Source organism: Streptomyces sp. NPDC046985 (assembly GCF_040644415.1).
Lineage (GTDB): Bacteria > Actinomycetota > Actinomycetes > Streptomycetales > Streptomycetaceae > Streptomyces.
The window spans coordinates 113,663-170,694 of sequence record NZ_JBEYWK010000008.1 but is presented as its reverse complement, the minus strand read 5'-3'; the positions used below and the strand labels follow the sequence as shown (position 1 = coordinate 170,694).

Genomic DNA, 57,032 nt, shown 5'->3' with positions numbered 1-57,032 from the left:
TCGTCCCCCTCTCCCTCGCTCAGATCGCCCTCACCGGCGTCGTGAAGGTGGTGCTCCTCTGATGGCCCCCATCCCCGGCAGCGGTCTCGCCAAGGGCCTGGCCGTCACCCTGCGCACGATGACCAAGAAGACCGTCACCGAGCAGTACCCGGACACCCTGCCCGACCTGCCGCCGCGCACCCGCGGCGTCATCGGCCTGTTCGAGGAGAACTGCACGGTCTGCATGCTGTGCGCCCGCGAGTGCCCGGACTGGTGCATCTACATCGACTCCCACAAGGAGACGACGCCGGCGGCCGTGCCCGGCGGCCGCGAGCGCAGCCGCAACGTCCTCGACCGCTTCGCCATCGACTTCTCCCTGTGCATGTACTGCGGCATCTGCATCGAGGTGTGTCCCTTCGACGCCCTGTTCTGGTCCCCGGAGTTCGAGTACGCCGAGACCGACATCCGCGACCTCACCCACGAGCGCGACAAGCTGCGCGAGTGGATGTGGACCGTCCCGGCGCCGCCCGCCCTCGACCCGGCCGCGGAGGAGCCCAAGGAGATCGCCGCCGCCCGCAAGAACGCCGACAAACTGGCAGCCGAGCAAGTCGCCCAAGCCCAGCAGGCCGAGCAAGCCGCACAGGCCGAGCAGACCGCACAGGCACGGCAAGCCGCACAGGCCGAGCAGACCGCACAGGCACGGCAAGCCGCACAGGCCGAGCAGACCGCACAGGCACGGCAAGCCGCACAGCCGGAACAAGCCGCCCCGGCCGAGCACGCAGGGCAGACCGAGCCCACCGCGCCCACCGCGCCCACCGGGCCGACCGAGCCCACCAAGCGGGCCGACCCCACCGACCCCACCGACCCGCAGGGAGGACCGCGGTGAGCCTCGCCGCCGCACACCCCGGCTTCCTCTCCCCGAGCGGCGTCGAGATCGCCTTCCTCTTGGTCGGCGTGGCCACCTTCGGCGCCGCGGTCGTCACCGTCACCACCCGCCAACTGGTGCACGCCGCCCTGTGGCTGGTGGTCGCCCTCGGCGGCCTCGCCGTCGAGTACCTCCTGCTCACCGCCGAGTTCATCGCCTGGGTGCAGGTGCTCATCTACGTCGGATCCGTCGTCGTCCTCCTGCTGTTCGGTCTGATGCTCACCAAGGCCCCCATCGGCCGCTCCCCGGACGCCGACTCGGGCAACCGCCCGGCCGCCCTCGTGGTGGCCCTCGCCGCCGCTGCCGCCCTGGTCTGGGTGGTCGTCGACGCCTTCCGCACCACCTGGATCGACCTGGACGGCGCCGCGGGCTCGACGAAGGTCACCGGCGCGAGCCTCTTCCAGTACTGGGTGCTGCCCTTCGAGGCGCTCTCCGTCCTGCTCCTCGCCGCCCTGGTCGGCGCGATCGTCCTGTCCCGCAAGGCGAAGGCGAACACGGACGCCGCCGCCTCCCAGGACCCGGAGACCCGCTCCGGGCAGGCCGCCGAGGAAGGCGCCCGCTGATGCACCTCGCCTATCCCGCCGTGCTCTCCGCCCTCCTGTTCTGCACCGGCCTCTACGGCGTCCTCGCCCGCCGCAACGCCGTCCTGGTGCTGATGTCGGTCGAGCTGATGCTCAACGCCGTCAACCTCAACCTGGTCGCCTTCGACGCCTGGCTCAGCCGGACCGCCGCCGACACCCTGCACTCCGGCCAGGCCCTGACCCTGTTCACCATCACCGTCGCCGCCGCCGAGATCGGCATCGGCCTGGCGATCGTCCTCGCCGTGTACCGCGACCGCGGCACCTCGGACATCGACCGGCTCCGCGACGCGGCCGAGGGCCCCCACGAGCCCGACGACCCCGACGACCCCAACGACCCCAACGACGAACCAAGCGGCGACGCCGCCGCGGCCGCGCAGGCCGACGAGAAGGCAGAGGCCGCCACGTGACCACGCCCTCCCTCGCCGTCCTCGCCGCTCTCGTCCCCCTCCTGCCGTTCCTGGCCGCCGCGGCCGGACTGCTGCTGGGACGCACCGCCCCCGGCTTCGTCCGCCCGCTCGCGGTCCTGCCGACCCTCGCCTCCCTCGCACTGGCCTCCCTGGTGGCCGCCCGCCAAGGCGGCGGCCGGGCGATCGACGCGGCGTCCGAACTGACGCCCACCGGCTCGGTCCCCGTCCAACTCGCCCTGCACATCGACGGCTTCGCCGCGCTCACCGCCGTCCTGGTCGGCCTCGTCGCCACCTGCGTGCAGATCTACTCGACGGGCTACCTGCGCGAGGACCCGCGCTACCCCTCCTACGCCGCCCTGGTCTCCCTGTTCACCTCCGCGATGCTGCTCGTCGTCTACTCCGGCGACCTGATGGTGCTGCTGGTCGGCTGGGAGGTCATGGGCATCTGCTCCTACTTCCTGGTGGGCCACTACTGGGAGACCCCGGAGGCCCGCGCCGCCTCCCTCAAGGCCTTCCTGGTCACCAAGCTCGGCGACGTCCCCTTCCTCATCGGCCTGTTCGCGCTCGGCACGGCCGCCGGATCCTTCAAGATCACCACGATCCTCGGCGCCGTCGCGCACGGCGGCCTGCACCACCCCACCGTGATCGCCCTGCTGCTCCTGGCCGGCGTGGCGGGCAAGTCCGCGCAGTTCCCCCTGCACACCTGGCTCCCCGACGCGATGGCCGGCCCGACGCCCGTCTCCGCGCTGATCCACGCCGCGACGATGGTCGCCGCCGGCGTCTACTTCGTCGCCCGCCTCCTCCCCGTCTTCGAAGCCTCCACGGCCGCGATGACCGTCCTCGCCGTCATGGCCGCCGTCACGATGGCCGGTTCGGCGCTCGCCGCCCTCGCCCAGGACGACATCAAGCGCGTCCTCGCCTACTCGACGATGGGCCAGCTCGGCTACATGACCGGCGCGCTCGCCGTCGGCGACCGTGGCGCCGCCGTCTTCCACCTCCTGTCCCACGGCGCCTTCAAGGCGCTGCTCTTCCTCGCCGCGGGCGTGGTCATCCACGCCGCCGGCACCAACTCGCTGGCCGCCATGTCCCGCATGGGCCGCCTGCGCGACCGCGTCCCCGACGCCTACTGGACGATGACCGTCGCCCTCCTCGCCCTCGCCGCGATCCCGCCCTTCAGCGGCTTCTTCTCCAAGGAGTCCGTCCTCGCCGCCGCCGAGCGCGCCGCCGCCGGACACACCGGCCACGCCCCCGGCGCGGCCGGATGGATCGTCCTCGTCGCCGGCCTCCTCACCGCCCTGCTGACCGCCGCGTACGCGCTGCGTCTGTGGCTGCTGGCCTTCCGCGGACGCGGACCCGAGGCCCCCGACCACGGCAGGCAGCCGCTCGCCATGAACACCGTCCTGTGGGTGCTCGCCGTGCCCTCCCTCGCCTCCGGCGGACTCGCCTACCGCGTCCTGCCCCACTGGTTCGACGGCCGCGACCTGACCCCCACCCTGAGCACCTCCGTCCTCGGCACCGGCCTGGCCCTCGCCGGCGGCGTCGCCGCCTACGCCGCCTGGCGGCACACCACCGCCCTCGCGGCCCGCGTCCCGCTCGGCGCCGTGGCCGCCCACCCGGAGGGCGACGCCGGACTCGTCGAGGCCGAGGCCATCGCCACCCACCGTCCCGCGTACGGGGACATCGCCTACGCACCCGACCCCGCCGACCCCGGACGCCTGCTGCTCGGCCCGCTGCACCGGCACGCGGCCGCCGGCTTCCACCTCGACGCCGTGTACGCGGCCCTCTTCGTCCGCCCGGTCCTCGCCGCGGCGGACCTCGTGCGGTTCCTCGACCGCGAGGTCGTCGAGACCTACGTACGCGGCGCCGGGGCGCTGCCCCGGCTGCTCGGGGCCGCCGTACGGCGCGCCCAGACCGGCAATGTGCAGACCTATGTGAGCGCGCTGCTCGCCGGCACCGTGATCCTCGCGGTCGCCGTCGTCCTCGTCGCCACGGGAGCGTGAGCAGGCGTGATCGATATCAGCGAGTCCGTGATGCAGTTCCTCCTGGCGTTCGTCGTCGTCGGCCCGCTCCTCGGGGCGCTCGCCGCTCTCCTGCCGGCCCCGCCCGGACTGAAGGGGACGTCGCCCGAGCAGGCCGTGCTGCGGCACGGCGTGGCCGTGACCGGCGCGGTGCTCCTGGCCGCCCTCCTCCTCGCGGCCGGCTTCGACCACGACCACCCCTCGAAGATGCAGGCCACGACCGACATCAGTTGGATCCCCGCACTCCACGTGCGCATCCACCTCGGCATCGACGGCATCTCCCTCCCCCTCGTCGTCCTGAGCGCGCTGCTGACCTTCCTCTGCGCGCTGTACAGCTACTTCAAGCAGCCCCCGGGCCCGAGCCCGAAAACCTTCGTCGCCCTGCTCCTCCTGCTCGAGTCCGGCACGCTGGCGACCTTCTCCGTCCTCGACCTGCTGCTGTTCTTCCTCGCCTTCGAGACGGTCCTCGTCCCGATGTACTTCCTCATCGCCCGCTGGGGCGGCGAGAACCGGCGGGCCGCCGCCTGGCGGTTCATCCTCTACACCCTCCTCGGCTCCGTGGTCATGCTGCTCGGCCTGCTCCTGATCGGGATCAAAGCGGGCACTTTCGACATGGTCGCACTCGCCACTGACAACGGCCGGTCGCTGACCGCTTCCGTGCAGGTCATCGCCGTTCTGGCGATCGGGATCGGGCTCGCGGTCAAGAGCCCGATGTGGCCCCTGCACAGTTGGCTTCCCGACGCCCACACCGCCGCCCCGACCGTCGGCTCGGTCCTGCTGGCCGGCGTCCTGCTGAAGATGGGAACGTACGGCTTCGTCCGGATCCTGCTCCCCGTCGCGCCGCACGGCTTCCACACCTTCGCGCCCTACCTCGCCGCCCTCGCCGTCGTCGGGATCGTCTACGGATCGCTGGCCTGCCTCGCGCTCGCCAAGCGCGGCGCGCGAGGCGACCTGAAACGGCTGATCGCCTACTCCTCCGTGGGCCACATGGGCTTCGTGCTCCTCGGCATCGCCACCATGACCCCGACCGGCGTGAACGGCGCCCTGTTCGCCAACATCGCCCACGGCCTCATCACCGGCCTGCTCTTCTTCCTGGTCGGCGCCCTCAAGGACCGCACCGGCACCGCCGACCTGGACACCCTGGCCGAGGGAACCGGCGCCGCCCTGTACGGCAGGGCGCCGCGCCTGGGCGGCCTGCTCGCCTTCGGCGCGGTCGCCTCGCTGGGGCTGCCCGGCCTGGCCGGCTTCTGGGGCGAGATGCTCGCGCTGTTCGGCGCCTTCCGGCCCGCCGCCGGCCTCAGCCGCCCCGCCTTCCTCGTCTTCACGGCGATCGGCGCCTTCGGCACCCTCCTGACGGCCGCGTACCTGCTCTCCGTGGTCCGCCGCGTCTGCATGGGCTCCGTACCGCGGCAGGCCCCGGCCCTCGCCGACGTCCGCGGCTACGAGTTCGCGGCCTGGACGCCGCTGGTCCTGCTCACCGTCCTCGCCGGGCTCTGGCCGAGGACCCTCCTCGGGCTCACCGGCCCGGCCGTGCAGCATCTCCTCGCAGGAGGCACCCGATGAGCGCCCTGGCCCCGCCGCTGGCCGCGTCGGCGGTCCAGTCCGTCGACTGGCTCGCCGTCGCGCCGCCCGCCCTCACCGCGGTCACCGCCCTCGCGGTCCTGGTGGCCGACCTGTTCGCACCCGAGCGGCGCAAGCCCCTCCTCGGCTGGACCGCGGTCGCCGGACTCGCCGCCTCCGCGCTCATGCTGCTCCCCCTCCTGGACGGCCGCCGCAGCACCTTCTGCGCCGCCGGGCGGCCCGACGCGTGCAGCTACACCGCCGACCACTTCACCCTCGTCATCCAGTTCCTGGTCCTCGGCGGCGCCCTCCTCGCGGCCCTGCTGTCGGTCACCGCGCTCAAGGACGCGCGCGGGGGACTGCCCGAGGGGGAGTACTGGTTCCTGCTGCTGTCCTCCGCCGCCGGCGCCGCGCTGCTGCCCGCCTCCCGCGACCTCGCCACCCTGATCGTCGCCCTGGAGGTCGCCTCCCTGCCCGCCTTCGCCCTCGTCGGCCTGCGCCACGGCGACCGCAGATCCTCCGACGCGGCCCTGAAGTTCTTCCTGTCCTCGGTCACCGCCACCGCCGTCAGCCTCATGGGCGTCAGCTTCGTGTACGCCTCCACCGGCACCCTCTACCTGACCCAGATCGCCGGCCGCCTCCCGCACGTCGACGGGCAGCTCCACACCCTCGCCCAGACCGGCGTCGTCCTCACCCTCGTCGGCTTCGCCTTCAAACTGGCCGCCGTCCCCTTCCACTTCTGGGTGCCTGACACCTACGTGGGCGCGCCCCTGCCCGTCGCCGCCTACCTGTCGGTCGTCGGCAAGGCGGTCGGCTTCACCGGGCTCATCCTGGTCACCGTCGTCGCGTTCCCCTCCTACGCCGACGTCTGGGGCCCGGCGCTCGCCGTGCTCGCCGCGCTCACCATGACCGTCGGCAACGTCGGCGCCCTGCGCCAGCGCGGCACGCGCGCGTACAGCGCGGTCCGGCTGCTCGCCTGGTCCTCCGTAGGGCAGGCCGGCTACCTCCTGGCGCCGATCGCCGCCGCCGGATACGCCGAGCACCCCCAGAGGGCCGTCGGTTCCACCGTCGCCTACGCCCTGATGTACGCCGCCGTGAACCTCGGCGCCTTCGCCGTGGCGGCGCTGGTGGGCCGCGCCAGGCCCGGCAACCGCGTCGCGGACTACCGCGGCCTGTACGCCGCCCACCCGCTCGCCGCCCTCCTCCTGGCCTTCTTCCTGCTGTGCCTGGCCGGGCTGCCGCCAGGCGTCATCGGCCTGTTCGCCAAGGTCACCGTCTTCTCCGCGGCCGTCGACGCGGGCCTCGGCTGGCTCGCCGCCGTCATGGCCGTCAACGTCGTCATCGCGTTGTTCTACTACCTCCAGTGGACCGCGCTGCTGTTCCGGGCCCCCGAGGGCGAACCCGTCCGGCGCCGCGTCCCGGCCCCCCTCACCGCCGCGCTCACCCTCACCGGCCTCCTGGGCGTCGCCCTGTCCGGCGCGCCCCAGCTCGTCCTGCGCTTCGCCGCCAGCGCCCTGTTCTGACCCCCGCACACTCGGACCCGCACACTCGGACCCGCACACCCGGACCCGCACACCCGGCCCGCACACCCCGACCCGCACACCCGATCCGCCCGCGGCGCGCGGCGCCCTGCCCGCCGTGACCGGCCCTTACGGTGCTTCCTTCCGCCCTGGCGTCATCCCGCGCGCGGGCGGGCATCCGCTCTCCAGCGCGCGTGCCCGCCCGGTGTCCCGCTCACCCGGACGGCCCACCCGGACGGCCCGCGCGCGGCCGACCACGCCGGGAACCCGGAGCCCTCGCCTGGCGTTGACCGGTTCAGAAGGGTCCACTGGAACGTGACACCACGACACCGGTGGCGACAGCAGCAAGCGAGGGGTTCCTCTGCCGCACCACTTGGAGGGCGTACCGTGCACCGCCGGCACAACGGGCTCAAGACCGCAGTACTCCTCGGGGTGCTGTCCGCACTCATCATCGGGATCGGCAGCGCCTTCGGCCGTACCGGGCTGATCGTCGCGGTCCTCGTCGCCCTCGGCACCAACGCATACGCGTACTGGAACAGCGACAAGCTGGCACTGCGCGCGATGCGCGCCCGCCCCGTCAGCGAGTTCGAGGCCCCGGCCCTGTACCGGATGGTCCGCGACCTCTCCACCCAGGCCCGCCAGCCGATGCCCCGCCTGTTCATCTCCCCGACGGAGGCGCCCAACGCCTTCGCCACCGGCCGCAACCCGCGCAACGCCGCCGTGTGCTGCACGGAGGGCATCCTGGGCCTGCTCGACGAGCGCGAGCTGCGCGGCGTCCTCGGCCACGAGCTGAGCCACGTCTACAACCGCGACATCCTGATCTCGTCCGTGGCCGGCGCACTCGCCTCCATGATCATGTTCCTGGTGAACTTCGCCTGGCTGATCCCGGTCGGCCGCTCGGACGACGACGACGGCCCCGGCCTCCTCGGCATGTTGCTGATCATGCTGCTGGGTCCGCTCGCCGCCTCGCTCATCCAGCTCGCGATCAGCCGCTCCCGGGAGTACCAGGCCGACGAGTCCGGGGCCCGGCTCACCGGCGATCCGCTCGCCCTCGCCGGCGCCCTGCGCAAGCTGGAGGCGGGCGTCCAGCAACTGCCGCTGCCCCCCGAGCCGAAGATCGAGACCGCGAGCCACATGATGATCGCCAACCCCTTCCGTCCGGGCCAGGGATTGTCGAAGATCTTCTCGACGCACCCGCCGATGGCGGAGCGCATCGCCCGACTCGAGCAGATGGCAGGCCGCCCCTCATGAAAACCCTCTTGAACGTCATCTGGCTGGTGCTGAGCGGCTTCTGGCTGTTCCTCGGCTATCTGCTGGCCGGTGCGCTGCTGTGCGTGACGATCATCGGCATACCCTTCGGCGTCGCCGCTTTCCGGATCGGCGTCTACGCGCTGTGGCCCTTCGGGTACACCACGGTCGAGCGCCGCGAGGCGGGCGCCCCGTCCTGCGTCGGCAACGTCCTGTGGCTGGTGCTGGCGGGCTGGTGGCTGACGCTCGCGCACATCGCCACCGGGATCGCGCTCTGCGTGACGATCATCGGCATCCCGTTCGGCATCGCCAACTTCAAGCTGATCCCGGTCTCCCTGCTCCCGCTGGGCCGCGAGATCGTCCGAACGGACCAGCCCTTCGCGACGCGGTGACCGCCGTGCGCAACCGTGGGAGGTGACCGCGGCGTCCTCACCGGCGACACGGTACGAACGCGCGTGCGGAGCGCGACGGCGGGTGACACGACGACGGGTGTCTGCCAGTCGTCAAGAAGGGCAGGTTCAGGGCATGGGCATCATCAGTTGGATCATCCTGGGACTGTTGGCCGGGGCCATCGCGAAAATCCTCCTGCCCGGACGCGACCCGGGCGGCTTCATCGGCACGACCCTCATCGGCATCGCCGGCGCCTTCATCGGCGGCTGGATCTCGGCGCGCTGGCTGCACCACCCGGTCTCCCAGCACTTCTACGACGGCGCCACCTGGGCCGCGGCGATCGGTGGCTCGCTGGTGCTGCTGATCGCCTACCGGATCCTGTTCGGCAACTCGCGCGACTGACCGCAGCAGGCAGGCCCGCCTGGGCGGCGGCAGAGCACACGAAGCAGCGGCCGCCTGAGCGGCGGCAGAACGCGTGAAGGGCGGGCGCCCACCGGACGCCCGCCCTTGACGCGTACCGGGGCTACCGGTAGTTCACGAACTGGACGGCGAAGTCGAAGTCCTGGCCCTTCAGCAGCGCGATCACAGCCTGGAGGTCGTCGCGGCTCTTGGAGCTGACCCGCAGCTCCTCGCCCTGGACCTGGGCCTTGACGCCCTTGGGACCCTCGTCGCGGATCAGCTTGGCCACCTTCTTCGCGTTCTCCTGGGAGATGCCCTCCTCGATCGAGGCGAAGATCTTGTACTCCTTGCCGGACAACTGCGGCTCGCCCGCGTCCAGGGCCTTCAGCGAGATGCCCCGCTTGACCAGCTTGGACTCGAAGACGTCGAGCACCGCCTTCACCCGGTCCTCGGAGTTCGCCTCCATGAGGATCTTCTCACCGGACCACGAGATCGAGGCGCCCACGCCCTTGAAGTCGTAGCGCTGCGAGATCTCCTTGGCGGCCTGGTTGAGGGCGTTGTCGACCTCCTGCCGCTCGACCTTCGAGACGATGTCGAAACTGGAGTCGGCCATGTCCTGTGGCTCCTTGTATCGGGGTCTGTCGGGCACGCACGGGGGAGCCGTGCGCGCTGTGCGGGGGCGGGCGTGGGGTAGCCGTCGAGCCGGGCTGTCGGGTCCCGGCCCGCATCCGCCCCAGCCTAGTGCTGTGGCCGGAATGCTTCACCGGCTCGCGACGCCCGGCCCGGTTCCCGGCACGGCGCCTCACCGCGTCGCCGCGCCCTCCGTCCGCGGCGGCGGCCCCGTCCGCGGCGCAGATCAATCGGGTGGCGAAGCACCCTCCCGCATCAGGTATCGTTTACGTCGTTGCCGAGAAGCACCGCCGAAAGGCGGTTCGAACGGCAGCAACCCCCGGCGGTGTGCCCGAGCGGCCAAAGGGAGCAGACTGTAAATCTGCCGGCTCAGCCTTCCCAGGTTCGAATCCTGGCGCCGCCACACGGGAACAAGGGGCCCGTGACCTGCTCAAGCAGCAGGTCACGGGCCCCTTGTCGTGTGTGGGCTGGTTGGCGGGGATGGCCCTGCTCTTCGGCGAGAGGGGGCCGCCCTTTCGCTGTGCTATGGAGTATGAGGTGGGCATGACGGACGAACGCCCGCGTGAGCGCGGGGCAGAGAGCGGCTGGAGGCGCCGCCCGTGGGGGCGCTATCTGGTGATCCTCGGTGTGTCCGCGCCGGTCTACGGACTCGGCGCTGTGGCTTCTCACGTGCTGGTGGGCACGTCTTGGGGCTCCGCGTTGATTACGGCGGTCTGTCTCGCGGTGTTCCTGCCCGCGTGGATGCTGTGGTGGACCGGGCGGACAAGGGGCGAGTGAGCGCGGTGGCGATGAGCGTCAGCAGCCCGCCGCACACGACGAGGAGCCCGACCCCCCAGCGCGCGACGTTCGTCGGCGAGCAGGTCGTAGGCCGGTCCGGTCGGCACGGCGACTGCCTTGCCCAGGGCGGCAGTTACGGGACGGCCCTCGGCCGCCTTGGCCTGCCGGCCCTCGGCGTGGGCGGCGTCGGCGTCTGCACCCGGTGGCCGGGCGAACGTCCGACGCCGGCAGGGCCGTACAACGGCAATTCCGCGTTCGTCGAATGCATTTTCGCGTAGGTGGGGATCGAGAGCGAGAGACGGCAAGACGGTCCGTAGAAATGCGAACCGGGCTTCTGGTTGAGCGCTCTCATTCGGGGTATTAGCCCTTGGTTGGGGGCAGGCAGCGTAGAGATCGCAATGCGGGGGGCCGCATGATTCATCTGCATTCCACGCGGGCCAAAAGGTTGCGCACACGCGTTTCATGGATCCTGGTCGCACTCGGCGCGCTGGGCATCCTCTACAGTCAGACGAAGTACGGTCTGGGAAACAGCGACCAGGTCTCCTCGGTGCTTTCCTACTTCGTCACTGTTCTCGGAAGTCTGGGCCTTCTGCCTACGCTCCAGAAGACAGATCCTCCCGCTGACGAGTGGCTCACATCGCTACGGGAGAACGTCAGCGAGTTTCTGGACTCCCAGAAGCAGTGGGCGGACATCGACACCCGCGACCTCATCCCCCTGACCCTTCGAGACGGCGCCTCGGGGGCCATTCGCCTCGCCCCGGCTGCCGGTGAAGGCGCATGGTCCGTCACGCACTGCGCCGAGCGACTCGCACAGTTCCAGCAAGCCGAGACGAGGCGTCGTACTTTCCTCAGCGCCGAGAGCGGGATGGGCAAGACCGTGCTCGCGCTTCTCCTGACGAACGGCCTGAACGCCAGAGCCGATGCCCCCATCCCCCTGTATCTGCCCCTCGCCTCCTGGAGCCCTCGCGAGGAGGGCTTCGCCGACTGGTTCGATCGGCAGGTCTCGGGTATGTACCCCTGCCTGCGGCAACTGGCCTGGCACTCCGCAAGAAGCCCCCGGCGTCAGTCTGTTCGGCGCGGGCCCCGCTACGAACGGGACAACCTCCTCAGAAGGCTCAAGGCGTCCGACCGCGTGATGCTGATACTCGACGGATTCGACGAGATCCGCGACACGGCACAGGATCAAGCCCTCGCGGAGATCAACGCCATCGAGGGGATTCCCTTGTTCATCCTCTCGCAGCCCCTGCACGTTCCGCTGAAGCTGGCCGACGTCAGCGTCCTGGAGTTGCAGCGGCCGACGCGAACGGCGGCCTGGCGCTACCTCACCGAGCGCACCAGCTCCCTCGACGCGGCGACCGAGCAGCCGTACTGGACGAATCTCCTGCACGCCCTGGACACGCACGCGCTTCCTGAGCTGACGGACCTCATGAGGTCGCCTCTGTACCTGGACCTGCTGCTGACGGGCGCGGTCCGGGCGAAGCTGCCGCGTCCCGAGCTGCCCCAAGAACTTTATGCGGAGGTCCTGCTGCACGGCGGCGAGGCGGGACGGCGACTGCTGCTGGAGACCTTTGTGGACCAGCGGCTCCGCAGCCAGATCGACTCTCCACGCCGCCGCGCCCGGGTACTGGGCCAACTACGTTTTCTGGCCCACGAGATGAACCGTACGCTGCCGGCCGCGACGGGCGTGCTGAGCCGGTTCGACCGCCTGCCCACCACGACCGCCCCCGCCCATGCCCTGGCCTGGTGGCGTCTGTACACCAGGGTGCCGCCGGCGCTGTTCGGGATCGGCGCCATGTTCGTCGCGGTGCCCGCGTACCGGTTGTGCCTGCACATGCCGGACGGACTCACACGCGGCTTCGCCGTCGGCATCGTCACGGGGGTCGTCCTGGGGGCGGGACGCGGAGTGCGGACCTGTTACGCGGCGCCTGTGGCTCTGGTCGGCGTGTGCGTGGTGATCCTGTGCCTTGGCTGGCGGCTGCGGGGGATCGACGTCGCGGTGACGGACGCGGCGGAGATCGGCCCGCCGGTCGCTTTGGTCTTCCTCCTGCGGGACTTCCTGGTCGACTCCGCCGTGCGCTGCCTGCTCGCGGTGGTGGCGATCGGAGCGAGCGCCGGAGGCGGTGTCGCCGCAGTCGCCGCCGTCGGCCTTCCCCACGACGCGCAGCGGGGATTCCCCGGCGTCATGTCGGCCGTGCTGGTGGCCGCGGTTTCGGCACGGATTCTCACCACCCCCCGGGAGCACCTGCTGCCGTCCACCGCCGACTTCAGGTGGACCACGGATCGTGGGCCGAAGCTGCCCCACTTCGCGGCGGCGCTCACGGCGGCGTGTCTGGTCGGCGTCGGAGGCGGCGTCATCGGGGGCGTATTCGGCACGGCGGGCCACGGAATACGCGTGGCACTCGCCTTCGCCGTGACCGCGGGAATTCCCATCGGAATCGTCGCCGGGCTGATCCAATGGTGGAATCAGCCGCCGCCGAAGCCGACCGCGGGTTTCTTTCTCCTCTATCGCCGCGATCAGGCTCTGGCCGTGACATCCGTCGTCCTGGTGGGTTCCTTCAGCACGCTCGGGCTCGCCTTCCTCGGTGGATTCCTGCGTTTTCTCGTCACGCCGATCGAAGCGTCGTCCGACTGGCCCAAGCCGATGGACGGGCTGCTGTTCGGAGCGACCTTGGGCGTCATCGTGGCCGCCTTCAACACCGCTTGGCTCAGCTACGCATGGTGCTGTGCTTACTTCGCTCTGCGGCGGCGGATGCCCTGGCGGATCGTCAATTTCTTCGATCTCCTCCACGAATGCGAAATCCTCCACCAGCGAGGACCCCATCTCATCTTCCGAATCCCCCATCTCCAGCAGCACCTCGCAGCACAGCATCATCCGTGACCTATGTCGGCGCGCTCGGGTACGGGTTCGCACGAGAAAGGCGGCCCTGGGCGCAGGGGGACCGCTGTCAGTGCCCGGGTGCACACTGGGTTCATGACCAGCAGCCTGTCCGCGCGTCGCAGGATCTGCCCCGCGTGCCGTCGCGAGATCGCCGTCGTCGCCGGGCGGTTCGCACGGCACGATCCGCCCGGCGCACGCGGGAGCGGCGGGCTGACGTCCTGCCCCGGCTCGCGCCAACCGGCGCAACTCGGTGCGGCACAGTCCTCGTTGGACGGGTACGCGTTGCCTGACTTTCCCGGTCAGCTCGCGCTCTTCTGAACCGACCCGGCGTTCCGTTCGGTCGGTGCCGCCATTTCGACTGTCCGCCGCGCCGCCCGGCCGCCGTCACTTCGGATGCCCACTGAGCCGTCCGGCGGCCGCCAGCCTGAGCATCCGTCCGCTGTGCTGCCCGGCCCCCGTAACCCGAACCCTGCCGAGCCGCCCGGCTACCGTCAGCCGCCGCCGCCGCGCCCGCCGCCCTAAGTTTTCCCGCCGGGCGGGCCGCCGCCCCGCCCGGCGGCGCAGCCGCATCAGTTCCCCGCGACCGACTTCACCGCCACCGACACCGAGGTCGGGCCGCTGATCAGTTCCAGGGTCAGGCCGGTCGTCGCCGGGGTGTCCACCAGTTCGGCGAGGACCGTCGCCACGTCGTCGCGGGGGACCGGGCCGCGACCGGTGCGGGCCTCCAGGCGGACGTGCCCGGTGCCGGGCTCGTCCGTGAGCGCGCCGGGGCGCAGGATCGTCCAGTCCAGGGCATCCAGGCCGCGCACGTGGTCGTCCGCCGCGCCCTTCGCCCGCAGGTACACGTCGAAGACGTCGTCGCCCTCGTGCCGCGCGTCCGCGCCCATCGAGGAGACGACCACCAGGCGCCGTACGCCCGCGCGCACCGCGGCGTCCGCGAACAGCACCGCCGCGCCCTTGTCGACGGTGTCCTTGCGGGCCGTGCCGCTGCCGGGGCCGGCGCCTGCGGCGAACACCGCCGCGTCGGCGCCCCGCAGCCGCTCCGCGACCTCCTCGACCGAGGCCGACTCCAGGTCGAGCACGATCGGTTCGGCGCCGGCCGCCCGCAGGTCGTCGCTCTGGGCGGCGTCCCGGACGATGCCCGCCGCCTCGTCACCGCACGCGGCGAGCAACCGCTCCAGCCGCAGCGCGATCTGACCATGACCCCCGGCGATGACAATGCGCATGCTTCCGACCGTACGCCCGCACGGCGCCGTCCGCCGCACGACCCGGCGACGCGCTCAGACGCACCCAGGCGCACACCGCCGCGCCCAACTCCCGCCTCCCGCGCACTCGCTCCGGCGCCGCGCACGAAAGCTCGCCGCGCTCCGGATGCCGCTCTAGTGCGGCTCGCCCGCCCCGCGCGGGCACCCGCTCGCGACGGCTCGCCACGCCCCGGTGCCGCTCACGACAGCTCTCCCCGCCCCGCCTCGCCCCGGCGCGGCGCCGCGCGCGAAAGCTCGCCGTGCTCCGGATGCCGCTCTAGTACAGCTCGCCCGGCCCCGCGCGGGCACCGCTCGCCACGCTCCGGCGCCCCTCACGACAGCTCCCCCCGCCCCGGCGCGGCGCCGCTCACGACGACTCGCCCCGCTCCAGCACCCCCCGACAGCTCGCCCCGCTCCAGCACCCCCCGACCTCGCCCCGCCCCCGCGCCCCTCACGACGGCTCGCTCCGTCCCTGCCGTGGCAGCCCCAGTTCCACCGCCGCCGCCGAGGCGCAGAACTCCCGTACCGCGCTGGTCCGCGCCACCACGCGTCCGGCGTGCACCACGATCCGGCTGTACGCCAGCGACAGCGCCCCCGCGAGCCGCGTGCCGCGCACGGCGAGCAGCTCGGCCGGGAAGCCGGCCTCCACGCGCACCTCGGGCAGACCGAGCGCCGCGCGCGCCGACGCGCTCACCGCGTCATACGCTTCCTCGGGGCGCAGCCCGTGGCGCGAGGCCAGCAGGTAGGCGGCCTCCAGCGGGTCGCCGCGCCCCACCGGATTGCACAGGTCCCGCAGGGCGCCGCTCCCGGCGGCCACCCGCACCCCCGCCGCCCGCAGCAGCCGCACCGGCGCCGTCCCAGGCGCCTCGGCGCCCGCGCAGCCGCCCTGCGGCAGGCACACCACGGTCACCCCGGCCGCGGCCAACTGATCGGCCACCCGCGCGGCGGCCTCCGCGGGCAGCCGGGCCAGGCCGCCGCACGGGCCCAGCGTCACCCCGGGGCGCAGGCCGCCCGCCATCGCCGCGATGCGCGTGAGCCGGGCCGGGTCGCTGCCGTCGGTGTGCAGGTCGACCGGGCGCCCGTGCTCGGAGGCGACCTCCAGGACCGCCTCCACGTAGCCGGTGGGGTCGGGGTCGACGTCCGGGCAGCCGCCCACCGCGCAGGCGCCCATCTTCACCGCGTCCCGCAGGACCGCCAGCCCGTCCGCCCCGGCCACCCCGGTCAGCACGCGCGGCACCGCCACGACGGTCAGCTCGGCCAGTCCGCGCAGCGCCCGCCGCGCGCGCAGGACCGCCGTCAGCGCGCCCAGCCCCTGCACGTCGCCCACCCGCACATGCGCGCGCTGGGCGGTCGCCCCGTGGCCGAGCTGGAGCAGGGCCGCCTCGGTCGCCCGGCGCTGGACGTCGTCCGGCTCGTAGGACACCGGGCCGCCGGTGTCGCCGGTCAGGGCGGTGTCGGCGTGCGCGTGCGGCTCGGCCGGGGCCGGCAGGAGCAGGTAGCCGGTGAGGTCGACGCGGGCGCCGCCGTCGGGCGCTCCGCCCGTCCGGCCGGACCGGCCGGACTCAGACGCACCGGACCGGCCGGGGCCCGGGGACCGGCCAGGGCCGGCGGCCTCGATGCGGCCGTCGGCCGGGCCGAGGCTGCCGGCCGTGCCGACCGCCTCGATACGGCCCCCGGCCAGCCGTACGTCCACGGTCCGCCCGTCGGTCAGCCGCGCCCCGCACAACAGCAGCCCTTCCGGGTCCGGCTGCCCCGAGGACCCCGACGCGCCCGACGATCCCGGCGGCCCTGCGGGCCCGAGCGGTCCCGGCGACCCCGGCCCTCCCGGCGCCCCCGGCCCTCCCGGCGACCCCGGCGACCCCGGTCGTACCGGCCACCCCGGCCGTACCCGCGGTCCGTCCGGTCCCGGCGGTCCGTCCGGTCCCGGCGGTCCGTCCGGGTCCGGTGCGCCGGAGGCCGGAGACGAGGGCGGGGGCGGCTGCTGGCCGGGGGGCATCGCACTCCAGGTACGCCAGGGGGACGGACGAGGCGGGTGGCGCGGACGGCGCGGATCACGCGGCGCGCCGCGTCACGCAAGATCACGCGACGTGACGCGCGCCGCGTCATGCAAGATCACGCAGAGTGAGTCGAGCCTAGGGCGGCCGCCGCGCGGGACCGGGGAGGAGCGCAATAGTCGTACCGGCGTGGCCAGCGGGGTCGGGGCCGCCGCGGCTGGACGCGAGGGGGCGCGGAACGGATTTGGGCGAACAGCCGCGGAGCGTGTAATGTCTTCCTCGCTCGCCCCAATAGCTCAGTCGGCAGAGCGTCTCCATGGTAAGGAGAAGGTCAACGGTTCGATTCCGTTTTGGGGCTCTGGTGTGAGAGGTCCCCGTCGCGAGGCGGGGCCGATCTCATCAAAGCGGTGTAGCTCAGTCGGTAGAGCAAGCGGCTCATAATCGCTGTGTCACCGGTTCAAGTCCGGTCACCGCTACTGACAGTAGCCGATTGCGGGTTCGGTCCTTCGATCGGCTACTCTTTCATGCGTTGTACTAGCCCATCTGTTCGTCAAGGAGCACTCACGTGGCTGCCACCGACGTCCGCCCGAAGATCACGCTGGCCTGCGTGGAGTGCAAGGAGCGGAACTACATCACCAAGAAGAACCGGCGTAACAACCCGGACCGTCTTGAGATGAAGAAGCACTGCCCGCGTTGCAACGCGCACACTGCGCACCGCGAGACGCGATAAATCAGATTGATGCGTGAGGCCGTCCCCCACACCGGGGGGCGGCCTCATGCTGTTTCATCGGTTCCTCCGCACCACCCGAACCGGCGGCCGACACCCGGCGGCGGCGACGGAGCGGCGGACCCGCCGAGAAGCGCGACCGACGACAGCGCGACGACGACGGCAGCGCGACAGCGGCGACAGCGCGACAGCAACGACAGTGCGACAGCAGCGACAGCAGGAGGTGCCGGGCCATGGCGCTCGACCAGTCCTTCGTGGGGCGGTCCTATCCGCCCACCGCCCCCTACGAGGTGGGCCGGGAGAAGATCCGCGAGTTCGCGGAGGCGGTGGGGGACGCCCACCCGGCGTACACGGACGCCGAGGCCGCGCGGGCCCTCGGCCACCCCGAGGTCATCGCCCCGCCCACCTTCGTGTTCGCGATCACCTTCAAGGCCGCCGGCCAGGTCGTCCAGGACCCGCAGCTCGGCCTCGACTACAGCCGCGTGGTGCACGGCGACCAGAGGTTCGCCTACACCCGGCCGGTGCGCGCGGGCGACCGGCTGACCGTCACCTCGACCATCGACTCGATCAAGTCGCTGGCCGGCAACGACGTCCTGGACATCCGCGGCGAGGTGCACGACGCGGCGGGCGAGCACGTCGTGACCGCCTGGACCAAGCTGGTGGCCCGCGCCGCCGAGGGGGCGTGAGGAACCGATGACCGCGAAGATCGCTTACGACGACGTCGAGGTCGGCGCCGAGCTGCCGCCGCAGACCTTCTCCATGACCCGCGCCTCCCTCGTGCGGTACGCGGGCGCCTCCGGGGACTTCAACCCGATCCACTGGAACGAGAAGTTCGCCACCGAGGTCGGCCTGCCCGACGTGATCGCGCACGGCATGTTCACCATGGCCGAGGCGATCCGCGTGGTCACCGACTGGGCGGGGGACCCCGGCGCCGTCGTGGAGTACGGCGTGCGGTTCACCAAGCCCGTCGTGGTCCCCAACGACGACAAGGGCGCCCTGATCGAGGTCGCCGGCAAGGTCGCCGCCAAGCTCGACGACCACACCGTGCGGGTCGACCTGACCGCCGTGTGCGAGGGCCAGAAGGTCCTCGGGATGTCCCGGGCGGTCGTCCGGCTGGCCTGACGGCCGCGGCGGCGCCCGCCCTCGGCGCCCGGCGCCGTCGCGTGCGGGCGCCGCCTGCGGGGTCTCGTAGTCTTGGGCGCGTGCTGGAACTCCACGACGCGCCCCTGGCCCCGCTGACCACCTTCCGGCTGGGCGGCCCCGCGACCCGGCTGATCACCGCGGTCACCGACGCCGAGGTGATCGACGCGGTCCGCGAGGCCGACGCCGCCGGAACCCCGCTGCTGGTGATCGGCGGCGGTTCGAACCTGGTCATCGGCGACAAGGGCTTCGACGGCGCCGCGCTGCACATCGCCACCCGCGGCGTCGCACTCGACGGGACCGCGCTGGAGCTGGCCGCCGGCGAGGTGTGGAGCGACGCCGTCGCCCGCACCGTCGAGGCCGGCCTCGCGGGCGTCGAATGCCTGGCGGGCATCCCCGGCTCCGCGGGCGCGACCCCGATCCAGAACGTCGGGGCCTACGGCCAGGAGGTCTCCGCCACGCTCACCGAGGTCGTCGCCTACGACCGCGCGGCGGGCGAGACGGTGACGCTGACCAACGAGCAGTGCGCGTTCTCCTACCGCCACAGCCGCTTCAAGGCCGAGCCCGAGCGCTACGTCGTGCTGCGCGTCCGCTTCCGCCTCGAAGACGCCGGCGGGCTGTCGGCGCCCCTCAAGTACGCCGAGACGGCTCGCGCGCTGGGCGTGGAGGCGGGCGACCGCGTCCCGCTGGCCGCCGCCCGCGACACCGTGCTGAAGCTGCGCGCCGGCAAGGGCATGGTGCTGGACCCCGAGGACCACGACACCTGGTCGGCCGGCTCCTTCTTCACCAACCCGATCCTCGACGACGCCGACTTCGCCGCGTTCCGCGCACGGGTGGGGGAGCGGCTGGGCGAGGGCGCCGAGCCGCCCGCGTACCCGGCGGGCCCGGGGCGCACCAAGACCTCGGCGGCCTGGCTGATCGACCGGGCGGGCTTCGCCAAGGGCTACGGCGCCGGCCCCGCCCGGATCTCCACCAAGCACACGCTCGCCCTGACCAACCGGGGCGAGGCGACCACGGAGGATCTGCTGGCCCTGGCCCGCGAGGTGGTGGCCGGGGTCCGCGACGCGTTCGGCGTCACACTCGTCAACGAGCCGGTGACGGTGGGCGTGAGCCTGTAGACCGGCGCGCGCGGGTCCGCGCGGCGAGCGCCGTGCAGACCGGCGGCCGCCGGTCCACCGGGGGCTGCCCGAGCGCCAGCGGCCGCCCGTCCACTGGCGGCCGCCCGTCCGCCCGTCCCCCGCCGCCCCCAGCTACGCCCACGGCCTCAGCGCGACCCGCACCGCCCCCCGGATCCCCAGGTGAGGTCACCCCTGGTGACGGTCAGCCGACCGGGGCGTTCAGCCAGTCGTCCACGCCCGACAGCAGCTTCGTGCGCACGTCCTCGGGGGCCGACGAGCCGCGGATCGACTGGCGGGCCAGCTCGGCCAGCTCCGCGTCGGCGAAGGCGTGGCAGCGGCGGGCGATGTCGTACTGGGCCGCCAGCCGCGCGCCGAAGAGCAGCGGGTCGTCGGCGCCCAGGGCCATCGGGACGCCCGCCTCGTACAGCGTGCGCAGGGGGACGTCCTCCGGCTTCTCGTAGACGCCGAGGGCCACGTTCGAGGACGGGCACACCTCGCAGGTCACGCCCCGCTCGGCGAGACGCCGCATCAGGCGCGGGTCGTCCGCGGCGCGCACCCCGTGGCCCACCCGCTGGGCGTGCAGGTCGTCGAGGCAGTCCCGGACCGAGGACGGCCCCGCCAGCTCGCCGCCGTGCGGGGCGGCGAACAGGCCGCCCTCGCGTGCGATCGCGAACGCGCGGTCGAAGTCCCGGGCCATGCCCCGGCGCTCGTCGTTGGACAGCCCGAAGCCGACCACGCCCCTGTCCCGGTAGCGGACGGCCAGGCGGGCCAGGGTGCGGGCGTCCAGGGGGTGCTTCATCCGGTTCGCCGCCACCAGCACGCGCATGCCCAGGCCGGTCTCCCGGGACGCCGCGTCCACCGCGTCCAGGATGATCTCCAGCGCCGGGATCAGCCCGCCCAGCCGGGGAGCGTACGAGGTCGGGTCGACCTGGATCTCCAGCCAGCCCGAGCCGTCCCTGACGTCCTCCTCGGCGGCCTCCCTGACCAGCCGCTGGATGTCCTCCGGCGCCCGCAGGCAGGAGCGCGCGGCGTCGTACAGCCGCTGGAAGCGGAACCAGCCCCGCTCGTCCGTGGCCCGCAGCTTCGGCGGCTCGCCGCTGAACACGGCCTCGGTCAGCGCCTCGGGCAGCCGCACGCCGTACTTGTCGGCCAGCTCCAGCAGGGTGGCGGGCCGCATCGACCCGGTGAAGTGCAGATGCAGATGCGCCTTCGGCAGCTCAGAGACATCACGTACACGCTCCATCCCAGGATCCTGCCGCACGCGGGGCCCCGACCGGTAGCCGGTTCCCCGTTCGCAGTCTTGCTCGCACAAACGAACCAGCGACGAGAAGGGCCGCCCGCCGGTGTCGGCGGGCGGCCCCGTGGGCGGGCCGGGAGGGTCAGTCCCTGGCCTCCGCCAGCAGCTTCTGGAGCCGGCTCACGCCCTCCACCAGATCCTCGTCGCCGAGGGCGTAGGACAGGCGCAGGTAGCCCGGTGTGCCGAACGCCTCACCCGGGACGACGGCGACCTCGGCCTCCTCCAGGATCAGCGCGGCCAGCTCCACCGTGTCCTGCGGGCGCTTGCCGCGGATCTCCTTGCCGAGCAGCGCCTTCACCGACGGGTAGGCGTAGAATGCGCCCTCCGGCTCGGGGCAGAGCACGCCGTCGATCTCGTTGAGCATGCGCACGATGGTCCGGCGGCGCCGGTCGAAGGCCGTGCGCATCTCGGCCACCGCCTCCAGATCGCCGGAGACGGCGGCGAGCGCGGCCGCCTGGGCGACGTTCGAGACGTTGGAGGTCGCGTGCGACTGGAGGTTGGTCGCGGCCTTGACCACGTCCTTCGGGCCGATGACCCAGCCCACCCGCCAGCCGGTCATGGCGTACGTCTTGGCCACGCCGTTGACGACGATGCACTTGTCGCGCAGCTCGGGCAGCAGCGCGGGCAGGGACGCCGACTCCGCGTCGCCGTACACCAGGTGCTCGTAGATCTCGTCCGTCAGCACCCACAGGCCGTGCTCCAGCGCCCAGCGGCCGATCGCCTCGGTCTCCTCCCGCGGGTACACGGCGCCGGTCGGGTTGGACGGCGAGACGAAGAGGACGACCTTGGTCTTCTCGGTGCGGGCGGCCTCGAGCTGCTCGACCGTGACCCGGTAGCCGGTGGTCTCGTCGGCGACGACGTCGACCGGGACGCCGCCGGCCAGCCGGATCGACTCCGGGTACGTCGTCCAGTACGGGGCCGGCACGATGACCTCGTCGCCGGGGTCGAGGATCGCGGCGAACGCCTCGTAGATGGCCTGCTTGCCGCCGTTGGTGACCAGGATCTGCGAGACCTCCGGCTCCCAGCCGGAGTCGCGCAGCGTCTTCGCGGCGAGGGCGGCCTTCAGCTCGGGCAGGCCGCCGGCCGGCGTGTAGCGGTGGTACTTCGGGTTCTTGCAGGCCTCGACGGCGGCCGCGACGACGTAGTCCGGGGTCGCGAAGTCGGGCTCGCCGGCGCCGAAGCCGATCACCGGGCGCCCGGCGGCCTTCAGGGCCTTGGCCTTGGCGTCCACGGCGAGGGTGGCGGACTCGGAGATCGCGCCGACGCGGGCGGAGACCCGGCGCTCGGCAGGAGGGGTTGCAGCGCTCATACCGCCATCGTTCCAGACCGGAAACACCCCGGGCACACAGGTTTCGCGGACTGGACGGGACCGGTCCGCGCCGCGAACAGCCGTCCGCGTCCAGGCCCCGGCCAGGCGATCTTCGGTCCTCCGCCGCCGCGGTCCGCAGAAGCGGCGACCAGCGCCGGACGCTTTCTGTTCGACGACCGGCTCCGGACCACGTACACTCTCACCTCGTCGACCTCCGGCGGCCGTCGCGCCCGGTGCACACCAAGCATCCGGCCGCATGCGGTACGTTGGGGGCACACAAAGGGTCGTAGCTCAATTGGTAGAGCACTGGTCTCCAAAACCAGCGGTTGGGGGTTCAAGTCCCTCCGGCCCTGCTACACACATCGTCGCCAAGATGTGTGCGCATGTACGTACAGCTATGCATCGCCGTGCGGCTCGACCGGGCGCGGCACGGCCACGACCCGGAATCAGGTGAGGACGCATGACGGACGCCGTGGGCTCCATCGACACGCCTGATGCCCAGGATGAGCTGACAGAGGCCCAGAAGAAGCCCCGTAAGGGCGGCAAGCGCGGCAAGAAGGGCCCGCTCAAGCGCCTCGCGCTCTTCTACCGCCAGATCGTCGCGGAGCTGCGCAAGGTCGTCTGGCCCTCGCGGAACCAGCTCACGTCGTACACCACCGTTGTGATCTTCTTCGTCGCCATCATGATCGCTTTGGTGACCGTGATTGACTATGGACTCAACCACGCGGCCAAGTACGTCTTCGGCTGAGTCCAGAGCGAAGGGCGCCGTGGTCATCGGCGCCCGTTTTCGCATGTTCCACCCCTTGTATCCAGGAAGAAGCAGCCACCGTGTCTGACCCGAACCTGAACCACGCCATCGAGCCGACCGAGTCCGTGGATGACGAGCTCGACAGCGCCGAAGGTGCGGACGAGGTCGACGAGGCTGAGACCTCCGGGGCGGTTGAGGCCGCCGCGGACGAGCCGGCCGAGGAGGCCGCCGTCCACGTCGAGGACGAGGCCGTCGGGGAAGCCGGGGCCGTCCACGAAGGCGCCGCCGAGGCTGATGAGGACACGCAGGCCGACGAGGACACAGAGGCCGGCGAGGACGTCGAGTCTGGCGAGGCCGCCGATTCTGGCGAGGGCACCGATTCCGGCGAGGCCGCCGAGGACGCCGAAGCCGGTGAGGCCGTCGAGGGCGAGCAGGCCGAGGCCGCCGCGGAGGAAGCGGAGGAGTCCGAGCCCGAGCCCGAGGTGGACCCGGTCACCAGGCTCCGCGAGGAGCTGCGCACGCTGCCCGGCGAGTGGTACGTGATCCACACCTACGCCGGTTACGAGAAGCGCGTGAAGGCCAACCTGGAGCAGCGCGCCGTCTCGCTGAACGTCGAGGACTTCATCTACCAGGCCGAGGTGCCCGAGGAAGAGATCGTCCAGATCAAGAACGGCGAGCGCAAGACCGTCCGGCAGAACAAGCTGCCCGGTTACGTCCTCGTCCGCATGGACCTGACGAACGAGTCCTGGGGCGTCGTGCGCAACACCCCGGGCGTCACCGGCTTCGTCGGCAACGCCTACGACCCCTACCCGCTGTCCCTGGACGAGATCGTGAAGATGCTCGCCCCGGAGGCGGAGGAGAAGGCCGCCCGCGAGGCCGCCGAGGCCGAGGGCAAGCCGGTCCCGCAGCGCAAGGTCGAGGTCCAGGTGCTGGACTTCGAGGTCGGCGACTCGGTCACCGTCACCGACGGCCCGTTCGCCACGCTCCAGGCGACCATCAACGAGATCAACGCCGACTCGAAGAAGGTCAAGGGCCTGGTCGAGATCTTCGGTCGCGAGACCCCGGTCGAGCTGTCGTTCGACCAGATCCAGAAGAACTAGTTCTCTCTGGACCCACCGCTTCCGCGCAGGTCAGGCAGGCTTTCGCAGCCTGCCTGACCTGCGCGGTTTTCAGCCGCGCAGCTATACCCGTTATCGTTGCGCGGTATGCCTGCGTCCGGGTTGTCCCCCGAGCGCGGGCAGGACCCGAATCGAAAGGACCCGGAGAGCAATGCCTCCCAAGAAGAAGAAGGTCACGGGGCTCATCAAGCTCCAGATCAACGCCGGTGCGGCGAACCCGGCCCCGCCGGTCGGTCCGGCGCTGGGTCAGCACGGCGTCAACATCATGGAGTTCTGCAAGGCCTACAACGCCGCGACCGAGTCGCAGCGCGGCTGGGTCATCCCGGTGGAGATCACGGTCTACGAGGACCGCTCCTTCACCTTCATCACCAAGACTCCGCCGGCCGCGAAGATGATCCTCAAGGCCGCGGGCGTGGACAAGGGCTCCGGCGAGCCGCACAAGACCAAGGTCGCCAAGATCACCGAGGCGCAGGTCCGCGAGATCGCCCAGACCAAGCTGCCCGACCTCAACGCCAACGACCTGGACGCCGCGTCGAAGATCATCGCCGGCACCGCCCGTTCCATGGGCGTCACCGTCGAGGGCTGAGTCCCCGCCGTACCCCCGCGGCCGCGGTCGTCCGATCGCGCCGCCGCACGTGGCAGGGCCTGCTCGGCCCGTACCACGCCTCCTCTCCGAACACTCAGGAGCAGTTGTGAGCAAGCGCAGCAAGGCTCTCCGCGCTGCGGACGCCAAGGTCGACCGGGAGAAGCAGTACGCCCCGCTCGAGGCCGTCCGTCTCGCCAAGGAGACCTCCACGACCAAGTTCGACGGCACCGTCGAGGTCGCCTTCCGTCTGGGCGTCGACCCGCGCAAGGCCGACCAGATGGTCCGTGGCACCGTGAACCTCCCGCACGGCACCGGCAAGACCGCCCGGGTCCTGGTCTTCGCGACCGGTGACCGTGCCGAGGCCGCGCGTGCCGCGGGCGCCGACATCGTCGGCGCCGACGAGCTGATCGACGAGGTGGCGAAGGGCCGTCTGGACTTCGACGCCGTCGTCGCCACCCCGGACCTCATGGGCAAGGTCGGCCGCCTCGGCCGCGTCCTCGGCCCCCGCGGTCTGATGCCGAACCCGAAGACCGGCACCGTCACCCCCGACACCGCCAAGGCCGTCACCGAGATCAAGGGCGGCAAGATCGAGTTCCGGGTCGACAAGCACTCGAACCTGCACTTCATCATCGGCAAGACGTCGTTCGACGACAGCAAGCTGGTGGAGAACTACGGCGCCGCGCTGGAGGAGATCCTCCGTCTGAAGCCGTCCGCCGCCAAGGGTCGCTACATCAAGAAGGCCGCGCTCAGCACCACGATGGGCCCCGGCATCCCGATCGACCCGAACCGCACCCGCAACCTCCTCGTCGAGGAGGACCCGGCCGCGGTCTGAGCCCAGCGCTTCTTCCGCTGGCCGCGTCGGGCACGCGAGCAGTCCAAGGGACGGATCCCGCAACCTTCCAGGTGCGGGATCCGTCTTTTGTCCGTACGGCCTTCGTACGGCTGTCAGTGGCCTGCTCTACGGTGCGGGCACGGGACTCGCATAGGGGTGGGAGAAGAGATGAACAGCACGACCGTGCGCCGGGTGACGCTCTCGATCGCGGTGGCGTCGGCGCTGGCCGGCGTGGCCGCGTGCGGCGCCTCGGACGCGGGGGAGGGCGGCAAGGCGGCCGGGCGGCGCCCGGTGCGCGTCAGCCCGATAGCCGCCCTGCGCACCGCCGAGACGTCCACCGACAAGGCGGAGTCCGCCAAGGTGCGCTCCACCATGACCCTCGGCTCCGCGTTCTCGATGACCGCGAGCGGTTCCATGTCCTGGAGCCGGGGCATCCGGGGCACCATGAACATCGCCTACACCGGCGGCAAGATGGCCGACGCGATGCGCGCGACCGGCAACTCCTCGTTGGAGACCCGCTACCTGCCGGACGGCTTCTACGTGAACATGGGCGACAAGCTCGCCTCCGTGCTCGGCGGCAAGCACTGGCTCGAGTACGCCTACGACGACCTCGCCAAGATAGGCGGCGGCTCCGGGGCCTACCTGAAGGACCAGATGCGGAGCACCGCGCCGAAAGAGCCGGTCACCATGCTGCTGGCCTCCGGCCAGGTGAAGAAGGTCGGCGAGGAGACGGTCGAGGGACAGCACACCACGCACTACGCGGGCACGCTGAACGTCGGCGACATGATGAGCAGAACGAGCCACAGGCTGAGCGCGGCCCAGCTCGCGAAGGCGAAGAAGCAACTGGAGGAGTCCGGCGTCACCGCGGAGCATGTGGACGTCTGGATCGACGACCAGAACCTGATGGTCAAGCAGACGCAGAAGGCGCGGTTCACGAAGGGCCCGATGGTCGGCCCCATGACCGTCACCGCCTACTACACCGACTACGGGACCCCGGTCTCCGCCGCGGCGCCCCGGGCCGACGACACCGAGAACTTCACCGACTTCATGAAGACCCTCGCCGCGATGAGGCGCGCTCATCCGTCTTCCTGACGAGGGGCCGCGCCCCGGGAGTTCCTCCCGTCGCCGGCGAGCACGGGAGCGACGGCGGGGCGGCGGCCCCCGCGCCGGTCGGGGGGACGGCGGGGCGGGGGAGCGGCGCCTCCGGCGCCGGTCGGGGGGACGGCGGGCCCCGCGCCGGTCGATTTGCCCGACGGCGACCGGGTCCCGTACTCTCTCACCCGAAGCCAAAGACCGCTGGTCGTTGCCGTGCGCTCGTGAGAGGGCGCGGTGGCCGAAGGATCCGCTGAAATGCGGGCGACCCGCGCAGGTGACCGTGGAAGAACTCCCGGAGTGCGCGCACTTGCCGTGCGCACGCCCGGTCGAGTCCGCCCCGTGCGCCTGCGCCGGGGCGTTTCGTTTCCCCAGTCCTCCTTCGGGTCCGCGCGGTCAGAATCACCCGGAAGGAGGCCGAGGCTCTATGGCGACGCCCGAAAAGGCTGCCGCAGTGGCGGAGTTGACGGAGCAGTTCCGCAACTCCAGCGCTGCCGTGCTGACCGAGTACCGCGGTCTCACCGTGGCGCAGCTCAAGACGCTGCGCCGTTCGCTCGGTGAGAACGCCCAGTACGCCGTGGTGAAGAACACGCTGACCAAGATTGCGGCCAACGAGGCCGGGATCACGACGCTGGACGACCTGTTCAACGGTCCGACGGCTGTCGCCTTCGTCACCGGTGACCCGGTGGAGTCGGCGAAGGGTCTCCGTGACTTTGCCAAGGACAACCCGAATCTCGTCATCAAGGGCGGTGTCCTTGACGGCAAGGCGCTGTCCGCCGACGAGATCAAGAAGCTCGCGGACCTCGAGTCCCGTGAGGTTCTGCTCAGCAAGCTGGCCGGCGCATTCAAGGGGAAGCAGTCCCAGGCTGCCTCCGTCTTCCAGGCGCTGCCGTCGAAGCTCGTCCGCACCGTGGACGCGCTGCGCGCCAAGCAGGCCGAGCAGGGCGGTGCCGAGTAACTCGGCTCGCTTTCTGATCCGCTCCGCCGTCCGGCGGCACGGGTCACAGCGGGCCGACGTACGCCCGCCATTCATGTACATCCGGCACCTGCCGAATTAGTGGAAGGATCGCCCGTCATGGCGAAGCTCACCCAGGAAGACCTGCTCGCGCAGTTCGAGGAGATGACCCTCATCGAGCTCTCCGAGTTCGTGAAGGCGTTCGAGGACAAGTTCGACGTCACCGCCGCCGCGGCCGCCCCGGTCGTCGTCGCGGGCGGCGCCGCCGGCGGCGCCGCCGAGGCCGTCGAGGAGCAGGACGAGTTCGACGTCATCCTCACGGGCGCCGGCGACAAGAAGATCCAGGTCATCAAGGTCGTCCGCGAGCTGACCTCCCTCGGCCTGAAGGAGGCCAAGGACCTGGTCGACGGTGCGCCGAAGGCCGTCGTCGAGAAGGTCAACAAGGAGGCCGCGGCCAAGGCCAAGGAGGCCCTCGAGGGCGCCGGCGCCTCCGTCGAGGTCAAGTGACCTCACGGGTCCGCCAGGACTCCCGCGCGCGCTGACGTCGGCCCGCTGGGGCTGTAACGCGAACGCACCGAAGAGCGATCATCCATCCGGGTGGTCGCTCTTGGGCGTTCCCGGGGCCGGTTGTGGCGGCCTTGCTCCGGTGACGGGGCGGGGTAGGGTGATCTTCGTTCTGGCTGGAGAGCCGCCGGAGACAGGCCGCACGTGACGAGTGCGGCATCCGGTTCGGGTATGCGGGGCCTTGACGAACGGCACGCAGCGCGCAATTCTCAGGACGCGTCGTGACGACGATCCGCATCCGAGGCATGGATCGGCGACGAAGAGGGCAGTATCAACGTGCATTGAGGGCGACTTGCCGCAGGCGGTGACGACGACGAGGGTCTTGGAAAACCCGCACTGGACATCAGTGAGCCGTGTGGCTACACTGTCCCTTTGCGCTGCCTGTTAGCTGTCCCCTGCCCGTCACCAGGGGCATGCCCTCACCTCAGCATCGATGAGCAGACCACGCCTGAGCTGGCCTTTCGGCCATTCGAGGCACTGTCCGCCCCGGTGTGCGGGAGAGGGACCGGTACGCGCGTAGTGAGTCCGAGCCCTCGGAAGGACCCCCTCTTGGCCGCCTCGCGCACTGCCTCGACCGCGAATACGAACAACGGCGCCAGCACCGCCCCGCTGCGCATCTCTTTTGCAAAGATCAAGGAGCCCCTCGAGGTTCCGAACCTCCTCGCGCTGCAAACCGAGAGCTTCGACTGGCTGCTCGGCAACGACGCCTGGAAGGCTCGCGTCGAGGCGGCTCTGGAGTCTGGTCAGGACGTCCCCACCAAGTCCGGTCTTGAGGAGATCTTCGAGGAGATCTCCCCGATCGAGGACTTCTCCGGGTCGATGTCGCTGACGTTCCGCGACCACCGCTTCGAGCCTCCGAAGAACTCGATCGACGAGTGCAAGGAGCGCGACTTCACCTACGCCGCCCCGCTCTTCGTCACGGCCGAGTTCACCAACAACGAGACCGGCGAGATCAAGTCCCAGACCGTCTTCATGGGCGACTTCCCGCTCATGACGAACAAGGGCACCTTCGTCATCAACGGCACCGAGCGCGTCGTGGTGTCGCAGCTCGTCCGTTCCCCCGGCGTCTACTTCGACTCCTCCATCGACAAGACCTCCGACAAGGACGTCTTCTCCGCCAAGATCATCCCGTCCCGGGGCGCCTGGCTGGAGATGGAGATCGACAAGCGCGACATGGTCGGCGTCCGCATCGACCGCAAGCGCAAGCAGTCCGTCACCGTCCTGCTCAAGGCGCTCGGCTGGACCAACGAGCAGATCCTCGAGGAGTTCGGCCAGTACGAGTCGATGCGCGCCACCCTGGAGAAGGACCACACCCAGGGCCAGGACGACGCGCTGCTCGACATCTACCGCAAGCTGCGTCCGGGCGAGCCCCCCACGCGCGAGGCCGCGCAGACGCTGCTGGAGAACCTGTACTTCAACCACAAGCGCTACGACCTCGCCAAGGTCGGCCGCTACAAGGTCAACAAGAAGCTCGGCGCCGACGCCCCGCTCGAGGCCGGCGTCCTGACCGTCGAGGACGTCATCTCGACGATCAAGTACCTGGTGAAGCTGCACGCCGGTGAGACGGAGACCGTCGGCGACAGCGGCCAGGCGATCGTCGTCGAGACCGACGACATCGACCACTTCGGCAACCGCCGCCTGCGCAGCGTCGGCGAGCTGATCCAGAACCAGGTCCGCACGGGTCTCGCCCGTATGGAGCGCGTCGTGCGCGAGCGCATGACCACGCAGGACGTCGAGGCGATCACGCCGCAGACCCTGATCAACATCCGGCCGGTCGTCGCCTCCATCAAGGAGTTCTTCGGCACCAGCCAGCTCTCGCAGTTCATGGACCAGAACAACCCGCTGTCGGGTCTCACCCACAAGCGCCGCCTGTCGGCGCTCGGCCCCGGCGGCCTCTCCCGTGAGCGGGCCGGCTTCGAGGTCCGTGACGTGCACCCCTCGCACTACGGCCGCATGTGCCCGATCGAGACGCCGGAAGGCCCGAACATCGGCCTGATCGGCTCGCTCGCCTCCTACGGCCGGGTCAACGCGTTCGGGTTCGTCGAGACGCCGTACCGCAAGGTCGTCGACGGCCAGGTCACCGACGAGGTGGACTACCTGACCGCCGACGAGGAGGACCGCTTCGTCATCGCGCAGGCCAACGCCACGCTCAACGACGACATGCGCTTCACCGAGAACCGCGTGCTGGTCCGCCGCCGCGGCGGCGAGGTCGACTACGTCGCCGGCGGCGACGTGGACTACATGGACGTCTCGCCGCGCCAGATGGTGTCGGTCGCGACCGCCATGATCCCGTTCCTGGAGCACGACGACGCCAACCGCGCCCTGATGGGCGCGAACATGATGCGCCAGGCCGTGCCGCTCATCAAGTCCGAGGCGCCGCTCGTCGGCACCGGCATGGAGTACCGCTCCGCGGTCGACGCCGGCGACGTGGTCAAGGCCGAGAAGGCCGGCGTGGTCCAGGAGGTCTCCGCCGACTACATCACCACCGCCAACGACGACGGCACCTACATCACCTACCGGCTGGCCAAGTTCGCCCGCTCCAACCAGGGCACCTCGGTCAACCAGAAGGTCATCGTCAACGAGGGCGACCGCGTCATCGAGGGCCAGGTGCTCTCCGACGGCCCGGCCACCCAGAACGGCGAGATGGCGCTCGGCAAGAACCTGCTCGTCGCGTTCATGCCGTGGGAGGGTCACAACTACGAGGACGCGATCATCCTGTCGCAGCGCCTCGTGCAGGACGACGTCCTCTCCTCGATCCACATCGAGGAGCACGAGGTCGACGCCCGTGACACCAAGCTCGGCCCCGAGGAGATCACCCGGGACATCCCGAACGTCTCCGAGGAGGTCCTCGCCGACCTCGACGAGCGCGGCATCATCCGCATCGGCGCCGAGGTCGTCGCGGGCGACATCCTGGTCGGCAAGGTCACCCCGAAGGGCGAGACCGAGCTGACCCCGGAGGAGCGCCTGCTGCGCGCGATCTTCGGCGAGAAGGCCCGCGAGGTCCGCGACACCTCGCTGAAGGTGCCGCACGGCGAGATCGGCAAGATCATCGGCGTGCGCGTCTTCGACCGCGAGGAGGGCGACGAACTGCCGCCCGGCGTGAACCAGTTGGTCCGCGTCTACGTCGCGCAGAAGCGCAAGATCACCGACGGCGACAAGCTCGCCGGCCGGCACGGCAACAAGGGCGTCATCTCCAAGATCCTGCCGATCGAGGACATGCCGTTCCTGGAGGACGGCACCCCGGTCGACATCATCCTCAACCCGCTGGGCGTCCCGTCCCGGATGAACCCGGGACAGGTCCTGGAGATCCACCTCGGCTGGCTCGCCAGCCGCGGCTGGGACGTCTCCGGCCTCGCGGAGGACTGGGCCCAGCGCCTCCAGGCCATCGGCGCCGACCAGGTCGACCCCGGCACCAACGTCGCCACCCCGGTGTTCGACGGCGCCCGGGAGGACGAGCTGGCCGGTCTGCTCCAGCACACCATCCCGAACCGGGACGGCGAGCGCATGGTGCTCCCCACCGGCAAGGCGCGGATGTTCGACGGCCGCAGCGGTGAGCCGTTCCCGGACCCGATCTCGGTCGGGTACATGTACATCCTGAAGCTGCACCACCTGGTCGACGACAAGCTGCACGCCCGCTCGACCGGCCCCTACTCGATGATCACCCAGCAGCCGCTGGGCGGTAAGGCCCAGTTCGGCGGCCAGCGGTTCGGCGAGATGGAGGTGTGGGCACTGGAGGCGTACGGCGCCGCCTACGCCCTCCAGGAGCTGCTGACCATCAAGTCCGACGACGTCACCGGCCGCGTGAAGGTCTACGAGGCCATCGTCAAGGGCGAGAACATCCCCGAGCCTGGCATCCCCGAGTCCTTCAAGGTGCTCATCAAGGAGATGCAGTCTCTCTGCCTGAACGTGGAGGTGCTGTCCAGCGACGGCATGTCCATCGAGATGCGTGACACCGACGAGGATGTCTTCCGCGCTGCGGAGGAGCTCGGCATCGACCTGTCCCGGCGCGAGCCGAGCAGCGTCGAAGAGGTCTGACGGGAGTCCGGCGGGCCTCCTCACCAGGAGGCCCGCCGACCCCCAGGCCCCCGTTTCAGACCAATGACTCACGACCCTGAGAGGGATTGACGCATAGTGCTCGACGTCAACTTCTTCGACGAGCTCCGGATCGGCCTGGCCACCGCTGACGACATCCGTCAGTGGAGCCACGGCGAGGTCAAGAAGCCCGAGACCATCAACTACCGCACCCTCAAGCCGGAAAAGGACGGACTCTTCTGCGAGAAGATCTTCGGCCCCACCCGGGACTGGGAGTGCTACTGCGGCAAGTACAAGCGCGTCCGCTTCAAGGGCATCATCTGCGAGCGCTGCGGCGTCGAGGTCACCCGCGCCAAGGTGCGCCGTGAGCGGATGGGCCACATCGAGCTGGCCGCCCCCGTCACGCACATCTGGTACTTCAAGGGCGTCCCGAGCCGGCTGGGCTACCTGCTCGACCTGGCTCCCAAGGACCTCGAGAAGGTCATCTACTTCGCGGCGTACATGATCACGTACGTCGACGAGGAGCGCCGCACGCGCGACCTGCCCTCGCTGGAGGCCCACGTCTCCGTCGAGCGCCAGCACATCGAGCAGCGCCGCGACGCCGACCTGGAGGCCCGCGCCAAGAAGCTCGAGACCGACCTGGCCGAGCTGGAGGCCGAGGGCGCCAAGGCCGACGTGCGCCGCAAGGTGCGCGAGGGCGCCGAGCGCGAGATGAAGCAGCTCCGCGACCGCGCGCAGCGCGAGATCGACCGCCTCGACGAGGTGTGGGCCCGCTTCAAGAACCTCAAGGTCCAGGACCTGGAGGGCGACGAGCTGCTCTACCGCGAGCTGCGCGACCGCTTCGGCACGTACTTCGACGGCTCGATGGGCGCCGCGGCGCTGCAGAAGCGCCTGGAGTCCTTCGACCTCGAGGAGGAGGCCGAGCGCCTCCGCGAGATCATCCGCACCGGCAAGGGCCAGAAGAAGACCCGCGCCCTGAAGCGGCTGAAGGTCGTCTCCGCGTTCCTCCAGACGTCCAACAGCCCCAAGGGCATGGTCCTGGACTGCGTCCCGGTCATCCCGCCGGACCTGCGTCCGATGGTGCAGCTCGACGGCGGCCGCTTCGCGACCTCCGACCTGAACGACCTGTACCGCCGCGTCATCAACCGCAACAACCGCCTGAAGCGGCTTCTCGACCTCGGCGCGCCCGAGATCATCGTGAACAACGAGAAGCGCATGCTCCAGGAAGCCGTCGACGCGCTCTTCGACAACGGCCGCCGCGGCCGCCCGGTCACGGGCCCCGGCAACCGTCCGCTGAAGTCGCTGTCCGACATGCTCAAGGGCAAGCAGGGCCGCTTCCGGCAGAACCTGCTCGGCAAGCGAGTCGACTACTCGGCGCGTTCCGTCATCGTCGTCGGCCCGCAGCTCAAGCTGCACCAGTGCGGTCTGCCCAAGGCGATGGCGCTGGAGCTGTTCAAGCCGTTCGTGATGAAGCGCCTGGTCGACCTGAACCACGCGCAGAACATCAAGAGCGCCAAGCGCATGGTCGAGCGCGGCCGCACGGTCGTGTACGACGTGCTGGAAGAGGTCATCGCGGAGCACCCGGTTCTGCTGAACCGCGCGCCCACGCTGCACCGCCTCGGCATCCAGGCCTTCGAGCCGCAGCTCGTCGAGGGCAAGGCCATCCAGATCCACCCGCTCGTCTGCACCGCGTTCAACGCGGACTTCGACGGCGACCAGATGGCCGTGCACCTGCCGCTGTCCGCGGAGGCGCAGGCCGAGGCCCGCATCCTGATGCTGTCCTCGAACAACATCCTGAAGCCCGCCGACGGCCGTCCGGTGACGATGCCGACCCAGGACATGGTCCTCGGTCTGTTCTTCCTCACCACCGACGGCGAGCTGCGGGACACCAAGGGCGAGGGCCGCGCGTTCGGTTCCACGGCCGAGGCGATCATGGCGTTCGACGCGGGCGAGCTGGCGCTCCAGTCGCCGATCGACATCCGCTTCCCGGTGGGCACCATCCCGCCGCGCGGCTGGACCCCGCCGGAGCGCGAGGAGGGCGAGCCCGAGTGGCAGCAGGGGGACTCGTTCCGCCTGCGCACCACGCTGGGCCGCGCGCTCTTCAACGAGCTGCTGCCCGAGGACTACCCGTTCGTCGACTACTCGGTGGGCAAGAAGCAGCTCTCCGAGATCGTCAACGACCTGGCCGAGCGCTACCCCAAGGTCATCGTGGCGGCGACGCTCGACAACCTGAAGGCGGCCGGCTTCTACTGGGCGACCCGTTCCGGCGTCACCGTGGCCATCTCCGACGTCGTCGTCCCCGAGGCGAAGAAGGAGATCGTCAAGGGCTACGAGGCGCAGGACGAGAAGGTCCAGAAGCAGTACGAGCGCGGTCTGATCACCAAGGAAGAGCGCACGCAGGAGCTCATCGCGATCTGGACCAAGGCGACCAACGAGGTCGCCGAGGCGATGAACGAGAACTTCCCCAAGACCAACCCCATCTTCATGATGGTCGACTCGGGCGCCCGAGGAAACATGATGCAGATGCGGCAGATCGCGGGCATGCGCGGTCTGGTGTCGAACGCGAAGAACGAGACCATCCCGCGTCCGATCAAGGCGTCCTTCCGCGAGGGCCTGTCCGTGCTGGAGTACTTCATCTCCACGCACGGCGCCCGTAAGGGTCTGGCGGACACCGCGCTGCGCACCGCCGACTCCGGCTACCTCACCCGTCGTCTGGTCGACGTCTCCCAGGACGTCATCATCCGCGAGGAGGACTGCGGCACCGAGCGCGGCCTCAAGCTCGTCATCGGCGAGCGCGACGCCGCGGGCGTGCTGCAGAAGGCGGAGAACGTCGAGACGTCGGTGTACGCCCGGTGCCTCGCCGAGGACATCGTCGTCGACGGCAAGGTGCTGGCCCCGGCCGGCACCGACCTGGGCGACGTGCTCATCGACGAGCTGATCCTCCAGGGCGTCGGGGAGGTCAAGACCCGCTCGATCCTGACCTGCGAGTCCGCGGTCGGCACCTGCGCCATGTGCTACGGCCGTTCGCTCGCCACCGGCAAGCTGGTCGACATCGGCGAGGCGGTCGGCATCATCGCCGCCCAGTCCATCGGCGAGCCCGGCACCCAGCTCACGATGCGCACCTTCCACACCGGTGGTGTGGCCGGTGACGACATCACCCAGGGTCTGCCGCGTGTCGTCGAGCTGTTCGAGGCCCGTACGCCCAAGGGCGTCGCGCCGATCTCCGAGGCGGCCGGCCGGGTCCGCATCGAGGAGACCGAGAAGACCAAGAAGATCGTCATCACGCCGGACGACGGCAGCGACGAGACGGCCTTCCCGATCTCCAAGCGCGCCCGTCTGCTGGTGGGCGAGGGCGACCACGTCGAGGTGGGCCAGAAGCTCACCGTGGGCGCCACCAACCCGCACGACGTGCTGCGCATCCTGGGTCAGCGCGCCGTCCAGGTCCACCTGGTCGGCGAGGTCCAGAAGGTCTACAACTCGCAGGGCGTGTCGATCCACGACAAGCACATCGAGATCATCATCCGGCAGATGCTCCGCCGCGTGACGATCATCGAGTCCGGCGACGCCGAGCTGCTGCCCGGCGAGCTGGTCGAGCGCACGAAGTTCGAGCACGAGAACCGTCGTGTGGTCCAAGAGGGCGGTCACCCGGCCTCCGGTCGTCCGCAGCTCATGGGCATCACCAAGGCCTCGCTGGCGACCGAGTCCTGGCTGTCGGCGGCGTCCTTCCAGGAGACGACCAGGGTCCTGACGGACGCGGCGATCAACGCCAAGTCCGACTCCCTGATCGGCCTCAAGGAGAACGTCATCATCGGCAAGCTCATCCCGGCCGGCACGGGCCTGTCCCGCTACCGCAACATCCGGGTCGAGCCGACCGAGGAGGCCAAGGCCGCGATGTACTCGGCCGTCGGCTACGACGACATCGACTACTCGCCGTTCGGCACCGGCTCCGGCCAGGCCGTTCCGCTGGAGGACTACGACTACGGTCCGTACAACCAGTAAGCGGGTGCGCGTCTGACGCACTGAAGGGCGGCCGTCCCGTACGGGGTGGCCGCCCTTCGGCGTGTCCCGCCCGGGGCGCCGGCGGGGGAGGTCCGGCGCGGGAGGAAGGGGCGGCGCGGGAGGGAGAGGACGGCCGAGCGGCCCCGGACGCCCGTGGGGCGGCCTGAGCGGCTTCTCAGGCGGCCCGGCGCCTTGGCCGTGCCGCTCGGGCGGCCTCGGGCGGCACAACGGACCTGGCGGGCGCCTCACCGCCCGCACGGCGGGACGCGCAGGCGGCGGCCGCCGCCGCCGCGGGATCGCGGACCGGCGTCCACGGGGGTCGACATCCGTAGCGAAACGTGATCAGGTGGTAAAAAACGTCTGGCGTGTCGGGGTGGACTGCATTTGTTTTGACCGGAGTCCGTGAGGTAGGTACGCTCAGACCTTGTGCCTGGGGTGTGCCCTGGCTCTCGTGCGTGCCTTCAACCGCCTGGGAGCCGTCACCGGCCACCGTGATCCGCGCCTCTTCCTGCCCTGCGGCAGGAGTTCGCGATTCGACACACCCGACCGCGTGGGTCGGAGAAGTTCCAGGTTAGCTGTACCTATCGGCACACAGAAACCGGAGAAGTAGTGCCTACGATCCAGCAGCTGGTCCGCAAGGGCCGGCAGGACAAGGTCGAAAAGAACAAGACGCCGGCACTCGAGGGTTCGCCCCAGCGTCGTGGCGTCTGCACGCGTGTGTTCACGACCACCCCGAAGAAGCCGAACTCGGCCCTGCGTAAGGTCGCGCGTGTGCGTCTGACCAGCGGCATCGAGGTCACCGCTTACATTCCGGGTGAGGGACACAACCTGCAGGAGCACTCCATCGTGCTCGTGCGCGGCGGCCGTGTGAAGGACCTGCCGGGTGTTCGCTACAAGATCATCCGCGGTTCGCTCGACACCCAGGGTGTCAAGAACCGCAAGCAGGCCCGCAGCCGCTACGGCGCCAAGAAGGAGAAGTAAGAATGCCTCGTAAGGGCCCCGCCCCGAAGCGCCCGGTCATCATCGACCCGGTCTACGGTTCTCCTCTGGTGACCTCCCTCATCAACAAGGTGCTGATGAACGGCAAGCGCTCCACCGCCGAGCGCATCGTCTACGGCGCCATGGAGGGTCTGCGCGAGAAGACCAGCAACGACCCGGTCATCACGCTGAAGCGCGCGCTGGAGAACATCAAGCCGACCCTCGAGGTCAAGTCCCGCCGCGTCGGCGGCGCCACGTACCAGGTGCCGATCGAGGTCAAGCCCGGCCGCGCCAACACCCTGGCGCTGCGCTGGCTGGTCGGCTACTCCCGCGCCCGTCGCGAGAAGACGATGACCGAGCGTCTGCTCAACGAGCTTCTCGACGCTTCGAACGGCCTCGGTGCGGCCGTCAAGAAGCGCGAGGACACGCACAAGATGGCCGAGTCCAACAAGGCCTTCGCGCACTACCGCTGGTAGTCGCTACCCACATCGAGACCGAGAGAAGACTGAAGCCTTATGGCTACCACTTCACTTGACCTGGCCAAGGTCCGCAACATCGGGATCATGGCCCACATCGACGCGGGCAAGACGACCACCACCGAGCGGATCCTGTTCTACACCGGCGTGTCGTACAAGATCGGTGAGGTCCACGACGGCGCCGCCACGATGGACTGGATGGAGCAGGAGCAGGAGCGTGGCATCACGATCACGTCTGCTGCGACCACCTGCCACTGGCCGCTCGACGGCAGCGACTACACCATCAACATCATCGACACCCCGGGTCACGTCGACTTCACCGTCGAGGTGGAGCGCTCCCTGCGCGTGCTCGACGGTGCCGTGACGGTGTTCGACGGCGTCGCCGGTGTCGAGCCCCAGTCCGAGACGGTGTGGCGTCAGGCCGACCGCTACGGCGTGCCGCGCATCTGCTTCGTCAACAAGCTGGACCGCACCGGCGCCGAGTTCCACCGCTGCGTGGACATGATCTCGGACCGCCTGGGCGCCCAGCCGCTCGTCATGCAGCTCCCGATCGGCGCCGAGGCCGACTTCAAGGGCGTTGTGGACCTGGTCCGCATGAAGGCGCTCGTGTGGTCCGCCGAGGCCGCCAAGGGCGAGATGTACGACACCGTCGACATCCCGGAGACCCACGTCGAGGCCGCCGAGGAGTGGCGCGGCAAGCTGGTCGAGGCCGTCGCGGAGAACGACGACAAGATCATGGAGATGTTCCTGGAGGGCGAGGAGCCCACCGAGGAGCAGCTCTACGCCGCGATCCGCCGCATCACCATCGCGTCCGGCAAGTCCAGCGACATCACGGTCACCCCGGTGTTCTGCGGTACCGCGTTCAAGAACAAGGGCGTCCAGCCCCTGCTCGACGCGGTCGTGCGCTACCTCCCGACCCCGCTCGACGTCGAGGCCATCGAGGGCCACGACGTCAAGGACCCCGAGGTCGTGGTCCGGCGCAAGCCGTCCGAGACCGAGCCGCTGTCCGCGCTGGCGTTCAAGATCATGAGCGACCCGCACCTCGGCAAGCTCACCTTCGTCCGGGTCTACTCGGGCCGCCTGGAGTCCGGCACCTCGGTGCTGAACTCCGTCAAGGGCAAGAAGGAGCGCATCGGCAAGATCTACCGCATGCACGCCAACAAGCGTGAGGAGATCGAGTCGGTGGGCGCCGGCGACATCGTCGCCGTCATGGGCCTGAAGCAGACCACCACCGGTGAGACGCTGTCCGACGACAAGAACCCGGTGATCCTGGAGTCCATGGACTTCCCGGCGCCGGTGATCCAGGTCGCCATCGAGCCCAAGTCCAAGGGCGACCAGGAGAAGCTGGGCGTCGCCATCCAGCGTCTCGCGGAGGAGGACCCCTCCTTCCAGGTCCACTCGGACGAGGAGACCGGCCAGACCATCATCGGCGGCATGGGCGAACTGCACCTCGAGGTGCTGGTCGACCGCATGCGCCGTGAGTTCAAGGTCGAGGCCAACGTCGGCAAGCCGCAGGTCGCTTACCGCGAGACGATCCGCAAGGCCGTCGAGCGCGTGGACTACACCCACAAGAAGCAGACCGGCGGCACCGGCCAGTTCGCCAAGGTGCAGATCGCGATCGAGCCCATCGAGGGCGGCGACGCGTCGTATGAGTTCGTGAACAAGGTCACCGGCGGTCGCATCCCGAAGGAGTACATCCCTTCGGTCGACGCCGGTGCGCAGGAGGCCATGCAGTTCGGCATCCTCGCGGGCTACGAGATGACGGGCGTCCGCGTCACGCTTCTCGACGGCGGCTACCACGAGGTCGACTCCTCCGAGCTGGCCTTCAAGATCGCCGGTTCGCAGGCCTTCAAGGAGGCCGCGCGCAAGGCCAGCCCCGTGCTGCTCGAGCCGATGATGGCCGTCGAGGTCACCACGCCCGAGGACTACATGGGCGAGGTCATCGGCGACATCAACTCCCGCCGTGGCCAGATCCAGGCCATGGAGGAGCGGGCGGGCGCCCGCGTCGTGAAGGGCCTCGTGCCCCTCTCGGAGATGTTCGGCTACGTCGGAGACCTCCGCAGCAAGACATCGGGTCGCGCGAGCTACTCGATGCAGTTCGACTCCTACGCCGAGGTTCCGCGGAACGTCGCCGAGGAGATCATCGCGAAGGCCAAGGGCGAGTAACTCACCCGAGTTCCAGCCTTTAGGCTTGACTCCGGAGCCTCGTGGGGCACTCCCCCCGCTTCCGTCGCCACCATGACGGAGCGGGGGGAGCGCCCCGGGGATCCGGGCCATCCAGCAAAGATCACCTGGCGCCGATGAAGTAAGGCGTACAGAACCACTCCACAGGAGGACCCCAGTGGCGAAGGCGAAGTTCGAGCGGACTAAGCCGCACGTCAACATCGGCACCATCGGTCACATCGACCACGGTAAGACGACCCTCACGGCCGCCATTACCAAGGTGCTGCACGACGCGTACCCGGACCTGAACGAGGCCACCCCGTTCGACAACATCGACAAGGCCCCCGAGGAGCGCCAGCGCGGTATCACCATCTCCATCGCGCACGTCGAGTACCAGACCGAGGCGCGTCACTACGCCCACGTCGACTGCCCGGGTCACGCGGACTACATCAAGAACATGATCACCGGTGCCGCGCAGATGGACGGCGCGATCCTGGTGGTCGCCGCCACCGACGGCCCGATGCCGCAGACCAAGGAGCACGTGCTCCTGGCCCGCCAGGTCGGCGTTCCGTACATCGTCGTCGCCCTGAACAAGGCCGACATGGTGGACGACGAGGAGATCATGGAGCTCGTCGAGCTCGAGGTCCGTGAGCTTCTCTCCGAGTACGAGTTCCCGGGCGACGACCTGCCGGTCGTCCGCGTCTCCGCGCTCAAGGCCCTCGAGGGCGACGCGCAGTGGACCCAGTCCGTCCTGGACCTCATGAACGCCGTCGACACCGCGATCCCGGAGCCCGAGCGCGACGTCGACAAGCCGTTCCTGATGCCGATCGAGGACGTCTTCACGATCACCGGTCGCGGCACGGTCGTCACCGGCCGTATCGAGCGCGGTGTCCTCAAGGTCAACGAGACCGTCGACATCATCGGCATCAAGACCGAGAAGACCACCACCACGGTCACCGGCATCGAGATGTTCCGCAAGCTGCTCGACGAGGGCCAGGCCGGTGAGAACGTCGGTCTGCTGCTTCGCGGCATCAAGCGCGAGGACGTCGAGCGCGGCCAGGTCATCATCAAGCCGGGCTCGGTCACCCCGCACACCGAGTTCGAGGCGCAGGCGTACATCCTGTCCAAGGACGAGGGCGGCCGCCACACGCCGTTCTTCAACAACTACCGCCCGCAGTTCTACTTCCGCACGACGGACGTGACCGGCGTGGTGACCCTCCCCGAGGGCACCGAGATGGTCATGCCGGGTGACAACACCGAGATGAAGGTGGACCTCATCCAGCCCATCGCCATGGAGGAGGGCCTCAAGTTCGCCATCCGTGAGGGTGGCCGGACCGTCGGCGCCGGCCAGGTCACCAAGATCGTCAAGTAACCCTTGACGATCTGACCTGGCAGCTCCGCTGCGAGCACCCGGGAGGGCCCGTACGACTTCGGTCGTACGGGCCCTCTTCGCATGTCCGGACGGCGTCGGCATGTCCGGGCGGCGTCGACTCCGGGCCGCGAAAGGCGCCGTGACACCGTGACGCGGCCCGGCGTCCGCCGGTTGAAGTGCACGAGAGTGTCGCCGATCGGTGCGGTGAGGGACGGTGGAGTGCGCGATGGTGAACGGCCCCGGACCCGAGGACCTGGTCTCCTCGCCCGCCGAGAAGCAGGCCGCGGCGACCGCCGTGGAGACGCGCGTCGAGCCCGGCACGCGGGCCGCCGGCGACTGGGCGGACGAGGAGACCGGCGCGGCGGTCCGGGCCCTCGGCGCGGAGGACGGCGAAGGCTGGCTGACGGCCGCCGCTCTGCACCAGGCCCACCGCGCCTGGGGCGACCAGGTCAGGAACCTGATGAACCGCCTCGGCGCGGAGAAGGACGCGCTGCGCGCCGGCGACCGCGTGCTGACCGGCACGGACCTGGCGGTCGGCTCGGCGCTGCGGGAGCGGTCGGCGCTCGACCGCTACTGAGGACGCACGGGCGGACGCCGGCCGAGCGGCGCGCGCGGCCGGAGTCCGCCGAGGACCGAGCCCGGGGACGGAACCTGGATGCCGACGTACCACGAGATCATGACCGCCGACCTCTCCGCGCTCACCACGGCGGCCGACCGCTGGGAGGGCATGGCGGGGGAGTTCGCCAAGCAGGAGACGGCGTACCGGCGCGACGTCCACGGCATCGCGATGGGCCGCACCTGGACGGGGCTGAGCGCGCAGGCGGCGAGCGCCCGCTTCGACGTCACGCTCGGGGAGTTCCAGCACGCGCAGACGGAGGCCAAGGCGGTCGCGTCCCTGCTCCGGGACGCGCACACGCAGTTCGTCGACCTGCGCGGCAAGCTGCGGACCGTGCACCAGGAGGCGCTGGCGGCGGGCATGGCGGTGTCGCCGCGCGGCCGGGTCGCCCCGGACCCGGACGCTCCCCGGTCCTCCTCCGCGCGGCCCGGTGCGCCGGGCCCTGCCGCTGCCGCCGCCGCTGCCGCCGTCCAGACCTTCCAGGACCGCATCGACAAGGCGGTCCGGGACGTCACGGACGCGGACACCGGTGTGCGGATCGCGCTGGCCGCGGTGACCGTCGACGCGGACGGGGCGATGGGCGGCCGCGGCTTCAACGGCCGGGCCCTGGGCGACGTCGAGACGTACGAGGCGCGGACGGCCGACCGCGTCCTGGAGCGGCTGAGCCGGGGCGGCCGCCTCTCCCCGGCGGAACGGGCCGAACTCGCCCGCGCCTTCCGCGACAACGCCGCCGACCCGGCCTTCTCCCGCACCCTCCTGGACGACCTGGGCGCCGCGGGCACGATCCGGCTGACCGACGAGCTGAACGACCTGATCCACGTGCGGGGCGGCCCGGCCGCGCGCGGCTGTGCGGAGATCGAGACCGGCCTGGCCGACTCGCTCGCCTCGGCGACGAAGGACACCGGGTCCGCCTGGTACCGCCGCTGGCGCACCGCGATGCGGCACGCGGGCGCGGACAGGCGCGCGACGGACGTCCAGGGCGCCCGCCTGGACAAGGCGGTGGGCTACCAGTCCCTGGCCACCCTCCTCCAGAACGGCCACGGCTACAGCCGCGGCATGCTGGAGGACCTCGCCGACGACATGATCGCGGCGGAGCGGCGCACCCCGGACGTCTGGCGCCTCAAGGGCGCGTACGCGGGCCGCCGCGACGGCTGGTTCGCGAACGACCCGGTGGACGCCGTCCTCGGCGTCATGAGCCGCGACCCGGCCACCGCGGCGCACTACCTGGACTCCGGCGACCACCTGACGTACCTGATGAAGGACCGCGACTGGAACGTCACGCTGCACGAGCGCGGCGACTGGAAGTCGGGCGGCTACACGGCCGGCCTGGACGACGACGACCGCGCGGGCCTCGGCGCGGCCCTGCGCGCGGCGGCGACGGGCATCGACCCCTCCAGCCCCCACCCGCACTACGCGGCCCACACGGCGAGCAACCAGGCGGTGCTGAGAGCGGCCCTGGCCCATCTGGCCGACCAAGGCGACGACTTCCCGGCCTCGCTGCGCCGCCCGATGGCCGACATCCTGGTCAACCACGGCGCGACGGTCCACGCCGCGATGAGCGAGGTCGACATCTCCAGGTCCCCCCTGAGACAGGACCAGCTCTTCGAGGCGGCCAAGCAGATCTCCAAGGACGAGGACGCCTACAACACCCTGAACGGCGGCCTGAACCAGGCGATGGTGACCGCCCTCCACGGCGACCGCTCCCACCCGACAGAACCCCTCCTCCGCGCCGGCCGCACGGTCGGCTTCCTGGAGGAGGCCCGCGTCCAGGCCCAGGGCGACCCCGCCACAGCCGCATTCGCCACCAAGCCGCTGTTCGACCGGGCTATTGGCTACATTCCGGTGGTGAGCGGGGATGTGCAGCAGGGATTTGACTACGTCACGGGGAAGTGGTTGGAGGATGAGCAGGAGCGGTTGGATAAAAAGCAGGCAGACGACAATTATGCGGCGTACGACACGAGAAATGGCCAGCTCATGGGGCTCGCGAACGAATGGAGGAAAGCGCATCCGGGCAGCGGAGAGTCAGCTTTTGACGCAAAGACCGAGATCGGCAGGTCGGCCCAAGACGGGGCCGTGCACGCTAGGGGAGTGTCTGGGGAGCCACAGAAATGAGGGGCTGTCAGGGCCCTCGTTGGGTGAGTGTGCTCGCTGTGCCGCCTCTGCTCCTCAGCGCTTCTTGCGGCATGCCCTCCATGCAGCGGATCCCCAAAGTGGTCTGCGGCGCCCCCATCGACCCCGCCCTGACGGCGAAACTCGTAGCGACCGTCGAGAACTGGGACGAAGACGATCGCGTCGACCGAGCGGGAGCCGGCACAGCGCCTTGTCTCGTGCTGTCGGAGCACCATGTGGTGATGCGTTTCCGCTTTTCTTGGGACGAGGAAGCGAGCGATCTCACGTATCTCGCTACGGGAACTGGATCTGTCTCTGGTGTCACCGACCCTAGAAGTGTCACCTCCCCTTACAAGACACTCATCGGAACCGACGGAGCAATTGCCACCACGCCCTGCAAGACCAAAGGCGGCAACTACTTCACTCTCACGCTGCAACTCCCGCAGGTGAGGATCACGGACCGGAGTCACCGCAAGGACATCGAGAAGTTCATGCGGTCCTACTTCCCCGCCACCGTCAGGACCCTGGGCTGCGCAGGGTCCGCAGCGCGCTGAGCCGTCAACCGATGCCAGCCGCTGGACATCGCCCCGACCGGGGGTTGTCACTGGGTGTAGCTAGAGTCTTACCGAACCGACTGCTTCACGAGCGCACAGGGAGGACATGGTGTCGAGCGAGGGCGGACCGGTGGCGACGGGCGCTGGCGCCCTGGCCGCGATGGCCGCGGAGTACGCGTCGTTCACCGGCTTCAAGAAGCGGGTGGACGACCTGATCCGCGATCTGAAGGGCTCGGAGGCCGGGCCGGGCGAGATCGGCCGGGCACCGCTCGTGCGGGGCCAGTTCGGCGGCGGAGGCGGCGCCTGGGCGGAGGCGTCCGGACTCTTCACCGCGTACGCGTCGGTGATCAGCGAGTTGAAGACGCTGTCGAAGCTGCTGTCCGACTCCATGGAGGGCATGGGCATCGCGGTCGTGGCCTCGCACAAGGGCTACCAGAACGTCGACCGTGACGTCCGGCGCCGGATGGCGGCGATCAGCGCCGAGACGACCAAGCACTACGGCGAGAGCTACGACCCGTCCCGGCCCCGGTGGGGCCCCGGCGGCGACTCGGGCGGCACGATCTGATGGCGGGCGAGGAAAGCGGCGGCGCCACGTCCTTCGAGAGCATGAGCCATGAGCAGATGCTGGCGTGGCTGGACCAGGCGAACGCCGGGGAGGTGCAGGCGGCCGCCGACCGCCTGACCGCGGCCGCCACGGAGATCCGCTCGATCGCGGAGGAGCTGAAGGTCCGCCCGCAGTGGGTGGAGTGGAGGGGCGACGGCGCGGAGGCGTTCCGGACGTGGGCGAACGACCTCGCCAACTCCACGCACCGGCTGGGCGACTTCAGCGACGGCGCGGGAAAGTGGCTGGGCCGGGCGTCGGGCGCGATCGCCATGGCCCAGACGTCGATCCCACGGGACGCCGAGGGCAGCCGGGCGAACCTGGACGCGGCGGCGAGGGCGCACAACGATCCGGACGCGGCGCCGATCCGCGCCAGATCGGCGAGCGACCTGGCCGCCTTGAAGACCGACCGCGAGAAGGTCCGCCAGGAGGCAGCGGCCCAAATGCGCAAGCTGGGCCAGTCATACGAACTGTCCGCAACCCAGATGAACACCCTGCAACGCCCCACATTCCCACCGCTGCCGACCTCGCTCATCCCCGCGAAGCCCTACGGTTCACATGAGGAGGTGGCGTTCCCAGGGGAGGGAGGCGGCATTACACAGGGTCCGGCATGCGGAGGTTTCAGACCTGACGCCCGCGTCGTGGGCACCGGGAGTTCTGATGGTGGGCACCAGAGCCACGTGCCCTCTGAAGGCCGGCGGAGCTCAGTGACCTTGGAGGGCCAACGGAACGCCCCCACAACCGGGTCTCCGAGCCCGCCCGTACGTCAGCCGGTGATCGAGCCCGCAACGCATGTGGGGATTGACTCCGTGTCCGCACCACTGGAAGGTCATTTGCCGTCCGAGAGCTTCACGAGACCGATTTCCGCGAGAGTGCCCGCGGATCCGTACACTCGGCCGCCGGTCGGTTCTCCACCGTCCGTCGCCCCACGCGGCCCTGTGCGCAGTCCTTCGACCCCACAGGGAATCGGCCGGGCCGTCACGAGTCCGAGCCCGGTGCCTGGACGTGCCGGGTCGTCTCGTTCATCCAGCCCCTCCGATTCATCGGGCGGCTCGGGCATCACCGGCGGACGTCCTGCTGCACCTTCCGGTCGGACGGCATTTCGCGCGCCCGGGACGGTGTTCGGTGAAGAGCAGACGCCCAGGCGTGGAGCGGGCGGCCGGGCCCCGAGCCCTGGGGCAGCGGGACAGCCGGTCACTCCCGCGCCTGGTTCTGCTGCGGCACGTGCCGGGGTTGTACCGCGCGACGGCATCACCGGCGGCACTCCACAGCGGATGGGGAGGTCGTCGGCACGTCCTGGGGCATCGCTGCCTTCCGCACCCACGCGGGGCGGCATCTCCGGCGGTCTGCCCAGCGAGCCAGGCGGGCGGCGGGATGACCGGAAGGCTCCGAACGGCTCGGCCGGCCTGACGCAGCGGCGAAACGAGCGACAGAAGAACAAGCACCGCACCGACCCGCCGGCCAACGACTGAGCATCAGGAGGCCTGAGAACGCCTATGCCCATCAACGAGCGGCTGCGCAGTGCGGCGCGCATCATGGCCTCGGCGGTCGTCGGCCTGCTGATGGCGGTCGGTACGGCTACGCAGGCTCACGCCGACTCTGTTCGATCCACGCAGTGGCACCTGGACGCCATGCATGCCGAAGAAATGTGGCGGACGAGTACAGGCAAGGGCATCACCGTCGCTGTGATCGATACCGGGGTCACCTTGAGCAACGCTGACTTGCAGGGGCGAGTACTTCCGGGGAAGGACCTCGCCCCAACGAAGCGCGAGGGTGACGAACACACCGATTACGACGGCCACGGCACGGAAATGGCCGGGCTCATCGCGGGTACCGGCGCGTCCCACGGAGGGCGGGGAGCGTTCGGCCTCGCACCGGGCGTCAAGATCCTGCCCGTCCGCATGCCCGCCCAAGGTGACGTCAACAACTTCGCGGGGCCTACCTACTTCAGCAAGGCGATCCGGTACGCGACGGACTCCGGCGCTCAGGTCATCAACATCTCCATGGGCGGGCTCGTCCACTCACTGGAGCTGGACGCCGCGGTGAAGTACGCGCTGTCGCGCGACTCGCTGATCTTCGCTGCCGTAGGAAACGACGGTGAGAAGGGCAGTCCACTCGTGTATCCCGCGACGACGCCCGGAGTGGTCGGCGTGGCGGCGGTCGGCAAGAACCTTCGCAGGACCGGCGAATCCGCTTTCGGCCCGCAGGTCGACATGGCGGCTCCGGGGGAGGACTTGATCGCCGCTTGTGCCAGCTCCACGGGCTTGTGCAGAGGCCACGGCACCAGCGACGCCACCGCCCTTGCCTCCGCCAGTGCCGCTCTCATCTGGTCCAAGCACCCCGGCTGGACCAACAACCAGGTGCTGCGCGTCATGTTGAACACCATCGGCGGCCCCACGGACGGCGCCAAGCGCAACGACTCCATCGGGTACGGGATCGTCCGGCCGCGCATCGCCTTGCAGCACCCGGGCGATCCGGGGCCGGCCGACGTCTACCCGCTCCCCGATCTCGCGGCCGCCGCCCCGGCCTCCCCGTCCCCGTCCCCATCGCCCTCGGCGAAGGCGGACCGCGCCGCCGTGGCCTCCTCCGGGAGCGGCGGCGGCCCGCTCTGGGGCGGGCTGGGGGCCGCCGCCGTCGTTCTCCTCGGCGCCGCGGCCGCGCTCGGCGTCGCCAGGAGGCGGCGCCCCGCCAAGAGGTGACCCGGCACCTCGCGCACGCACGCCCGCGCAGGGCAGCCGCGCCGCACGCGGCGGGAGTTGAGTACACGTACTCATGTGCGGCCAGCGCGATCCGCCTAGACTCCCGTACCGCGGTGAGAGTTCGGCGCGGCATGTCCGTACTGCCGTCAGGACGGGGGGAGAGGGCGCTGATGGCGTGGGACGAGTGGGAGCAGCTCAAGGCCGGGGCGGCTCAGCGGATGCGGATCGACCATCTGGCCGAACCCGGAGGCGGGGGAGCGGGCGGCGGGTCAGGTCCCGACCTGAAGGCGTCACAGGGGCCGTGGACCAAGGCCGCCGGTGTCGCCCAGGATCTGCGGACCGCCACGGACGCGGGGCTGACGGAGCTGAGGACGGCTCACGAGGGTGTCAAGAGCGGCGCCGCCGGATTCACCAGCACCGCCGCGCTGGACGAGATCCTGGGGACCTGGGAGAAGCGGCTCACCTCCGTGCGCGACGAGTGCGAGCGGCTGCACGGCGCGCTCGCCAAGGCGGGGCGTGACTTCGGAGAGGTCGATCCCGCGGTCGCCGGCAAGGTCCACGGCGTGCGCGCGGGCGACGGCAAGCCCGGCTGGGCGCGGTGAGGCGGCCGTGCCCACCTGGCAGCAACTGCGCGACGCGAAGTTCACGGAGTACGAGGACGCGGCGGACGGCTGGAGCAAGGTCAGCAACCGCGCCGATGCCGCGCGCATCCGGGTCGACCACGAGATGGCCGCCCCCGTCCACATCACCCAGAAGGGCGAGGCGCAGACCGCGGCGGAGCGGGACCTGACCCAGTTGGGCCGGAACTACCAGTACCTCCACAGCGAGTGCGGTCTCGTCCGCACGGCGCTCAGCGGCCTCGCCTCGGAGCTGTCCGGCGCCCGCAAGAAGCTGATGGGGGCCCTGGAGGACGCGGCTGAACTGAAGTTCACGGTCAACGAGGACGGCTCGGTCGCGTATCCGAGAAGCGTCAGGCCGCCCCTGTCGCCGGCCCCGGCCTCCGGCACCGCCCGCCCGGGTGCTCCGGTCCCCTTCCTGCCCGGCGCGGGCGAGGCGAACGGCGATCCGAACAGGGGCAAGGCGGAGGAGATCGCCGAGCGCATCGCGCAGGCGGTGAGCAGCGCGACCGAGATCGACGGCCGCTACGCCCAGCTCCTGCGCGAGCTGAAGGCGCCGGACGGCCTTGCCGTGACCGACGACATGCTCCTGGACGAGGCCCACGACCGGGGGGACGCCCGGAAGGCGGTCGGGGCCTACCTCGGCGAGGACGGCATCCCGCACGGCGGGTCCCCGGCCGGCAACCGGAAATGGTGGGACGGCCTCACGCCGGAGCAGCGCGAGGAGTACCAGGCGCTGTATCCCGCCGAGATCGGAGCGCTGGACGGACTGCCGAGCGTGATCCGCGACTCGGCCAACCGGACCGTGCTGGACGTGTCGCACGCCCAGGTCCAGCACGACCTGGACGCGCTGGGCCCGGCGCCGGCCAAGACGGTCGTCACCGCGGGCGGCGTGATCCGCAATCCGGAGTGGACCGTGTGGAACGCCCTGGCCGACAGGTACAAGGACCAGCTCAAGGGCATGGACGCCGTCCGGTCCCGGTTCGACCAGACCGGCGTCGACGGCCTCCCCCCGGCCTACCTGCTCGGGTTCGACCTCCAGGGCAACGGACACGTCATCCTGGCCAACGGCGACCCCGACACGGCCGACAACACGGCGGTGTACGTGCCGGGGACGACGTCGAGGCTGGCGGGGGCGCACGGCGACATCCAGCGTATGACGCGCCTGTGGAGCGACGCCGCGAGCCTGTCCCCGGGCAGGACGACCTCGACCATCACGTGGATCGGGTACGACGCTCCGCAGAGCATCGTGCCCGAGGCCATGGAGCAGCACTGGGCCTACGACGGCGCGCCGAGGCTCAATGCCTTCATGGACGGTCTGCAGACGGCGCAGGGCGGTCCCGAGGCCAGCCACACCACCCTCGTCGGCCACAGCTACGGCTCCACCGTCATCGGCGCCGCGTCCAAGGCGCCGGGGCAGTTGGCCGCGGACGACATCGTCGTGGCCGGAAGCCCCGGCATGCTGGTCGGCGATGCGAGCGACCTCGACGTCGGCAAGAAGCACGTCTGGGCGGAAGCCGCGGGCAACGACCTGGTCCCGGTGGGCGGCAAGGTCGCCCACCTCGGCGGGGACAAGTGGGGCGTCCAGACCTGGCACGGGCTGCCCTACGAGGCCGGCTACATCCAGACCGTCCCGTCCGACGAGGCGTTCGGCGCGCACCGCATGGCCGTCGACACCAGCGGACACAGCGGCTACTGGGACGAGCGGTCGTTCAGTCTCCAGAACCAGGCGGCCGTGGTCACCGGACGGTACAACCAAGTAGTGGACCCTTAAGGCGATGTCGATGCGCAGCCCTGCAAAGAAGCGGTGCCGGAGGCCCTCCTGGGGCCTCGCCGCCGCAGTCGTAGCGTCCCTTCTCACGGCAGGATGTTCCGCAACCGTGGACCACAACGGAAACCCTCCCTCGGCGCCCCGGTCCTCCGGCTCTCCGGCGGCCTCCGAGCACCCCGTGCTGGGCGTCGACGAGGCCCGTGCCAAGGCGAAGGGCGTGTCCAGCTCGCTCTACGAGATGCTCGGCATGCCGGCGGCCAAGGTCACCCAGCCCGGACCCGGCGTCACGAGCTGCGACGAGGACCCCGGCCACCTCTACAAGACGGCGCATCCCTGGTCGGTCTACGGCGTCTCCGAGGACGCGCTGAAGGCCGGGTTCGAGCGGCTGCGCGAGGAACTGCCCAAGAAGGGCTGGAGAATCGTCGACTACGGCCACGAGAAGAGCGAGGCCAAGTCGCTGTTCCTGACGGCGGACTCGGAGCGGGACCGGTTCTCGGTGAACGCCGTGCTGATGGTGTCCACCCCCACCAACCCGCATGAGAAGGATCCGCTGCTCATGCTGAACGTCGTCTCCGGCTGCTGGCGCGCCCCCGCGGGCACGGACCTCAACTCCCAGTACTGAGCGGACCTCCGCGCCGGCGCCGAGCGGACGACGGCACCCGGTTCCCGCGTCGTCGGTTTGACCTGCGTCACCCTGGGGGTAATCTCTTCGGCCCGATTGGCCAGCCCGCTGTCGGGTATGGCAGACTGTCCGAGTTGCTCGGCCGAGTGTTGATGCTGCGCGCCTCCCGCCGGGAGGACCGGAAGCGAGTCCCACAGTACTCGTCGCCCTAACTGCCTCACGGCAGCGCTGGGGCGGACGTACGGGAATCTTCCGGGAAGCGTGGGCGCAGCGCCGGCCAGGCGCCCGGTGGGTCTTCGCCCCCGGCCGCGGTTCCGGAAGGGCCGTGCGCAATCCCGCAGGGATGTCCGATCACGGGGCATCCGTGTCAACGGGAGCGCGACACACCCGACCGCGTGGGTCGGAGTGGCGGCGGGGACCGAAAGGAAACCCGGGTTCCAGAGCGTGAGAGAAGACAGGACTACGGAGTAGCCATGGCGGGACAGAAGATCCGCATCCGGCTCAAGGCCTACGACCACGAGGTCATCGACTCCTCGGCGAAGAAGATCGTCGAGACGGTGACTCGCACTGGTGCGTCGGTCGCGGGCCCGGTGCCGCTGCCCACTGAGAAGAACGTGTACTGCGTCATCAAGTCGCCGCACAAGTACAAGGACTCGCGCGAGCACTTCGAGATGCGCACGCACAAGCGCCTGATCGACATCCTCGACCCGACCCCCAAGACCGTTGACTCTCTGATGCGACTCGACCTCCCGGCCGGTGTCGACATCGAGATCAAGCTCTGAGGCCGGTGATCTGACAGATGGCTAAGCAGATCAAGGGCATCCTGGGCGAGAAGCTCGGCATGACGCAGGTGTGGGACGAGAACAACCGTGTCGTCCCGGTCACCGTCGTCAAGGCCGGCCCCAACGTCGTCACCCAGGTCCGTACGAACGACGCCGACGGCTACGAGTCGGTCCAGATCGCCTTCGGCGAGATCGACCCGCGCAAGGTGAACAAGCCCCTCAAGGGCCACTTCGCCAAGGCCGACGTCACCCCCCGTCGCCACCTCGTCGAGATCCGCACCGCGGACGCCGCCGAGTACACCCTCGGCCAGGAGATCACCGCCGAGTTGTTCGAGGCCGGCGTGAAGGTGGACGTCACCGGCAAGAGCAAGGGCAAGGGCTTCGCCGGTGTCATGAAGCGCCACAACTTCCGTGGCCTCGGCGCCGGACACGGCACCCAGCGCAAGCACCGCTCTCCCGGCTCCATCGGTGGCTGCGCCACCCCGGGCCGCGTGTTCAAGGGCCTGCGCATGGCGGGTCGCATGGGCAACGAGCGGGTCACCACCCAGAACCTGACCGTCCACGCCGTTGACGCGGAGAAGGGTCTGCTGCTCATCAAGGGCGCGGTTCCCGGTCCGAACGGCGGCCTCGTCCTGGTCCGCAGCGCGGCCAAGGGGGCCTGAGGTAACCGATGAGCACTTCGACAAGCATTGACATCCTTTCGCCCGCCGGCGAGAAGACCGGCAGCGTCGAGCTGCCCGCGGAGATCTTCGGCGTGGAGAAGATCAGCATCCCGCTGATCCACCAGGTCGTCGTCGCGCAGAACGCCGCCGCCCGCCAGGGCACGCACAAGACCAAGCGTCGCGGCGAGGTCCGCGGCGGCGGCAAGAAGCCGTACCGCCAGAAGGGCACCGGCCGCGCCCGTCAGGGCTCGACCCGCGCGCCGCAGTTCGCCGGCGGTGGCGTCGTGCACGGTCCCGTGCCGCGCGACTACTCGCAGCGGACCCCGAAGAAGATGAAGGCCGCGGCCCTGCGCCACGCCCTCACCGACCGGGCCCGCCACGACCGCATCCACGTCGTCTCCGGCGTGGTCGAGGGCGAGGTCTCCACCAAGGCCGCCAAGGTGCTGTTCGGCAAGATCAGCGAGCGCAAGAACCTGCTGCTCGTCGCCGACCGCTCCGACGAGGCCGCGTGGCTGTCCGCCCGCAACCTGCCCCAGGTCCACATCCTGGAGCCGGGCCAGCTCAACACGTACGACGTTCTCGTCTCGGACGACGTGGTCTTCACCCAGGCCGCTTTCGAGTCCTTCGTCGCCGGCCCGAAGACGGCCAACGACACCGAAGGGAGCGAGGCCTGATGGCTACGCGTCACCCCTCCATCGCCTCCAAGGCCGCCAAGGCCGCCAAGGTCGCGCGCGTCGCCAAGGCGCGCCGCCACGCCGCCGAGGGCAAGAACACCGTCGAGACCCCGCTGAGCAAGGCTTACACGGACCCCCGTGACGTCCTGATCAAGCCGGTCGTCTCGGAGAAGAGCTACGCGCTGCTCGACGAGAACAAGTACACGTTCATCGTCGCTCCGCGGGCCAACAAGACCCAGATCAAGGAGGCCGTCCAGGCGGTCTTCGAGGTCAAGGTCACCGGGGTCAACACGATCAACCGCCAGGGCAAGCGCAAGCGCACGAAGACCGGCTTCGGTCAGCGTGCCGCCACCAAGCGCGCGATCGTGACCCTCGCCGAGGGCGACCGTATCGACATCTTCGGCGGTCCGACCGCCTGACGGCGGTCGGGCGTCCGAAAAGTCCGGATCATTTCCGAGGACTGAGAGACAATGGGTATCCGCAAGTACAAGCCGACGACTCCTGGCCGTCGTGGCGCCAGCGTCGCCGACTTCGTCGAGGTCACGCGGTCCACGCCGGAGAAGTCGCTGGTCCGCCCCCTGCACAGCAAGGGCGGCCGTAACAATTCCGGTCGTGTGACCGTTCGCCACCAGGGTGGCGGACACAAGCGCGCCTACCGCGTGATCGACTTCCGTCGTCACGACAAGGACGGCGTGCCGGCGAAGGTCGCGCACATCGAGTACGACCCCAACCGCACCGCGCGCATCGCGCTGCTGCACTACGCGGACGGCGAGAAGCGCTACATCCTCGCCCCGCGCAACCTCCAGCAGGGCGACCGCGTCGAGAACGGTCCCGGGGCCGACATCAAGCCGGGCAACAACCTGGCCCTCCGCAACATCCCGGTCGGTACCACGATCCACGCGATCGAGCTCCGCCCCGGCGGCGGCGCCAAGTTCGCCCGGTCCGCCGGCGCCTCGGTGCAGTTGCTGGCTCGCGAGGGCGCCATGGCGACCCTCCGCATGCCGTCCGGCGAGATCCGCATGGTGGACGCGCGCTGCCGCGCCACCGTCGGCGAGGTCGGCAACGCCGAGCAGAGCAACATCAACTGGGGCAAGGCCGGCCGCAAGCGCTGGCTGGGCGTCCGCCCGACCGTTCGCGGTGTGGCGATGAACCCGGTTGACCACCCCCACGGTGGTGGTGAGGGCAAGACCTCCGGTGGTCGCCACCCGGTCAGCCCCTGGGGTCAGAAGGAAGGTCGTACTCGTTCTCCCAAGAAGGCGAGCAACAAGTACATCGTCCGCCGCCGCAAGACGAACAAGAAGCGATAGGGACGGGTTGAGATGCCTCGTAGCTTGAAGAAGGGGCCTTTCGTCGACGACCACCTCATCAAGAAGGTGGACTCGCAGAACGAAGCCGGCACCAAGAACGTCATCAAGACCTGGTCCCGCCGCTCCATGATCATCCCGGCCATGCTCGGCCACACGATCGCGGTGCACAACGGCAAGACCCACATCCCGGTGTTTGTCACCGAGTCCATGGTCGGCCACAAGCTCGGCGAGTTCTCGCCGACGCGCACCTTCCGGGGTCACGTCAAGGACGACCGGAAGTCGAAGCGCCGCTAGTCAGCGGGGTGTGAAAGACCATGACAAACACTGAAGGGACAACCATGGAAGCCAGGGCCCAGGCGCGGTACATCCGCGTCACGCCCATGAAGGCCCGCCGCGTGGTGGACCTCATCCGTGGCATGGCCGCCACGGAGGCTCAGGCGGTCCTGCGTTTCGCCCCGCAGGCCGCGAGCGTGCCGGTCGGCAAGGTGCTGGACAGCGCCATCGCCAACGCCGCGCACAACTACGACCACACCGACGCCGACAGCCTCTTCATCTCCGAGGCGTACGTCGACGAGGGCCCGACCCTGAAGCGGTTCCGGCCGCGCGCCCAGGGCCGCGCCTACCGGATCCGCAAGCGGACCAGCCACATCACCGTGGTCGTCAGCAGCAAGGAAGGAACCCGGTAATGGGCCAGAAGGTAAACCCGCACGGGTTCCGGCTCGGTATCACGACCGACTTCAAGTCGCGTTGGTACGCCGACAAGCTGTACAAGGACTACGTCAAGGAAGACGTCGCCATCCGCCGGATGATGACGTCCGGCATGGAGCGCGCCGGCATCTCGAAGGTGGAGATCGAGCGCACCCGTGACCGCGTGCGGGTGGACATCCACACCGCTCGTCCGGGCATCGTCATCGGCCGCCGCGGCGCCGAGGCCGACCGCATCCGCGGCGACCTCGAGAAGCTCACCGGCAAGCAGGTCCAGCTCAACATCCTCGAGGTCAAGAACCCCGAGACCGATGCGCAGCTCGTGGCCCAGGCCGTCGCCGAGCAGCTCTCCTCCCGCGTCTCCTTCCGCCGCGCCATGCGCAAGAGCATGCAGTCGGCGATGAAGGCGGGCGCCAAGGGCATCAAGATCCAGTGCGGCGGCCGCCTCGGCGGCGCCGAGATGTCCCGCTCGGAGTTCTACCGCGAGGGCCGCGTGCCCCTGCACACGCTCCGCGCGAACGTGGACTACGGCTTCTTCGAGGCCAAGACGACCTTCGGCCGCATCGGCGTGAAGGTCTGGATCTACAAGGGCGACGTCAAGAACATCGCCGAGGTCCGCGCCGAGAACGCCGCGGCCCGTGCGGGCAACCGCCCGGCCCGTGGCGGCGGCGGCGCCGACCGCCCGGCCCGTGGCGGCCGCGGCGGCGGCGGCGAGCGGCGCGGTCGCAAGCCGCAGCAGCAGACGGCTCCGGCCGCCGAGGCCCCCAAGGCGGAGTCCTCCGCCCCGGCCGCTGCCGCTCCGGCTGAGAGCACCGGAACGGAGGCCTGACCGACATGCTGATCCCCCGTAGGGTCAAGCACCGCAAGCAGCACCACCCCAAGCGCGACGGCATGGCCAAGGGTGGCACGCAGGTCGCGTTCGGCGAGTACGGCATCCAGGCGATGACCCCGGCGTACGTGACGAACCGCCAGATCGAGGCGGCTCGTATCGCGATGACCCGCCACATCAAGCGTGGCGGCAAGGTCTGGATCAACATCTACCCGGACCGTCCCCTCACCAAGAAGCCGGCCGAGACCCGCATGGGTTCCGGCAAGGGCTCCCCGGAGTGGTGGATCGCCAACGTCAAGCCCGGACGCGTCATGTTCGAGCTGTCGTACCCCAACGAGAAGATCGCCCGTGAGGCGCTGACCCGTGCGGCCCACAAGCTGCCGATGAAGTGCCGGATCGTCAAGCGCGAGGCAGGTGAAGCGTGATGTCGGCCGGTACCAAGGCGTCCGAGCTGCGCGAGCTGGGCAACGAGGAGCTTCTGGGCAAGCTCCGCGAGGCCAAGGAAGAGCTGTTCAACCTCCGCTTCCAGGCGGCGACGGGTCAGCTCGAGAACCACGGCCGTCTGAAGGCGGTCCGCAAGGACATCGCGCGGATCTACACCCTGATGCGCGAGCGTGAGCTGGGCATCGAAACGGTGGAGAACGCCTGATGAGCGAGAAGAACGTGACTGAGAACGCAGAGGCCCGTGGCTTCCGCAAGACCCGCGAGGGTCTCGTCGTCAGCGACAAGATGGACAAGACCGTCGTCGTCGCCGTCGAGGACCGTGTGAAGCACGCGCTGTACGGCAAGGTCATCCGCCGTACGGAGAAGCTCAAGGCGCACGACGAGCAGAACGCCGCTGGCGTCGGCGACCGTGTCCTCCTCATGGAGACCCGGCCGCTGTCCGCCACGAAGCGGTGGCGCGTCGTCGAGATCCTCGAGAAGGCCAAGTAATCCCCGTCCGGGGACTGCTTACGCAAGGTATTCCCGCGAGGCACCCCTCGCAGGACAGTTCCGCCAGGCTCCGGGGGCCGCTCGCCGAGCGGCCCCCGGGGAACCGGCAGACATTCAGGAGATAGACGTGATCCAGCAGGAGTCGCGACTGCGTGTCGCCGACAACACTGGTGCGAAGGAAATCCTTTGCATCCGTGTGCTCGGTGGCTCCGGTCGCCGCTACGCGGGCATCGGCGACGTCATCGTCGCCACCGTCAAGGACGCGATCCCCGGTGGCAACGTGAAGAAGGGTGACGTCGTCAAGGCGGTCATCGTTCGCACCGTCAAGGAGCGCCGCCGCCCGGACGGCTCGTACATCCGCTTCGACGAGAACGCCGCCGTCATTCTGAAGAACGACGGCGACCCTCGCGGCACCCGTATCTTCGGCCCCGTGGGCCGTGAGCTGCGCGAGAAGAAGTTCATGAAGATCATCTCCCTCGCGCCGGAGGTGCTGTG

55 protein-coding genes and 4 tRNA genes (2 of these 59 running past the window's edge) are annotated in these 57,032 nt (G+C 70.2%); 54 read left to right on the top strand and 5 right to left on the bottom strand.

Going from position 1 to position 57,032, the window contains the following annotated elements:
* From ABZ861_RS12985 to ABZ861_RS12940, 10 genes are all read left to right on the top strand, one after another.
* Positions 1-62 carry the end of a complex I subunit 1 family protein gene (locus ABZ861_RS12985; RefSeq protein ID WP_361628283.1) on the top strand. The gene continues 907 nt to the left of window position 1, outside the view, so only the last 62 of its 969 coding nucleotides appear in the window; its start codon lies off the left edge, out of view; its stop codon occupies positions 60-62.
* Positions 62-865 (top strand): NADH-quinone oxidoreductase subunit I, encoded by an 804-nt coding sequence (locus ABZ861_RS12980; RefSeq protein ID WP_361628280.1) that lies wholly within the window; start codon positions 62-64, stop codon positions 863-865. The genes ABZ861_RS12985 and ABZ861_RS12980 overlap by 1 nt, the downstream gene beginning before the upstream one ends.
* Positions 862-1,467 carry an NADH-quinone oxidoreductase subunit J gene (locus ABZ861_RS12975; RefSeq protein ID WP_361628277.1) on the top strand — a complete coding sequence of 202 codons (606 nt, stop codon included), beginning with the start codon at positions 862-864 and terminating at the stop codon, positions 1,465-1,467. The genes ABZ861_RS12980 and ABZ861_RS12975 overlap by 4 nt, the downstream gene beginning before the upstream one ends.
* Positions 1,467-1,892 carry an NADH-quinone oxidoreductase subunit NuoK gene (gene nuoK / locus ABZ861_RS12970; RefSeq protein WP_361628274.1) on the top strand — a complete coding sequence of 142 codons (426 nt, stop codon included), beginning with the start codon at positions 1,467-1,469 and terminating at the stop codon, positions 1,890-1,892. The genes ABZ861_RS12975 and nuoK overlap by 1 nt, the downstream gene beginning before the upstream one ends.
* Positions 1,889-3,892, top strand: a complete 2,004-nt coding sequence (locus ABZ861_RS12965; RefSeq protein ID WP_361628271.1) for an NADH-quinone oxidoreductase subunit L — start codon at positions 1,889-1,891, stop codon at positions 3,890-3,892. The genes nuoK and ABZ861_RS12965 overlap by 4 nt, the downstream gene beginning before the upstream one ends.
* A gap of 6 nt (positions 3,893-3,898) precedes the next feature.
* Entirely contained in the window at positions 3,899-5,473 is a 1,575-nt protein-coding gene (locus tag ABZ861_RS12960; protein WP_361628268.1) for an NADH-quinone oxidoreductase subunit M, read from the top strand.
* On the top strand, positions 5,470-6,993 hold the full coding sequence (locus ABZ861_RS12955) for an NADH-quinone oxidoreductase subunit N (protein WP_361628265.1): 1,524 nt from the start codon (positions 5,470-5,472) through the stop codon (positions 6,991-6,993). Before ABZ861_RS12960 ends, ABZ861_RS12955 begins: the two co-directional genes overlap by 4 nt.
* A 384-nt stretch (positions 6,994-7,377) precedes the next feature.
* Positions 7,378-8,241 (top strand): zinc metalloprotease HtpX, encoded by an 864-nt coding sequence (htpX, locus tag ABZ861_RS12950; protein WP_361628262.1) that lies wholly within the window; start codon positions 7,378-7,380, stop codon positions 8,239-8,241.
* Entirely contained in the window at positions 8,238-8,630 is a 393-nt protein-coding gene (locus tag ABZ861_RS12945; protein ID WP_361628259.1) for a YccF domain-containing protein, read from the top strand. The genes htpX and ABZ861_RS12945 overlap by 4 nt, the downstream gene beginning before the upstream one ends.
* Positions 8,631-8,763: 133 nt before the next feature.
* On the top strand, positions 8,764-9,030 hold the full coding sequence (locus ABZ861_RS12940; protein ID WP_361628256.1) for a GlsB/YeaQ/YmgE family stress response membrane protein: 267 nt from the start codon (positions 8,764-8,766) through the stop codon (positions 9,028-9,030).
* A 121-nt stretch (positions 9,031-9,151) separates the two neighbouring features.
* On the opposite strand, the gene ABZ861_RS12935 is transcribed toward ABZ861_RS12940, so the two are convergent.
* The gene (locus ABZ861_RS12935; RefSeq protein ID WP_361628253.1) at positions 9,152-9,640 is read right to left on the bottom strand and encodes a YajQ family cyclic di-GMP-binding protein; all 489 of its coding nucleotides are present in this window, start codon (positions 9,638-9,640) and stop codon (positions 9,152-9,154) included.
* Positions 9,641-9,978: 338 nt separating this feature from the next.
* Between ABZ861_RS12935 and ABZ861_RS12930 the strand changes: the two genes are divergently transcribed.
* The 4 genes from ABZ861_RS12930 to ABZ861_RS12915 all read left to right on the top strand — a co-directional run bounded on the left by ABZ861_RS12930 (position 9,979) and on the right by ABZ861_RS12915 (position 13,630).
* Positions 9,979-10,060: transfer RNA gene (locus ABZ861_RS12930), tRNA-Tyr, on the top strand.
* Between the two features lie 334 nt (positions 10,061-10,394).
* On the top strand, positions 10,395-10,712 hold the full coding sequence (locus tag ABZ861_RS12925) for a hypothetical protein (protein WP_361628250.1): 318 nt from the start codon (positions 10,395-10,397) through the stop codon (positions 10,710-10,712).
* A 134-nt stretch (positions 10,713-10,846) separates the two neighbouring features.
* Complete coding sequence (locus ABZ861_RS12920) at positions 10,847-13,312, top strand: hypothetical protein (RefSeq protein WP_361628247.1); 2,466 nt, start codon at positions 10,847-10,849, stop codon at positions 13,310-13,312.
* A 105-nt stretch (positions 13,313-13,417) separates the two neighbouring features.
* A complete protein-coding gene (locus tag ABZ861_RS12915) occupies positions 13,418-13,630 on the top strand; it encodes a hypothetical protein (RefSeq protein WP_361628651.1) in 213 nt (70 codons plus the stop codon).
* A 251-nt stretch (positions 13,631-13,881) separates the two neighbouring features.
* Here the strand turns inward: ABZ861_RS12915 and ABZ861_RS12910 are convergent, their stop codons facing one another.
* Positions 13,882-14,538 (bottom strand): SDR family oxidoreductase, encoded by a 657-nt coding sequence (locus ABZ861_RS12910; RefSeq protein WP_361628244.1) that lies wholly within the window; start codon positions 14,536-14,538, stop codon positions 13,882-13,884.
* A 469-nt stretch (positions 14,539-15,007) separates the two neighbouring features.
* Positions 15,008-16,288 (bottom strand): amidohydrolase family protein, encoded by a 1,281-nt coding sequence (locus ABZ861_RS12905; protein WP_361628648.1) that lies wholly within the window; start codon positions 16,286-16,288, stop codon positions 15,008-15,010.
* Between the two features lie 547 nt (positions 16,289-16,835).
* Here ABZ861_RS12905 and ABZ861_RS12900 point away from each other — a divergent pair.
* From ABZ861_RS12900 to ABZ861_RS12875, 6 genes are all read left to right on the top strand, one after another.
* Positions 16,836-16,908, top strand: a tRNA-Thr gene (locus ABZ861_RS12900).
* A 45-nt stretch (positions 16,909-16,953) separates the two neighbouring features.
* A tRNA-Met gene (locus tag ABZ861_RS12895) sits at positions 16,954-17,026 on the top strand.
* Positions 17,027-17,115: 89 nt separating this feature from the next.
* On the top strand, positions 17,116-17,280 hold the full coding sequence (gene rpmG / locus ABZ861_RS12890; RefSeq protein WP_003948671.1) for a 50S ribosomal protein L33: 165 nt from the start codon (positions 17,116-17,118) through the stop codon (positions 17,278-17,280).
* 230 nt (positions 17,281-17,510) lie between these two features.
* Entirely contained in the window at positions 17,511-17,963 is a 453-nt protein-coding gene (locus ABZ861_RS12885; RefSeq protein WP_361628241.1) for a MaoC family dehydratase N-terminal domain-containing protein, read from the top strand.
* Between the two features lie 7 nt (positions 17,964-17,970).
* Positions 17,971-18,399: a MaoC family dehydratase gene (locus ABZ861_RS12880; protein ID WP_361628238.1), complete on the top strand. Its 429-nt coding sequence runs from the start codon at positions 17,971-17,973 to the stop codon at positions 18,397-18,399.
* Between the two features lie 80 nt (positions 18,400-18,479).
* On the top strand, positions 18,480-19,535 hold the full coding sequence (locus tag ABZ861_RS12875) for a UDP-N-acetylmuramate dehydrogenase (RefSeq protein ID WP_361628235.1): 1,056 nt from the start codon (positions 18,480-18,482) through the stop codon (positions 19,533-19,535).
* A gap of 202 nt (positions 19,536-19,737) precedes the next feature.
* On the opposite strand, the gene ABZ861_RS12870 is transcribed toward ABZ861_RS12875, so the two are convergent.
* Complete coding sequence (locus tag ABZ861_RS12870; protein WP_361628232.1) at positions 19,738-20,778, bottom strand: adenosine deaminase; 1,041 nt, start codon at positions 20,776-20,778, stop codon at positions 19,738-19,740.
* 136 nt (positions 20,779-20,914) lie between these two features.
* Complete coding sequence (locus ABZ861_RS12865; protein WP_361628229.1) at positions 20,915-22,141, bottom strand: pyridoxal phosphate-dependent aminotransferase; 1,227 nt, start codon at positions 22,139-22,141, stop codon at positions 20,915-20,917.
* Between the two features lie 280 nt (positions 22,142-22,421).
* On the opposite strand from ABZ861_RS12865, the gene ABZ861_RS12860 reads away from it, so the two are divergent.
* From ABZ861_RS12860 to rplN, 34 genes are all read left to right on the top strand, one after another.
* A tRNA-Trp gene (locus ABZ861_RS12860) sits at positions 22,422-22,494 on the top strand.
* Between the two features lie 107 nt (positions 22,495-22,601).
* Entirely contained in the window at positions 22,602-22,889 is a 288-nt protein-coding gene (secE, locus tag ABZ861_RS12855) for a preprotein translocase subunit SecE (protein WP_361628226.1), read from the top strand.
* Between the two features lie 80 nt (positions 22,890-22,969).
* Positions 22,970-23,989, top strand: a complete 1,020-nt coding sequence (gene nusG / locus ABZ861_RS12850; protein WP_361628223.1) for a transcription termination/antitermination protein NusG — start codon at positions 22,970-22,972, stop codon at positions 23,987-23,989.
* A gap of 169 nt (positions 23,990-24,158) precedes the next feature.
* Entirely contained in the window at positions 24,159-24,593 is a 435-nt protein-coding gene (gene rplK, locus ABZ861_RS12845) for a 50S ribosomal protein L11 (protein WP_361628220.1), read from the top strand.
* Positions 24,594-24,699: 106 nt separating this feature from the next.
* Positions 24,700-25,425, top strand: a complete 726-nt coding sequence (gene rplA, locus ABZ861_RS12840; RefSeq protein WP_361628217.1) for a 50S ribosomal protein L1 — start codon at positions 24,700-24,702, stop codon at positions 25,423-25,425.
* A gap of 168 nt (positions 25,426-25,593) precedes the next feature.
* Entirely contained in the window at positions 25,594-26,517 is a 924-nt protein-coding gene (locus ABZ861_RS12835) for a hypothetical protein (protein WP_361628214.1), read from the top strand.
* A gap of 427 nt (positions 26,518-26,944) precedes the next feature.
* A complete protein-coding gene (gene rplJ / locus ABZ861_RS12830) occupies positions 26,945-27,475 on the top strand; it encodes a 50S ribosomal protein L10 (protein ID WP_361628211.1) in 531 nt (176 codons plus the stop codon).
* A 117-nt stretch (positions 27,476-27,592) separates the two neighbouring features.
* The gene (gene rplL / locus ABZ861_RS12825) at positions 27,593-27,979 is read left to right on the top strand and encodes a 50S ribosomal protein L7/L12 (RefSeq protein WP_361628208.1); all 387 of its coding nucleotides are present in this window, start codon (positions 27,593-27,595) and stop codon (positions 27,977-27,979) included.
* Between the two features lie 606 nt (positions 27,980-28,585).
* Positions 28,586-32,071, top strand: coding sequence for a DNA-directed RNA polymerase subunit beta (gene rpoB / locus ABZ861_RS12820; RefSeq protein WP_361628205.1), 3,486 nt, complete (start codon positions 28,586-28,588; stop codon positions 32,069-32,071).
* 96 nt (positions 32,072-32,167) lie between these two features.
* Positions 32,168-36,067 carry a DNA-directed RNA polymerase subunit beta' gene (locus ABZ861_RS12815; protein ID WP_361628202.1) on the top strand — a complete coding sequence of 1,300 codons (3,900 nt, stop codon included), beginning with the start codon at positions 32,168-32,170 and terminating at the stop codon, positions 36,065-36,067.
* Positions 36,068-36,676: 609 nt separating this feature from the next.
* Positions 36,677-37,048: a 30S ribosomal protein S12 gene (gene rpsL, locus ABZ861_RS12810; RefSeq protein ID WP_003948652.1), complete on the top strand. Its 372-nt coding sequence runs from the start codon at positions 36,677-36,679 to the stop codon at positions 37,046-37,048.
* A gap of 2 nt (positions 37,049-37,050) precedes the next feature.
* A complete protein-coding gene (gene rpsG / locus ABZ861_RS12805; RefSeq protein WP_031045724.1) occupies positions 37,051-37,521 on the top strand; it encodes a 30S ribosomal protein S7 in 471 nt (156 codons plus the stop codon).
* Positions 37,522-37,560: 39 nt separating this feature from the next.
* Positions 37,561-39,687, top strand: a complete 2,127-nt coding sequence (fusA, locus tag ABZ861_RS12800; protein ID WP_361628199.1) for an elongation factor G — start codon at positions 37,561-37,563, stop codon at positions 39,685-39,687.
* Positions 39,688-39,862: 175 nt separating this feature from the next.
* On the top strand, positions 39,863-41,056 hold the full coding sequence (tuf, locus tag ABZ861_RS12795) for an elongation factor Tu (protein WP_361628196.1): 1,194 nt from the start codon (positions 39,863-39,865) through the stop codon (positions 41,054-41,056).
* 226 nt (positions 41,057-41,282) lie between these two features.
* Entirely contained in the window at positions 41,283-41,633 is a 351-nt protein-coding gene (locus ABZ861_RS12790; RefSeq protein WP_361628193.1) for a hypothetical protein, read from the top strand.
* Positions 41,634-41,711: 78 nt separating this feature from the next.
* The gene (locus ABZ861_RS12785; RefSeq protein ID WP_361628190.1) at positions 41,712-43,784 is read left to right on the top strand and encodes a hypothetical protein; all 2,073 of its coding nucleotides are present in this window, start codon (positions 41,712-41,714) and stop codon (positions 43,782-43,784) included.
* 71 nt (positions 43,785-43,855) lie between these two features.
* On the top strand, positions 43,856-44,335 hold the full coding sequence (locus tag ABZ861_RS12780) for a hypothetical protein (RefSeq protein WP_361628187.1): 480 nt from the start codon (positions 43,856-43,858) through the stop codon (positions 44,333-44,335).
* A 106-nt stretch (positions 44,336-44,441) separates the two neighbouring features.
* Complete coding sequence (locus ABZ861_RS12775) at positions 44,442-44,900, top strand: hypothetical protein (RefSeq protein WP_361628184.1); 459 nt, start codon at positions 44,442-44,444, stop codon at positions 44,898-44,900.
* A gap of 1,532 nt (positions 44,901-46,432) precedes the next feature.
* Entirely contained in the window at positions 46,433-47,635 is a 1,203-nt protein-coding gene (gene mycP / locus ABZ861_RS12770) for a type VII secretion-associated serine protease mycosin (protein WP_361628181.1), read from the top strand.
* Positions 47,636-47,805: 170 nt separating this feature from the next.
* Positions 47,806-48,237 carry a hypothetical protein gene (locus ABZ861_RS12765; protein ID WP_361628178.1) on the top strand — a complete coding sequence of 144 codons (432 nt, stop codon included), beginning with the start codon at positions 47,806-47,808 and terminating at the stop codon, positions 48,235-48,237.
* A gap of 7 nt (positions 48,238-48,244) precedes the next feature.
* Positions 48,245-50,026: an alpha/beta hydrolase gene (locus tag ABZ861_RS12760; protein WP_361628175.1), complete on the top strand. Its 1,782-nt coding sequence runs from the start codon at positions 48,245-48,247 to the stop codon at positions 50,024-50,026.
* Between the two features lie 106 nt (positions 50,027-50,132).
* Complete coding sequence (locus tag ABZ861_RS12755; protein ID WP_361628172.1) at positions 50,133-50,645, top strand: hypothetical protein; 513 nt, start codon at positions 50,133-50,135, stop codon at positions 50,643-50,645.
* 473 nt (positions 50,646-51,118) lie between these two features.
* Positions 51,119-51,427, top strand: coding sequence for a 30S ribosomal protein S10 (gene rpsJ, locus ABZ861_RS12750; RefSeq protein ID WP_003948644.1), 309 nt, complete (start codon positions 51,119-51,121; stop codon positions 51,425-51,427).
* A gap of 17 nt (positions 51,428-51,444) precedes the next feature.
* On the top strand, positions 51,445-52,089 hold the full coding sequence (gene rplC / locus ABZ861_RS12745) for a 50S ribosomal protein L3 (protein ID WP_361628169.1): 645 nt from the start codon (positions 51,445-51,447) through the stop codon (positions 52,087-52,089).
* Between the two features lie 8 nt (positions 52,090-52,097).
* Positions 52,098-52,763, top strand: a complete 666-nt coding sequence (rplD, locus tag ABZ861_RS12740; RefSeq protein WP_361628166.1) for a 50S ribosomal protein L4 — start codon at positions 52,098-52,100, stop codon at positions 52,761-52,763.
* Positions 52,763-53,182: a 50S ribosomal protein L23 gene (gene rplW, locus ABZ861_RS12735; protein WP_361628163.1), complete on the top strand. Its 420-nt coding sequence runs from the start codon at positions 52,763-52,765 to the stop codon at positions 53,180-53,182. The genes rplD and rplW overlap by 1 nt, the downstream gene beginning before the upstream one ends.
* A gap of 51 nt (positions 53,183-53,233) precedes the next feature.
* Positions 53,234-54,070 (top strand): 50S ribosomal protein L2, encoded by an 837-nt coding sequence (gene rplB / locus ABZ861_RS12730; RefSeq protein ID WP_361628160.1) that lies wholly within the window; start codon positions 53,234-53,236, stop codon positions 54,068-54,070.
* 12 nt (positions 54,071-54,082) lie between these two features.
* Positions 54,083-54,364, top strand: coding sequence for a 30S ribosomal protein S19 (rpsS, locus tag ABZ861_RS12725; RefSeq protein WP_361628157.1), 282 nt, complete (start codon positions 54,083-54,085; stop codon positions 54,362-54,364).
* 44 nt (positions 54,365-54,408) lie between these two features.
* Positions 54,409-54,756, top strand: coding sequence for a 50S ribosomal protein L22 (rplV, locus tag ABZ861_RS12720; RefSeq protein WP_165261516.1), 348 nt, complete (start codon positions 54,409-54,411; stop codon positions 54,754-54,756).
* A complete protein-coding gene (gene rpsC, locus ABZ861_RS12715; protein ID WP_361628153.1) occupies positions 54,756-55,604 on the top strand; it encodes a 30S ribosomal protein S3 in 849 nt (282 codons plus the stop codon). The genes rplV and rpsC overlap by 1 nt, the downstream gene beginning before the upstream one ends.
* Positions 55,605-55,609: 5 nt before the next feature.
* Positions 55,610-56,029, top strand: a complete 420-nt coding sequence (gene rplP / locus ABZ861_RS12710) for a 50S ribosomal protein L16 (protein ID WP_351871152.1) — start codon at positions 55,610-55,612, stop codon at positions 56,027-56,029.
* On the top strand, positions 56,029-56,253 hold the full coding sequence (gene rpmC / locus ABZ861_RS12705) for a 50S ribosomal protein L29 (RefSeq protein WP_018564811.1): 225 nt from the start codon (positions 56,029-56,031) through the stop codon (positions 56,251-56,253). Before rplP ends, rpmC begins: the two co-directional genes overlap by 1 nt.
* Positions 56,253-56,537, top strand: coding sequence for a 30S ribosomal protein S17 (rpsQ, locus tag ABZ861_RS12700; protein WP_100569747.1), 285 nt, complete (start codon positions 56,253-56,255; stop codon positions 56,535-56,537). The genes rpmC and rpsQ overlap by 1 nt, the downstream gene beginning before the upstream one ends.
* A 127-nt stretch (positions 56,538-56,664) precedes the next feature.
* Positions 56,665-57,032: the 5' portion of a 50S ribosomal protein L14 gene (rplN, locus tag ABZ861_RS12695; RefSeq protein ID WP_003998823.1), read on the top strand. Its footprint extends 1 nt past the window's final position; the window shows 368 of its 369 coding nt (coding positions 1-368); its start codon is at positions 56,665-56,667; only part of the stop codon is in view: it crosses the right edge, with 2 bases visible at positions 57,031-57,032.

Coding starts and splice junctions, on each gene's coding strand:
- rplV (WP_165261516.1), top strand. CDS start 54,409: ATGGAAGCCAGGGCCCAGGCGCGGTACATCCGCGTCACGCCCATGAAG.
- ABZ861_RS12885 (WP_361628241.1), top strand. CDS start 17,511: ATGGCGCTCGACCAGTCCTTCGTGGGGCGGTCCTATCCGCCCACCGCC.
- ABZ861_RS12765 (WP_361628178.1), top strand. CDS start 47,806: ATGGCGTGGGACGAGTGGGAGCAGCTCAAGGCCGGGGCGGCTCAGCGG.
- rplB (WP_361628160.1), top strand. CDS start 53,234: ATGGGTATCCGCAAGTACAAGCCGACGACTCCTGGCCGTCGTGGCGCC.
- ABZ861_RS12945 (WP_361628259.1), top strand. CDS start 8,238: ATGAAAACCCTCTTGAACGTCATCTGGCTGGTGCTGAGCGGCTTCTGG.
- ABZ861_RS12785 (WP_361628190.1), top strand. CDS start 41,712: ATGCCGACGTACCACGAGATCATGACCGCCGACCTCTCCGCGCTCACC.
- rplD (WP_361628166.1), top strand. CDS start 52,098: ATGAGCACTTCGACAAGCATTGACATCCTTTCGCCCGCCGGCGAGAAG.
- ABZ861_RS12780 (WP_361628187.1), top strand. CDS start 43,856: ATGCCCTCCATGCAGCGGATCCCCAAAGTGGTCTGCGGCGCCCCCATC.
- ABZ861_RS12835 (WP_361628214.1), top strand. CDS start 25,594: ATGAACAGCACGACCGTGCGCCGGGTGACGCTCTCGATCGCGGTGGCG.
- ABZ861_RS12920 (WP_361628247.1), top strand. CDS start 10,847: ATGATTCATCTGCATTCCACGCGGGCCAAAAGGTTGCGCACACGCGTT.
- rplJ (WP_361628211.1), top strand. CDS start 26,945: ATGGCGACGCCCGAAAAGGCTGCCGCAGTGGCGGAGTTGACGGAGCAG.
- ABZ861_RS12940 (WP_361628256.1), top strand. CDS start 8,764: ATGGGCATCATCAGTTGGATCATCCTGGGACTGTTGGCCGGGGCCATC.
- ABZ861_RS12865 (WP_361628229.1), bottom strand. CDS start 22,141: ATGAGCGCTGCAACCCCTCCTGCCGAGCGCCGGGTCTCCGCCCGCGTC.
- ABZ861_RS12870 (WP_361628232.1), bottom strand. CDS start 20,778: ATGGAGCGTGTACGTGATGTCTCTGAGCTGCCGAAGGCGCATCTGCAT.
- ABZ861_RS12955 (WP_361628265.1), top strand. CDS start 5,470: ATGAGCGCCCTGGCCCCGCCGCTGGCCGCGTCGGCGGTCCAGTCCGTC.
- ABZ861_RS12790 (WP_361628193.1), top strand. CDS start 41,283: ATGGTGAACGGCCCCGGACCCGAGGACCTGGTCTCCTCGCCCGCCGAG.
- rpsQ (WP_100569747.1), top strand. CDS start 56,253: ATGAGCGAGAAGAACGTGACTGAGAACGCAGAGGCCCGTGGCTTCCGC.
- secE (WP_361628226.1), top strand. CDS start 22,602: ATGACGGACGCCGTGGGCTCCATCGACACGCCTGATGCCCAGGATGAG.
- ABZ861_RS12980 (WP_361628280.1), top strand. CDS start 62: ATGGCCCCCATCCCCGGCAGCGGTCTCGCCAAGGGCCTGGCCGTCACC.
- nuoK (WP_361628274.1), top strand. CDS start 1,467: ATGCACCTCGCCTATCCCGCCGTGCTCTCCGCCCTCCTGTTCTGCACC.
- rpsJ (WP_003948644.1), top strand. CDS start 51,119: ATGGCGGGACAGAAGATCCGCATCCGGCTCAAGGCCTACGACCACGAG.
- mycP (WP_361628181.1), top strand. CDS start 46,433: ATGCCCATCAACGAGCGGCTGCGCAGTGCGGCGCGCATCATGGCCTCG.
- rplP (WP_351871152.1), top strand. CDS start 55,610: ATGCTGATCCCCCGTAGGGTCAAGCACCGCAAGCAGCACCACCCCAAG.
- rplW (WP_361628163.1), top strand. CDS start 52,763: ATGGCTACGCGTCACCCCTCCATCGCCTCCAAGGCCGCCAAGGCCGCC.
- ABZ861_RS12880 (WP_361628238.1), top strand. CDS start 17,971: ATGACCGCGAAGATCGCTTACGACGACGTCGAGGTCGGCGCCGAGCTG.
- rpsC (WP_361628153.1), top strand. CDS start 54,756: ATGGGCCAGAAGGTAAACCCGCACGGGTTCCGGCTCGGTATCACGACC.
- rplL (WP_361628208.1), top strand. CDS start 27,593: ATGGCGAAGCTCACCCAGGAAGACCTGCTCGCGCAGTTCGAGGAGATG.
- ABZ861_RS12935 (WP_361628253.1), bottom strand. CDS start 9,640: ATGGCCGACTCCAGTTTCGACATCGTCTCGAAGGTCGAGCGGCAGGAG.
- rpsG (WP_031045724.1), top strand. CDS start 37,051: ATGCCTCGTAAGGGCCCCGCCCCGAAGCGCCCGGTCATCATCGACCCG.
- rplC (WP_361628169.1), top strand. CDS start 51,445: ATGGCTAAGCAGATCAAGGGCATCCTGGGCGAGAAGCTCGGCATGACG.
- ABZ861_RS12775 (WP_361628184.1), top strand. CDS start 44,442: ATGGTGTCGAGCGAGGGCGGACCGGTGGCGACGGGCGCTGGCGCCCTG.
- ABZ861_RS12910 (WP_361628244.1), bottom strand. CDS start 14,538: ATGCGCATTGTCATCGCCGGGGGTCATGGTCAGATCGCGCTGCGGCTG.
- fusA (WP_361628199.1), top strand. CDS start 37,561: ATGGCTACCACTTCACTTGACCTGGCCAAGGTCCGCAACATCGGGATC.
- rplK (WP_361628220.1), top strand. CDS start 24,159: ATGCCTCCCAAGAAGAAGAAGGTCACGGGGCTCATCAAGCTCCAGATC.
- rpmC (WP_018564811.1), top strand. CDS start 56,029: ATGTCGGCCGGTACCAAGGCGTCCGAGCTGCGCGAGCTGGGCAACGAG.
- rpsS (WP_361628157.1), top strand. CDS start 54,083: ATGCCTCGTAGCTTGAAGAAGGGGCCTTTCGTCGACGACCACCTCATC.